The following is a 54573-nucleotide window of genomic DNA, read 5'->3' on the forward strand; positions in this document are numbered from 1 at the left end:
GTCCATGTCGCGATCAAGCTGCCCCGGATGTGGGCCGGCGTGCGGTCGATGTCCATGCGCGAGGTGTTGCGTACCAACCGCGCCGACACCCGGCCGGAGCGCTACGACGCCGACGGGCTGGTGTCCGTCGACCCGGACCCCGCGACGATGAGCCGCCGCGGCGCGCTCGCCCTCGTCGGCGGCGGAGCCCTGCTGGTCGCCGTGCTGACGGCAGGTCAGACCCTCGGCGGCGTCACCAGGCAGGCGGCGCTGTTGCTGCCCCGCGGCCGCACCCGCGGCGACGGGCCCAACGACTTCCAGGTCAACCGCACCGCGGCCGCCGCGCGCATCACGGCCGAGAACACCGGCGCGGGATGGCGGCTCACGCTGCGCGGAGGGCCCACACCGGTCGTGCTGGACCTCGCGACGCTGCGGGCGATGCCCCAGCACACCGCGCGGCTGCCCATCGCGTGTGTCGAGGGCTGGTCGACCACCGAGACCTGGACCGGTGTGCGGCTGCGAGACCTGGCGGAGCGGGCGGGCGTCCCCGCTCCGGCCTCGGCGAGGGTGTTCTCGGTGGAACGCCGGGGCGCCTTCAATCGCGCTGCGCTGCAGGCAAATCAGGTCACGCATCCGGACGCGCTGCTCGCCCTGCGGGTCAACGACGCCGAACTCTCACTCGATCACGGCTACCCGGCACGGATCATCGTCCCGGCGCTGCCGGGCGTGCACAACACCAAGTGGGTGTCCGGCATCGACTTCGTGGGGCGCTGAGATGGTCGCCCGGTTCCGTGCGGTGTACGGGTCACACCCGCTGCACCTGCTCACACTGATCGCCGGATTCGCGCTCCTCGGCGAGGTGATCGCGACGATCGGCTGGCGTGCGCTGTGGAACACGAACGTGTGGTGGCAGTCCATCGCGGTGTGGTTCGCCGCCGCGGTGATCCTGCACGACCTGGTGCTGTTCCCGCTGTACGCGCTCGCCGACCGCGTACTGACGCTGACGCTGCGTATCCCGATGCCCGTTCCGGTGCTGAACCACCTGCGGATCCCCGCGCTCGGCGCCGGGCTGACCCTGCTGATGTTCCTGCCCGGCATCATCTCTCAGGGCGGGCCCGCCTACACGGCCGCCACGGGACAGACCCAGGAACCGTTTCTCGGCCGCTGGCTGCTGCTCACCGCCGCGATGTTCACCGCGAGCGCCGTCGTCTACGCCGTCCGGCTGGCGACGGCACGCCGAACCCCTACGGCGACCCCAGAATAGCGACCACCCGGCGGCCGACCGGATGGATCGACGTCAGCGCCAGGCCCACCTCGTCGGCCAGCGCCGCCGCACAGTCGATGCCCACCGACGCCCACCGGAACCACGGCCCGATCGTCTCGGACGACTCTAGGCGCACCATGCGAGCACGCACACCCGTTGCCACGGCATCGAACTCGACCACGCACCGGCCGTCGGGGCGCAGCAGTTCGGCCGCCCGGCGCAGTACCCGTCGCGGATCGCCGCCGAGGCCGACGTTGCCGTCGGCCAGCAGCGCCGTCTGCCACCGACCGGTACCGGGCAGTTCGGCGAAGACATCGCGGCGCAGCGCGGGAGCGCCGTTGCGGCGGGCCAGTTCCACCGCCGTCGCCGACTGGTCCACACCGAGGGCAGGAATGCCGCGCTTGATCAGGTCGACCACCAGACGCCCGGGGCCGCAACCCAAGTCGATGGTCGGCCCCTCGCAGAGGTCGACGATCGCCTCGTCGAACGCCTGGTCGGCGTGCCTTCCGCCGAGCCAGCTGCGCACCGGCAGGGCGCGCACGTCACCGTCATCGCTGCGCAGCCAACATCTTTCGCCGTCCAGGGCGCGGTCGTAGAGGTTTCCCAGCATCGGCTACAGTCCCGCCGCCGCCGTCGCGAACGGGAACCTCGAGCCGGGTGGACATCGTCGCCGGACGGCGTCGACATCCGCCGCCGTGTCGACGTCGGCGAGTTCGTCGACCATCGTGACCTCCAGTCCCTTGTGCTCCAGCGCCTGCCGGGTGAGCGTGCCGGTATCGGATTGCGACATCGGCACCTGACGCAGGCAGTCGGCCGCCGCGGCGGACCGCACGCCGAGCACCCACCAGCCGCCGTCGACGGCCATCCCCAGCAGCGCCTCGGCGTCGAGCAGCCGTTCCGCGCAGCGCGTCAGCAGTTCGCCGGTGACCTGCGGGGTGTCCATGCCGATCTGCAGCACCGGGGCACCGTCCGTGGCGGCGGCCGCGTCGGCGTGGGCGTTGGCGAGCCGGTCGGCGAACGTGTCACCGCGCTGCTCGATGACCGTGAAGTCCGCCAGCCGGGCCCGGATCTCTTCGCTGCAGGCGGCCCTGCCGAGGTCTCCGGTCAGCGCGATCACCCGGGACCGCACGCCTGCCGCGCACACCGCGTCGAACGTGTCGAGCAGTGCCGCGGCGGCGACGACCGCCGCGACGTCGTTGCCCACAGTGCGCGCCAGCCGCGTCTTGGCCAGGCCGGGCACCGGGGCCTTGGCCATCACCAGGAGCGTCACCGGGATCACGAGATCCTCTTCCAGAAGTCGAGCCCGGCGACCACACTGCCGCGCAGTGAGCCGCTGACCTTGGACTTGCCACCGGTGCGCGGCCCGTAGGAAACGTCGCACTCGGTCACTTGCCAGCCCGCAGCGGCAGCTCGGACCAGTAGTTCCACCGGATACCCGGATCGCCGATCGACGACACCCAGCCCCAGCAGGGCGTCGCGCCGCGCGACCCGCATGGGCGCGATGTCGTGGACGGCCAGCCCGTGCCGCTGACGCAGCCGCCAGCACACCGCGGCCGTGCCGAGGCGGGCGTGCCACGGCCAGCGCAGCCCGCGCACCGGACGGCGGCGGCCGATCACCATGTCGGCCCCGCGGTCCAGCGCGGCGACCAGAGCAGGCAGTTCCCCCGGATCCAGCGAGCCGTCGGCGTCCAGCACCGCGACCACCGGGGTGCCCGCGGCCACCACCCCGGCGTGCACCGCGGCGCCGTATCCGGCGCGGGCTTCGGCGACCACGTCGGCCCCGTGGCTGCGCGCGATGTCGGCGGTCCCGTCGGTGCAGTTGTTGTCGACGACGAGGGCCCGGTATCCGGACGGCAGCGCCGAGAGCACGCCGGGCAACGACGCCGCCTCGTTCAGGCACGGCAGCACCACGGTCACCGGACAGTCGGGCATGCTGTCGACAGTAGCCAGAGCCCGCGGTCGGCAAACGGCGCATCGGTGACGAATCGATGACATCAGCGCAGGTAGCGGCCATGAACGGCTAACCTCGGAGAGATGACGCGCGTACTGATCGCCGACGACGACAACGTCGTGCGCGACGTCGTGCGCCGGTACCTGGAGCGGGACGGCCTCGACGTCTCGATCGCCCACGACGGAAACGAGGCGCTCCGGCTCCTCGGCACACAGCGCATCGACGTCGCGGTGCTCGACGTGATGATGCCCGGCCCGGACGGTCTCACGTTGTGCCGCACGCTGCGTCAGCGCGGCGACCACGCGGTGCCGGTGATCCTGCTGACCGCCCTCGGCGAGGAGGACGACCGCATCGCCGGCCTCGAGGCGGGCGCCGACGACTACCTGACCAAACCGTTCAGCCCGCGGGAACTCGCGCTGCGCGTGCGCTCGGTGCTGCGCCGCGCCCCTGCGCCGGTTGGCGCGTCTCCCGTCGACCTGACGGTGGGCGACCTCACGGTCTCGGCTGCGTCCCGGTCGGTCACCGTCAACGGGATCCCGGTGAGTCTGACCAACCGCGAGTTCGACCTGCTGCTGTTCTTCATCACCCACACCGACACGGTGTTCACCCGCGAAGAATTGCTGAAGCAGGTGTGGCACTGGGACTTCGGCGACCTGTCCACCGTCACCGTGCACGTCAAGCGGCTCCGCTCCAAGCTCGGCGACCAGCACCGCGTGCAGACCGTGTGGGGCCGCGGCTATCTGTGGAGCAGCGGTGAACCGAGCGCCGATGCCGGCGCCTGACCTCTGGGAGATCGCCGGCTGGGCGCTGGCCTGCTCGCTGCCGGTTGTCCTGGTCGGCGCCCTGGTCATCCGGCTGGCGCGGTCGTGGTCGCTGGCCGCCAGCATGGTGGCGCTCGTCCTGCTGCCGACGGTGGCCACGTTCACCGGCATCATGGGCGCCAGCGGTCTGATGGATTCACCGTCGTATGAACGCACGATCGTGGTGCTGGTGATCGTGTCGATCGTGACCATTCCGGCCGCCGTGATGCTGGCCCGCTATCAGGCTCGCCGCACCGTGTGGGAACAGGAGATCCGCGAGTCCGAACGGGCCGCCGAGCATTCCCGGCGCCGGCTGGTCGCCTTCGTCAGCCACGACCTGCGCACCCCGCTGGCCGGCATCCGCGCAGTGGCGGAGGCCATCGGCGACGGCCTCGTCGACGAGGACGAGATCCGGGCGCACGCGAAGGTGATCGAGCAGGAGTCGATCCGGCTCTCCGAGATGGTCGACGACCTGTTCGAGATGTCGAAGATCAACGCAGGGGCCGTGCAGCCCGCCCTCGACCGGGTGGCGCTCGACGAGGTGATCGACGACGTGCTGGCGGCGCACCGGATCGCCGCCGAACGCGCAGGCGTCCAGCTGCAGGCCGAGCTACCCGAACAGCCCGTGCGGGTGCTGGGCAGCGACCGCGCACTGGTGCGTGTGCTGTCGAACCTGGTGGCCAACGCGATCGCGCACACCCCCGCGGGTGGGCGCGTGCACCTGGCGCTGGGTGCCGACGAGAACGGAGCGTGGGCGCGCGTCGACGACACCGGCGTCGGCATCGACGAGGCCGACCTGCCCCGGGTGTTCGACGTCGCCTACCGCGGCTCCAACGACCGGGTGCCACGGGCGGACTCGTCGCTGCCCAGTGGCTCCGGCCTCGGCCTGGCCATCGCCGCGGGCCTCGTGCAGGCGCACCGCGGCACGCTGTCGGCACGCAACCTCGACACCGGTGCCCGGTTCGAGGTGCGGCTCCCGCTCGCCGAGTAGCTCAGTCGGGCAGGGTGCCGCCGAGTCGTTCGGCCGCCGCCAGGTAGTCCTCGATGAATTCGCGCACCACTTCGCGGGCCGGCTTGACCTTGTTCATCAGGCCGACGCCCTGCCCCACGAAGTACGTCGACAACGCCTGCGCGCCCGAATGTCCCTGCGAGGCAAGCCCGTCGATGCGCCGCAGCACCGGCTCGACGAGCATCGACTGCAACGGCAACGGCAGCGGCCTTGCGCCGCCGTCGTGCGGCAGCCACGCGTCGGTCCAGTCGGAGACCAACTGGCGGGACGGCTTTCCGGTCCGGCCCGCCGAACGGACGGTGTCGCGTGACGAGGCGGCCAGCATCTTCTGCTGCGTGTGCGGCGCGGTCTCGGCCTCCTCGGTGGTCAGCCACACCGAACCGGTCCACGCCCCGTCGGCGCCCATCGCGACCGCGGCGGCCATCTGCCTGCCCGTCACGATGCCGCCCGCGGCGAGCACCGGCACCCGCTTGCCCGTCGCCTCGACGGCTTCGAGCACCTCGGGCACCAGCACCAGCGTCGAGACCTCGCCGCAGTGTCCGCCCGCCTCGGTGCCCTGAGCGACGATCAGGTCGACGCCGGCGTTCACCTGCTTGACCGCGTGCTCGCGGGCCCCGACCAGCGCCGCGACCGGGATGCCGCGCTCCCCCGCCGCCTGGATCATGTAATCCGGCGGCACCCCGAGCGCGTTGGCGACCAACTTGATCGGGTGGCTCATCGCGACGTCGAGGAGGTCGCGGCCGGTGTCGCCGGACAGCGACGAGCCGCCCAGCCGCGGCCGCTCCTCCGATTCGATGTCGTGCTCCGCGAGCAGCCGGGCGACGAAATCCTTTGTCTCGGCGGGAATCCGGTCGGCCAGCTGGCCGGCCGACAGGTTCTCGCCCTTACCCTCGAACTTGGCGGGCACGATGATGTCGGCGCCGTAGGGCCGTCCGCCGACGTGGTCGTCGATCCAGCTGAGTTCCCGATCGAGTTGTTCGGGGGTGTACGCGGTGGCGCCGAGCACCCCGAAGCCGCCGGCGTTGGTGACCGCGGCGACGACGTCGCGGCAGTGACTGAACGCGAACAACGGGAAGTCGATGCCGAACTGTTCACAGATCGCGAGTTTCACACCGGCCAGTATCGACCCCCGGTCGCGCCGAACGTGCGGTGGTGGCGAATTCCGGGCGGGATTCTCGCACTCGATGCACGTTCGCGATCTTCGCGGCCGCCTCCGGAGAGCCCTAATCACTTGTGCCACATCTGTTCCCGAGGTCACATCACGGGCGAATATGTCAGACCCTCGCACTAGTGTTCGAAGTATGGACAGGGAGCAAATGGCGGCGGCGGTGGAGGCGTGGGATGCCGCGCGTGCCAACCTGGCCGCCCTACCTCTCGACGTGTTGAGCGCCACGGAGTTGCTGGCGGTGTACGAGCGTCGGCAGTACGCCCACCGCCAGGATGCGGCCGTCGATCACACGGTCCTGGCTCACCTGCGGGAACGCTTCGAGCCCGACGCGTACGGCAAGACCAGTCTGAAAGACGTTCTGGCCCAGCGGTTGCACCTCGACACCGCCGATACAAAGAGACGCCTCGACGCCGCCGAGGTGCTCGGCCCGCGGTGGTCGTTCACCGGCGAACCGAAGGCTCCTCTGTGGGAGCACACCGCAGCGGCGCTGGCCGCCGGGGCGATCGACCTCTCCCATGTCGAGGTGATCAGGAAGTTCTTCCGTAAGTTGCCCGGCTGGGTGGACGACGCTGCCCGTGCCGAGGCGGACCGCGACCTCGCGAAGTGGGCCAAGCGCATGTGCCCGGAGGACCTCGAGAAGGTCGCCGATCACCTGGTCGAGGTCATCGATCCCGACGGCGCCGAACCCGACCACGACAAGCAACAGGCCAAGCGCACTCTCAAGATGGGCAAGCAACGCAGCGACGGGATGACCCCGATCCGCGGCGAACTCGACCCTGAAACCGCCGCCATGCTCGACGTTGTGCTCGCCCGGGACGGCGCCCCCGGGCAGAACCTCCCCGAGGACCCGGGTGCGGGCGAGGTCATCGAACAAGACATCACCGGCAACCCCGATCCCCGCACCCGGGAACAACGCCACCACGACGCGCTGAAGTCCGCGCTGCGGCACGCCGCGGCAGCCGGGGGTCAGGTCAACGGATTACCGGCCACCATCGTGGCCACCACCACCGTCAAAGATCTCGAATCCGGGGCCGGATATGCCGACACCGCCGGCGGCACCAGACTGCCGATCAGAGACCTCATTCGGCTGGCCGGCCGATCCCGGCACTATCTGGCGGTTTTCGACGACCACACCGAGGAGGTGCTGCACCTCGGTCGCGCCAGGCGCTGCGCCTCCACCGCGCAACGGTTGGCGCTTTTCGCCCGCGACAAGGGCTGCACCCGCCCTGGCTGCACCCGCAACGCGTTCGACTGCCAGGTCCACCACGCCGGACAGGACTGGAAACGCGGCGGACTCACGAACACCACCGACATGACGCTGGCCTGCCCATCCGACAACAACCTCATCGAACAGACCCAATGGACCACCCGCCGCAAGGCCGGCCGCACTGAATGGATCCCACCCGCAGCACTCGACACCGGCCAAACCCGCGTCAATCACTACCACCATCCCCGGCGCTACCTCACCGAACGCGACGACGACGCCGAACCCGCTTAGCGCCCGAGCACCGGCGTGGAAGTCAGGAACTGCTCGATCGCGGCCGTCATCACCGCGCCGTCGAGGAGGGCGATGTCGTTGTGGCCCGCCCCGGGCACGGTGAGGTAGCGCTTGGGCTCCGGCGCGGCGTCGAACAGCCGCTGGCTCATCGTCTCCGGCACGACGTCGTCGCGGTCACCGGCGACCATCAGCAGCGGCGCCCGCAGCGAGCCGATCCGGTCGATCGACGGGTAGGAGTCGATCAGCAACCGCCGCACCGGAAGCCACGGGTAGTGCACCGCACCGGCCTCGGCCAGCGACGTGAACGGCGACCGCAGGATCAACGCCGCCGGTGGCCGTTCGACGGCGAGGCCGAGCGCCACTGCGGCGCCGAGGGATTCGCCGTAGTAGGCGATGCGCGACGGATCGACCTCCGGGCGGCCCGCCAGCCAGTCGAGCGCGGCCCGGGCATCGGTGGCCAGGCCGGCCTCCGTCGGCCGTCCCGGGTTGCCGCCGTAGCCGCGATAGTCGAACAGCAGCACCGCGACACCCATCCGGTGCAGCGCTATCGCCAGGGCGGCGCGGCCGGACCGGTCACCGCCGTTTCCGTTGCACACCAGCACCGCGGGCCCTGCGATCCGGCCGGGAAAGTACCAGGCGCCGAGCGTCTTTCCGTCGGCCGTGGCCAGCTCGACATCGCGGCCCTCGGGCATCACCAGCGCGGCCGACGGCACCGGGCCCGGCGTCGGGAAGTAGATCAGCCGGCGTTGCTGGGACCAGCCGAGCGCCGAGACCCCTGACACCACCAGCGTGACGACCAGGAGCCAGCGCATCTCAGTCCCGCAGCGGGGCGAACGCGAACTCGCGCAGGCCGTCCCGCGGATCGACCGCGGCCCGGAAGCCCAGCACCTCGGCCGCGCGGGCCGGGTCGGCGACGATGTGGCGGACGTCGCCGCTGCGGTACTGCCCGGTGACCACCGGCGGCGGCGCGCCGCGGGCCTCGCACAGTTCCGCGGCAACCTCGCGGATCGCGATCGGCTTGCCCGAGCAGACGTTGAACGCCGCGAATCCCGTCCCGTCGCCCTCGACGGCGGCGAGGTTGGCGGCCGCGATGTCATCGACGTGGATGAAGTCGCGCATCTGACCGCCGTCTTCGAAAACCCGTGGCACATCTCCCGCTTCGAGGCCGGACCGGAAGATGGCCGCCACCCCCGAATACGGTGTGTCGCGCGGCATGTGGGGGCCGTAGACGTTGTGGTAGCGCAGCGCCACCACGGCCCCGCCGGTCGACTCCGACCAAGCCAGTGCGTAATGCTCCTGCGCGGTCTTGCTGGCGGCGTACAGGCTGCGTGGCCGCAGCGGCGCGTCCTCACCGACCAGGCGCCACTGCAACTCCTCGCCGCCCAGCGGGCAGCGGTGCTCGAACACCCCGGCGTCGAGGTCGGAGCGGCTGCGCGGCAACGGATCGACCGGGCCGTGTTCGGGGCAGTCGAAGCGGCCCTGCCCGTAGACCACCATCGACGACGCCAGCACCAGCCGCTGACAGTCCGCGGCGAACATCTCGGCCAGCAGCACCGCGGTGCCGTAGTCGTTGTGGCTGCCGTAGGACGGGGCGTCGGCGGCGTTCACCCCGGCGCCGACCACGGCGGCCTGATGGCACACCACGTCCACCCCGCGCAGCAGCGGTGCCAGCGCAGCGGAGTCGCGGATGTCGAGCACCCGGCAGTCGGCGGGCGGTCGGGCTCCCGAGCCGTGGGCCGCCGGAAGCATCACGTCGACAGCGACGACCTCGTGGCCCGCGGCGCTCAGCGCGGCGGCCACCCGGGTGCCGATGAAGCCGGCGGCGCCGGTCAGCAGCACCTTCACGGCAGTTCGATCGGCAGGGTGACGCCCTCGTGAGGCAGGCAGTGGGTGCAGGTGCGCTCCACGGTGACCTGGTCGATCGCCTCGTGGACGAGCTTCTTGAACGGCACCAGGTTCCGTTCGAACTCCGCGAACACGTCGACGGCCTTCACTCCCGCACCGGTCTCGATGCCTGCGTCCAGATCGGTCACCAGAGCAATTGCGGCGTAACACATCTCGAGTTCACGGGCCAGCACCGCCTCGGGGTAGCCGGTCATGTTCACCAGCGTGAAGCCCTGACCGGCGAACCACCGGCTCTCGGCCCTGGTGGAGAACCGCGGGCCCTGCACCACCACCATGGTGCCGCCGTCGACCACCCCGGGCAGATCCTTGGCCGCCGCGCGCAGCTCAGGGCAGTACGGGTCGGCGAACTCGACATGGATGCCGCCGGAGTCGAAGTAGGTGTCCGCACGGCCGCTGGTGCGGTCGACGAGCTGGTCGGGCACCACCATCGCGCCGGGGCCCAGGTCGGGTGTCAGGCTGCCAACCGCACAGGGACCGAAGATGCGCCGCACGCCGAGTGCCCGCAACGCCCACATGTTGGCCCGGTACGGCACGGTGTGCGGGGAGAACTCGTGGTTGACGCCGTGCCGCGGCAGAAACGCCACCTCGTGGTCGCCGACCGTGCCGACCGTGATCGGGGCGGATGGTTCGCCGTAGGGGGTGTCGAGGCTGATGCTGCGCGCATCGGAACCGAAGAACGAGTAGAAGCCGCTGCCACCGATCACTCCGAGCATGGGCCCATTGTGCGTCAACCCCGGTAGGCGAGGACCGGCGGAAGCGGGCGGATGCCGCCGCCACTGTTACGGGCGGCGAATCCGGCGTCCGCGTCGTCCGCGGTCTCACCGGCGTTGACCGTCAGCGTGCCGACGCGCCGGAACCGGCTGAGCACCCCGCACATCAGGAACGTCAGCTGCCCCGGCGAGTCCCCGTCCATCCGGGCACCGAACAGCACCGGCGACAGGCCCGCGAGGTAGAGCCACAGCGACGAGTACAAGCGGTCCCCGGCGCCGGCCGCGGGCAGCGTGGCGTGGTGGAACGGCACCCCGTCCATCGACGACGCGAGCAGGAAGTCCTGATCGCGCCCGGGACCGTAGACGTCCGGCAGCTTGATGCATACGGTGCGGATCGCCTCGTCGTCGCTCTGTGGCGCGACGCGCACCAGCGCGTCGACCCGCCGGCCCGGCCGCAGCAGTTCGGTGCCGCCGGGCAGTTTCGCGTCGTCGTCGAAGCTCAGCTGCGCCTGATGGACCGGGGCGTCGGCGTCGAACAGGCCGCCGTACCCGCCGGCCACTGCCGAGACGGTGTTGCCGATGACTGTCGCTGCGGTGCCGCCGATGCTCACCACCGCTCCATAGCCCTTCGCGGGTCGCGTGAAACACTGACGGGCGTGGCCAGCATCGCGCAGTGGATCGAGGGCGCCCGGCCGCGCACCCTGCCCAACGCGATCTCGCCGGTGATCGCAGGCACCGGCGCAGCCGCCTGGCTGGACTCCGCGGTGTGGTGGAGGGCGCTGCTGGCGCTCCTGGTCGCGGTGGCGCTGATCATCGGCGTGAACTACGCCAACGACTACTCCGACGGCATCCGCGGCACCGACGACGTGCGGGCCGGACCGCTGCGACTGGTCGGCGCGAAGCTGGCGTCGCCCAGAGCGGTGCTGACCGCCGCGGTGATCAGCCTCGCCGTCGGCGCCGCCGCCGGACTGGCGCTCGCGGTGGTGAGTGCCTGGTGGCTGATCGCCGTCGGCGCGGTGTGCATCGCCGGGGCATGGCTCTACACGGGCGGCCGCAAACCGTACGGCTACCTCGGCCTCGGCGAGATCGCGGTGTTCGTGTTCTTCGGACTGGTGGCGGTGCTGGGCACGCAGTACACCCAGGCGCTGCGCATCGACTGGGTCGGCGTCGCGCTGGCGGTGGCGATGGGCTCGCTGTCGTCGGCGGTGCTGGTCGCCAACAACCTGCGCGACATCCCGACCGACTCCGAGTCCGGCAAGATCACGCTCGCGGTGCGGTTGGGCGACGCGCGCACCCGCGTGCTGTATCAAGCGCTCGTCGCCGTCGCACTCCTGATCCCGCTGGCCCTGATCGCCGCGACACCGTGGTGCGCCGCCGGACTGCTCGCGGCGCCGCTGGCGCTGCGCGCCGCGCGACCGGTGCGCGGCGGGCAGCACGGCAGGGACCTGATCCCGGTGCTGCGCGACACCGGGCTGACCATGCTGGTGTGGGCGGTGACGGTGGCCGCCGCGCTGGCCCTCGCGCCGTAGCCCGGTCAGCCGCCCGCGGGCACCGGGTACCGGTCGTTGATGTCGGCGTTGCTCGATTTCCGCGCACAGTGGGCGCAGCAGAAGATGCCCTCGTCGGCTTCCACACCGTGGCCGAGGATGCGGCACCCGCAGTGTTGGCACTCGGGCGCCACCTGCACGGCCGCGCACTCGATGCTGTCGAAGGTCGCCGTCCGGCCGTCCGGCCAGCTGACCTGGAACGCCTTGTCGTAGTCGTTTCCGCAGGTGTCGCAAACAGCCATCGCTGATACTCCTTCGTCGGGCGTCGTTGTCGATCGGCGTTCCTACGGGTGCCCGGTCGATGGCGGCCAGAAACCGGTGTGCGGGGCAAGATGATGCATCGGGTGCGACGCCGCGCACCCAGGAGAGGACTTCGATGGACCCGCTTCGGGTGGTGGTGGCCGACGACGACGTGCTGCTGAGAGAGGGACTGGCCAGCCTGCTCGACCGGTCGGGGTTCGACGTCGTCGGCCGGGCCGGGGACGCCGGTGAACTGCTCTCGATGGTGCGGGAGTCGCGACCGGCCCTGGTCGTGGTCGACATCCGGATGCCACCCACCCACACCACCGAGGGTCTCGACGCCGCCCGGGTGATCCGCGAGGAGTGGCCCGACATCGGCATCCTGGTGCTGTCGGCACACGTCGAGGTGGAGCACGCCACCGAACTGCTCGCCGGCGGCCACGCGATCGGCTACCTGCTGAAGACCCGGATCACCGATGTCGACGACTTCGTCGACACCGTGGGACGGGTCGCCAGGGGCGCATCGGTGGTGGACCCCGCGCTGGTGCAGGAACTCGTCTCGGCGCGCAGGCGCGACGACCCACTGGCCGCCCTGAGTGCCCGCGAGCGCGAGGTACTGGTGCTGATGGCCGAGGGCCGCTCCAACTCCGGCATCGCGGGCCGGCTGTGGGTGACCGAGGGCACCGTCGAGAAGCACGTCCGCGCCATCCTGACGAAGCTGAACCTGCAGGAGACGCCCGAGGATCACCGCCGCGTCCGCGCGGTGATCACCTACCTGGAGGCCCGCTGAGGCCTGCCCCGGCCAGCACGTCGCGGATCGCGTCAGCCGACAGCGCCATCTTCGAGACGAACCCGGCCGCCGGGCTGGCGGCGATGAGTTCTGCGAGGTCCTGCTCGGCGAACGTGGAGATGAGGATGACCGCGGGGCGGTGTTCGACCTCGGCGCCGCGCAACTGCTCCGCGACGTCGAAGCCACTCTCACCACCGAGGTCAACGTCGACCAGCGCGAGGTCGGGCCGCAACTCGCCGCACAGCCGCAGCGCCTCCGCGCCGTCGCCTGCCGACGCCACGACGGTGATACCGCCGCGCTCGAGCATCGAGCGGGCGGCGCCGCGGAAGTCAGCGCTGTCGTCGACGATCAGGCAGCGCACCGCACACCCCCCTCGAACTCCTCATCACGCCAGCGTCGCAGAGCACGTCGGCGGGCGCATTACCGCTAGCCGGAAAGGTCAAACACCGAGCGCGTCGAGCAGCCGATCGAGGTCGTCGTCGGTGTTGTACAGATGGAAGCCGACCCGCACGGCGCCGGCGCGAACGGATGCCCGGATGCCCGCGTGCCGCAACCGGTCGGTGGCCGACGTCACCGGGCCTTCGACCGGGATGGACACGATCGCCGAGTCCGACACCGGCAGACCGAGTTCGGTGCGCAGCCGGGAGGCCAGACCGACGGTGTGCGCCTCGACCGCGACCGGGTCCAGCGATGCCAGCCACGGCAGCGTCAGCCCCGAACCGAGCACCCCGAACCATGCGGGCGAGGTGTCGAAGCGCCGTGCGTCGTCGGCGAGCCGCAGCGGCAGACCGTAGATCGACTGCCACGGCTGTGTGCCGGCGTACCAGTTCGCGGCGTGCGGGGTCATGACTCCGGCGATCCTGTGACTCAACGACATCCACGCCGTCCCGCGCGGCGCCAACAGCCACTTGTACACCGCGGCGACCGTGACGTCGGCCCAGCCGAGATCGAGACGCTTCCAGCCGGCGGCCTGGGTGACGTCGACGACGGTGAGCGTCGAGGCGCCTGCGACCGCCGACCGCAGTGCGTCGGCGTCGAGCACGGCGCCGTCGGCGGACTGCACGATGCTGACGGTCACCACGTCGAATTCGGCGGCGCGGGCCAGCAGCTCAGGTTGTGACAGTTCGGTGACGGTGACGCCGCGGCCTGCCTGCGCGGCGAACGGGAATGTGGTGCTGGTGAACTCACCGGCCAGCGTGGCGACGGCGGCGCCGTCGGGGATCGCGGCGGCCACCAGGCCCAGCGCCGCGGACGCCGACCCGGCCAGCGCCACCGACTCGACGGGCACTCCGACCAGCGCCGCGTATCCGGCCCGCCCGGCGGTCACCGGGTCGTCGAACGCGACCGGCTCCATCGTCCCGGCCTGCCACTGCCGCAGACAGGAATCGAGCGCGTCGGCGAGGAACCGCGGCGGCAGACCGTAGGTCGGAGAGTTGAGAAACCCTTCGGCACCGAGGAATTCGGCCCCGAACGCCTCGCGGGACGTCACGACGGATCAGATGTGTGGTCATCTCCCCGCAGCCGGGCCTGCAACTGCTCGCGGTCGCGGCGACGGCGTTCGTCGACGATGGCGATGCTCGCGGTGGCACGACGGCGCAGCGGCGACAACACCCAGATGCCCAGCGGCAGTGCGATCACGATCGCGAAGAGGATCGCCACGACGATGGGGAACTGCTCGATCCCCAGCAGCCTGCCGGTGAGGAAAATGGCCACGGCGAGCACCGCCACCAGGACCAGGCGCGCCACTGTGTAGAGCGCCACGTCGACCATGAGGCGTGCTGTGGGCCGGTCTTCTGACACGGTCACGAGCCTACCGACGACGCGTATATTCGGTAGCAGGAGGTTTTGGTGGCGTATCTCATCCTGTTGCTCGTCCTGGCAGGCCTGGTCTACGTCGGTTGGCGGCTCACCCGGGCGAGCGCGAGCCGGCCGCGTCCACGTGTGATCGGGCCGGACGACGACCCGGATTTCCTGCGGCGGCTGCGGGACGGCGACAACCCCCGTCCGTAGCGGTCAGGCCGGGTTGCCGGTGCGCGATACGCCGGGGAACCCGTCGGCCACCACCGCCGCCAGATCGATCAGTGCCTCGCGCGTCGCGGGCTTGAGCCGATCCAGGTCGATCTCGGCGCCCTCTTCCAGATGCGGGTCGAACGGCACCAGCCGCACCGCGCGGCAGCGCCGCCCGAAGTGATCGACCACCTTCTGCATGTCCACCTTGCCCGAGCGCGGCCGCACCGCGTTGACGACGGCGATCGAATTCTTCACCAGGTCCTCGTGGCCGTGGGCGTCGAGCCAGTCCAGGGTCGCCGACGCGCTGCGGGCGCCGTCGACCGAACCCGAACTGATGACCACCAGCACGTCGGCCTTGGACAGCACCGCCGACATCGCCGAATGCATCAGGCCGGTGCCGCAGTCGGTGAGCACCAGGCTGTAGAACCGCTCGAGCACCTCGAGCGTGCGGGAGTAGTCGTCGGAGCTGAACGCCTCCGAGACGGCCGGGTCGCTCTCCGACGCCAGCACCTCCAGCCGACTCGGACCCTGCGACGTGTAGGCGCGCACGTCGCTGTACCGCTCGATGCCCTCGGCATCGCGCAGCAGATGCCGGACGGTGGCCGGCGTCTCCAGCGGCACCTTCTCGCTCAGCGTGCCGCGGTCGGGGTTGGCGTCGACCGCCACCACCCGGTCACCGCGGATGGACGCGAACGTCGCGCCGAGGGTGGCGGTGATGGTCGTCTTGCCGACGCCGCCCTTGAGCGACAGCAGCGCGATGCGGTAGCACCCGTGCAGCGGCTGCCGGACCTGGGCGAGCAGGCTGTCGCGGTGCGTGGCCTTGGGGCTCTCCCCCACGTTGATCAGCTTGAACGACGCCAGGTAGAGCCATTTGCGCCAACCGTGCGACGGCGCCCGCTTGGGCCGGCCCAGGAGTGCGACAGCCGAGAGGTCCAGATGCGGCTGCGGTGCGTCGGGGGGCAGCGGCGGAAGGGGCGCTGCGGCGGGCACCGGCGGCAGGGGCGGCGGAACCGCGACGGGCGCGGCGACGGGTGGCGGGATCACCGGAGCCGGGGTCTGTACGGGCGGCGGGAGCACAGGCGCAGGGGTCGGCGGAGCCTCCGTGGCAGCCGCCCGGATCTCGGCGACAGGCAGGCCGTTCGGCGGTGTCGGCGCCGTCCACTCCGGCGGTGGTGTCTCGGTGTACGCACCCCCGGCCGCCGGATCGCTGAACCGCCGCTGTGCGCGAAAACCGGACGATTGGTCGGCCACTCTCAGCCCACCCCGGCGTAGGAGTGCAGTCCGACGGTGACGAGGTTGATGAAGAACAGGTTGAACACCATCGCCACGAAGCCGGCGACGTTGATCCAGGCGGCCTTGCGGTCGCGCCAGCCCGCGGTCGAACGGGCATGCAGATAGGCGGCGTAGATCACCCAGGCGATGAACGACACGGTCTCCTTGGGGTCCCAGCCCCAGTACCTGCCCCACGCCTCCTCAGCCCAGATCGCCCCGAAGATCACCCCGAACCCGAACACCGGGAACGCGAAGATCGTGGTGCGGTAGGCGATCCGGTCGAGGGTCTGCGCGTCCGGCAGCCGGTTGACGATGCGCGCCCACGGGCCGTCGGCGGTGGGCGTGCCCAGCCGCGACATCTTGACCAGGAACAGGATGCTGGCCACACCGGCGACGAGGAACACCCCGGAGCCCAGACTGACCACCGACACGTGGATCGGCAGCCAGTAGGACTGCAGGGCGGGCATCACCGGTGCGGCGTGCGAGTACAGCCAGCGACCCGACACCGTGAGCAGGATCAGCACGGGCACGAGCACGAACACCCACAGCGCGCGGTACTGCGGTTTACGCAGCACCACTGCGGCGGCCACCAGACCGCACAGGCAGGTGAGGTTGATGAACTCGTACATGTTGCCCCACGGCACCCGCGAGGTGGACAGCCCGCGCAGCACGATGCACGCCAGCAGCAGCGCGATGCCGACATAGGTCAGCGACAGGCCTGCCGCGCCGATGCGTTCGTCGACCGGGCGCTTCGGCACGTCGGCGACGACGCCGGGCGTGGCGCTGTCGGCGCCGACGGCGGCTCGCCGGTTGGATGTCGCCGCCGGGGCGGCTCCGACCAATTCGCGTTGCTCGACCTTGCGGCTGCGGCTGTACGCGAGTTCGACGGCGAGCAGCAACAGCCCGACCACCAGCACCACCACCGACGACGTGAACGCCCAATCGGAGTACCGCGCGAGCCCGATGTCGACCTGCCCGTTCATGTGACCTTCTCTCCTGAGCGCGCGGCCGCATCGGCACGCACCTCGTCACTCGCGTGAGCGGCCAGCAGCCGCGACACCAACCGCTCGAACTCCTCGCCCCAGCCGGAGTTGTCGGTGCGGGCCAGCCCACCCAGCTCGACGCTCACCGTACCCGGCGCAGCGGGTTCGATCCGAACCCAGATCCGCCTGCGGCGGACGACCAACGACACCAACAACCCGGCCATCATCGTCATGGCGAACACCAGCACCCACACCTGCGCCGGATCGTGCGACACCTGCACGTTGACGAAGGGCACCGCACCGTCGAAGCGGACGACGGTGCCGTCGTCGAGGCGGGTCTCGGCGCCCTCACTCAGGTTGACGCGCGCCACCCTGCTCAGCCGGCCCTGACCGATGAGCCGCTCGTCGAGGGTGAACAAATTCTGCGGCCGGCCGGTGTCCAGACCGGTGTCGCCGCGGTAGACGTCGATCGCCACGCCAGGATCGTTGAGCGCGGGGAAGCTCGACGACAGCAGCGTGCCGTCGAGCTGCTGGGTCGGGGCGAACAGGCCCTGGATCGCGATCTGCTGCTCGCGGCGCCGGTCGGGGTCCGGGTAGGTGCCCGCGGGCGGATCGAAGCGCATCACCCCCGAGGACAGGAAGGTGATCTGGTTGTCGGGCCGCCACTGCACGGTCTGGGTTCGGCTCTGGCCGTCGGGGAACGTGACGGTGAAGGTCGGCGCGTAGCCGTGGCCCTGCAGGTACACCCGGTCCCCGCCGACGCGCAGCGGGTGGTTGACCCGCAACCGGTAGGGCTGCCAGACGTCGTCGGCGAGGTCCTGCCCGGCCTGGTACTCGATGTCCGCGGCGAACGAGGTGGCCTGCCCGGTGGGCAGGTACTCCGCGTCGAACTCGTTGACGCGCAAGCAGATCGGATGCAGCGAGGTGCCGTCGACGGTGTTTCCCGCCCGGAACGAGTCGAACGCCGCGGGTGAGGCCGAGCAGAATCCGGGTCCGCCGTCGGCGATCACGATCACGTTGCCCTCGTAGCCGAACAGCTTGCCCGCGGCGATCGCCACCAGCAGGCCGAGCAGCGAGAAGTGGAAGACGATGTTGCCGAATTCGCGCAGATAGCCCTTCTCGGCCGATATCTCGGTCGACGCGCCCTCGGTGCGGGTGACCTGCCGCCAGCCGCGCAACCGGCCCGACACGGCCGCAGCCACCGCCTGCGGATCGCCCGGGACCTCGCCGGTGTGGTGCTTCGGCAGCCGGCTCAGGTTGCGTGGCGCGGGCACCGGCACCGCGCGCAGGCTGCGGATGTGCTCGAACAGTCGCGGTGTCAGGCAGCCGACGAGGGAGATGAAGAGCAGGGCGTAGATCGCGGTGAACCAGAAGCTGGAGAAGACGTCGAAGGCCTGCAGCCGGTCCAGCAGCGGGCCCAGCGTGGGGCGGTCGGCGATGTACTCGGCGACCTTCGACTCGTTGAGGCTGCGCTGAGGCAGGAGCGCGCCGGGAATCGCGGCCAGCGCCAACAGGAACAGCAGCACCAGCGCGGTGCCCATCGACGTCAGCGTCCGCCAGGTGTTGCGGATCAGCGCCCAGCCGCGCCTCATATCGGCAGCCTGACGTCGCTGACGAAGGCGTCGCGCACCCAGGAGACGAAGTCGCTCCACAAGCCGGTCACCAGCGCAGCGCCGACGATCACCAGCAGGACGCCGCCGAACACCTGGATGGCGCGGGTGTGCCTGCGCAACCAGCCCAGGCCGGAGACCGCCCGCGCCGAGCCGAAGGCCAACAGCACGAACGGGATTCCCAACCCGAGGCAGTAGGCCAGCACGAGCACCACGCCACGCGCGACGTTGGCGCCGTCGGTCGCCGAGGCCACGGTGATCACACCGGTGAGCGTCGGCCCCAGACAGGGGGTCCAGCCGAGTGCGAACACCGCGCCGAGCAGCGGCGCACCGGCGACGGTCGACAGCTGGCGAGGGGTGAAGCGCACCTGGCGTTGCAACGCCGGCACCAGGCCGATGAACACCAGCCCCATCAGGATCGTCACCACCCCGCCGAGGCGTTGCAGCAGAAGCTGATTGGTGATGAGTGTGGTGGTCATGCCGAGCACGGCCACCGTCCCGAGCAGGAACACGACGGTGAACCCGGCGACGAACAGCGCCGCAGCGCCGGCCACCCGCAGCCGCGCCGTGCGCACCGCCACCTGCGTGCCCGCCTCACCGGCGGGCTCGTCGACCCCGACGACGGCCGCCAGGTAGGACAGGTAGCCGGGCACCAGCGGCACCACGCAGGGCGACGCGAACGACACCAGGCCGGCCAGCACGCACGCACCCAGCGCCAGCAGGACCGGTCCTGCGGCGGCGAGTTCGGCGAAGCCGGTCACGGCTGGGATCCCGACGCCTTCGGGCTCTCCGCGGCCAGCCGTTCGACCACCGGCATCAGGTCCTCGGCCAGCAGTTCGCGCAGGAACACCGCGGCCACCCGGTGCTCGCGGTCCAGCACCACGGTCGACGGGATGACCGTCGTCGGGTACCGCCCGCCGAAGGCGATCATGGTGCGCATCGGCGGGTCGTAGATCGACGGGAACGTGATCCTGCGGTCGGTGACGAAGTCGACCGCGGCCTGCCGGTTGTTGTCGCGCACGTCGATGCCGAGGAACGCGACATCCCGCGCCCGGGTGGCGTCGTAGACCTGCTGCAGCTGGCCGATCTCGGTGCGGCACGGGCCGCACCACTGACCCCACACATTGATGACCACCACGTCGCCCGCGAAGTCGTCGAGGGAGATGGTCCGGTCCGGGTCGAGGAGGTCGGGACCCGACAGCGGCCCCGGGCGGCCGCGACTGTCCGGCGGGTCGTAGGTGATGTCGGTCTTGCCGCCCGGTGCGACGAACTCGAAGGTGCCGCCCTGGGCGACGGCGTCGTCACCGGTGGAACAGCCGGCGAGCACGATCACCGCGCTCACCAGCAGGACCACCAGCCGTGTCACTGCCCGGCCAGCTCCGCGTAACCCCAGCCGACGTACTCGTCACCATGGAAGTAGAAGGACGTCAGGGACGCGAGGTTGCACAACCGGCGGGTCGGGAAGTGGTGCAACGGTTTTCCGGTGATGGCGCGCCGGAGCGTCTCGACGGGGAGCTGGTGGCTGACGCACACCGCCTCGTGACCCCTGCCCTTGTCGCGGGCGCGGTGCAGCGCACCGGTCATCCGTGCGGCGATCTCGGTGTACGGCTCACCCCAGGACGGCACGCGCGGGTTGCGCAGGTGCCACCAGTTGCGGGGATCGCGCAGGGCGCCGTCGCCCGGTGAGACCCGCTCACCCTGGAAGACGTTGAGCGATTCGATCAGCTCGTCGTCGGTGTCGATGGACAGGCCGTGCGCCGCGGCGATCGGCCCGGCGGTCTCCTGGGCGCGTTCGAGCGGGGACGCCACCACGTAGACGATGTCGCGCTCGGCCAGCCAGTCCGCCACCCGCTGTGCCTGCGCGCGACCGCGCTCGGACAGGTGGTAGTCGGGCAGGCGGCCGTACAGGACGCCCTCGGGGTTGTGCACCTCGCCGTGCCGCATCACGTGCACGATCGTCTTCTCGGCGGTCATGCGGGCTGCGTCGCTTCAGCGGCGGCGCGGGCGGCACCGGGCAGGGCGGCGGCGATGCGGTCGAAGGCGTCGTCGTCGAGAACGGCGGAGACGAACCACGCCTCGAACGCGCTCGGCGGCGGATAGATCCCCGCGTCGAGCAGCGCGTGGAAGAACGGTGGGAAGCGCCAGGTTTCGGCGGCGCGCGCGGCGGAGAAGTCGCCGACCTCCTCGTCGGTGAAGAACACCGACAGCATGTTCCCGCCTCGCTGAACCCGGTGTGCCACACCGGCATCCGACAGCGCCCCGGTGAGCAGGCCGGCCAGCCGGTCGGCGTTGGCATCCAGTGCCGCGTACACCCCGTCGTCGGCGGCGCGCAGCGTGGCCAGCCCGGCGGCCATCGCCACCGGGTTACCCGACAGCGTGCCCGCCTGATACACCGGGCCGAGGGGCGCCAGCCGCTCCATCACCTCGGCGCGGCCACCGAACGCCGCCGCGGGCAGCCCGCCGCTCATCACCTTGCCGAACGTGAACAGGTCGGCGTCGACGGGATCGATGCCGTACCACCCCGAGCGGCTGACCCGGAAGCCCGTCATCACCTCGTCCATCACCAGCAGCGCGCCGTGCTCGGCGGTGAGGCGGCGCAGCGCCGCGTTGTACCCGGGCAGCGGCGGCACCGCGCCCATGTTGCCGGGACTGGCCTCGGTGATGACGCAGGCGATCTCCTCACCGAAGCGGGCGAACACCTCCTCGACGGCGGCGACGTTGTTGTACGGCAGCACCATGGTGTCCGCGGCGGCCGCTCCGGTGACACCCGGTGAGGACGGCAGGCCGAGCGTGGCCACCCCCGAACCCGCGTCGGCCAGCAGCGCGTCGCTGTGCCCGTGGTAGCAGCCGGAGAACTTGACGATCTTGGGGCGGCCGGTGAAACCGCGGGCCAACCGGATCGCGCTCATCGTGGCCTCGGTGCCGGAGTTGACCATCCGCAACCGTTCGACGGGTGCGACGCGGTCGACGATCTCCGCGGCGAGCTGGGTCTCCGACGGCGTCGGGGCGCCGAAGGACAGGCCGTCGGCCACCACCCGCTGCACAGCGTCGACGACGGCGGGGTGGGCGTGGCCGAGGATCATCGGCCCCCACGAACACACCAGGTCGACGTACCGGTTGCCGTCGGCGTCGGTCAGCCAGTAGCCGTTGGCCGAGGTGATGAACCGCGGGGTGCCGCCGACCGCGTTGAACGCCCGGACCGGGGAGTTGACCCCGCCGGGGATGACCGCCGACGCCTCGGCAAAGAGTTTCGCCGAAATCTCGGTCCCGGCCGACGCATGCATGTCCACCAGTGTCCCAGTCGCCCCGGGCGCGTCAACTACAGGGTGTAGTGGTCAGCGTCGGGGCGTGAGGGCGAACACAGGATGGTCGGCGTCGTCGGGCAGTTTCCGCCAGTAGGCCTCGACCACCCGGCCCGCCAGCGGCCGGAACACCGCGATGATCGGCGCCCGGTCCTGCACCGGTACCTCGGTGGCCGTGTAGGGGGCGCCGTCGACCTCCACCTTCGGGTCGACGCGCACGTTGCGCACCCACTCGGAGTCCCCGCGGGTCGACACCAGATACCTGACACCGTCGATCTCGGGCACCACCACCGGGATCCGCTGGGCCGTCCCGCTGCGCCTGCGGGTGACGGTCAGCGTCTGCCCCATACCGGTCTTCATCGCGACGCGGTTGAAGACCTTCGCGACGAACCACGGCGGCTTGAGGTAGGCCATGGAGATGAGTTTGATCGTCGGCATGAGACATCCGCAATGGTGTGCGGCCGTGCTGCTGTCCGCGGCGGCCGCACTCACCGGCTGCGGCACCGACGTCACCGACGGTGATGGGACGACCGCTCCGCCGCCACCGATCACCGCGGCCCTGCAGGACTGCGGCCCCGCGCCGATGTCCCACCCGGGGCCGGGCCGGGCCATCCATGTCATGCGGGGCACCACGAACATCGACTGCCCCGAGGCGCTCCGGGTGATCGCGAAGTGGGACGCGGCGCCGGGTGGCCGGTCGGCCGGCTACTTCAAGGAGTTCGAGGACTGGGACTGCACCGCGACCGGCGACTGGCAGGACCGACTGGCGGACCAGCACATGCTGACCTGCGAACGGTCCGACGGCGCCACTGTCTACCTGGACCGGCCATGACGGACCTCCCGGCGGGCCGACGCCTGGGCAGGATCAAGCGCTCGCCGACCAGGTGAGCAGTCGGTGTCGCTCACCCTGTGTCATCACGGTGCCGGGCATCACCCGCAGCCGGTACGGGGTCAGCCGCCAGGCCGCGAACGCCGGGGACGTGGGTCCGTCGCGCCACGGCTCGATGATCGCCGGGTCGTAACCGACCGGTTCGGGTCCGTTCTCGAACAGCTGCCAGACCCCGGTGCGGCGGTCGTCGTCGAGGATCCACTCGACTGTGCAGTCGGCACTGCAGGTGTCGTGGGTGGTGGTCCAGTAGCTCACCGCGACATCGGGATGCGCCGCGAGGTGAGATTCCTTCAGCGGGGTAGGCGACGTCGCGATCCACCCGACCAGATCGGTGCCGTCCCACTCCCAGATCGGATGCAGGATGCGCGTGCGGGGCCGGCCGTCGGGACCGACCGTGGCCACCGACGCCCACACGATCGCGTGGGCCATGGCGACGAACTCGGGGGCGATGCGATCCAGGTCCGTCACGGCGCCCACTCTAGGACGTCAGCCCTCCTGGAGCTTCTTGAACTCGTCGGAGTTTCGGTACTCGACCTTGCCTTCCTCGGCGGAGGTCTCGATGTTGCCCTTGTCCTTGTCGTCGACCCATTCGGAGACCGCGGTCCCGGAGACGGTGCCGTCGCTGCCCGGCAGCGTGGTCGTCTCCAAATCCTCCTCGTAGGCCTTCCGCATCTCCTTGGCCTTCTCTTTGTGCTCGTCGGTGACCTCGGGCTTCTCCGTCAACTGGCCCGCATCGGTCTTCTCGACGTTCTGGTCGCCGTCGTTCTGGTTGCCGTCGTTCTGGTCGCCGTCGTTCTGGTCGCCGTCGTTCTGAGACGAGTCGCTCTGTTCCTGGTGTTCCTGCTGTTCGGTAGCCATGGCAGCAGACTGCCCGAAACTGTGACCCAGGAAACAGGAAGCTGGTCAGGCGGGGACGGCGCGCAGCGCGGCGGGCAAGCTCGGCAGGAAGTGCCGGGTGGCGAACGCGCGGAGGTCGTCGTCGGTGTCCAGGGGCGCGGCGCTCGGCAGCAACAGCACCATCGCGGCGTATCGCAGGATCGTGTCGGCCAGCTCGTTGACGGCCTGCGGGCCGATCCGGTCGGCAAACCCCGCGGGGAAGATCACCCGCAGCGCCCCGGCCATCCGCTCGATCGCGGCGGCCCAGTGCTGATGCGCCAGCGCCATCACGAAGCCGGGCTCGTCGTCCATCATCCGCTGCAGCACCCGGTGTGTGCGGAACCGCTGGATCGACAGGACGAACGCCTCGACGTAGTAGTTCGCCTGCGGTCCCGACCGGGCGAGTTCGGCGGCGATGTCGGCGAACAGGGCGACGTTCTCCCGCTCGACGACGGCGGCCACCAGTTCGTCGCGATTGGCGAAGCGCCGGTAGATGGTGGTCCGGCTGACCCCGGCCCGGCGCGCCACGTCGTCCAGCGCGACCCGGCGGAAGCCGTGCCGCTCGAACTCGGCGACTGCGGCGTCGAGGATGGCCTCGGTGGCCGGGTCAGGCCCCGGCGCCGGCACGCGCGTAGCCCTGCTGTGCGTACGTGTTGTAGCGCACCGTCATCGGCAGCCGGTCCCAGAGCCAGTTGACGGGCCGCGACCGCCACAGTGCGGCGAAGCGCTGATAGCGGCGTTCCTGGCGGTCGGTCCACGGCAGATCGAGCAGCCGGCGCGCCTGCGGCGGCAGACCGCCCGTGGTCAGGAACGCTGCGAGCGGGTCGAACGCTGTCGACACCACCCGCCACACGGCCGGGTGCACGCCCTTGGGGCAGGGGAAGCCCTTGGTGACGTAGCCGACGCCGTACCTGGCCGTCCTGTGCGCGACCACCGTCTGGTCGAGCATCCGCTGCCAGTACCGCTCGAACTCGGCGTAGTCGGCGGGCATCGGCCGGTCACTGACGCCGTAGCGGCGGTACCAGGTCTTCGACTCCGCGTAGATCTGTTCCTTCTCGGCCTGCGAGAGCCTCTTGACGAACGTGTCGGCGAAGTACAGCACCTGCTCGACGAACGTGGCGTGCGCCCAGAAGTAGGTCTCGGGATCCAGCGCGTGATACCTGCTGCCGTCAGGCATCTCGCCCTTGATGTCGTGGTGGAAGTCGCGCACGTTGAAGCCCTCGTTGGCGTCCTCCGAGCCGTACACCGTCATGAAGATCGGCGGCAGTGACCGCTTCACCCGCGCGGCGGTGTCGTCGAAGAACACCGAGTGGTCCAGCACGCCCTGCCCGAGCTCGGCGAGCATGTTCTGCAGTACCGCGGGCCGCGGCCCGATCAGGTACATCCGGTTGTCGCCGAAATACCGCCACACCAGCGACTGCGGCCCCAGCGGCAGTGCGTCTGCGGGGGTGTCGGTTGCGGCGTCGTTCTCGGCCAGCTCGGTCATGGGAACAGTGTTACAGATTCTGCACTTTGTACCAAGATCGGTGTGACGGGGTTCACCGACACATGTTCGGGGAGTGCGTCAGGGTCAGTTGCGGCGCAGCCGGGCGACGCCGAGCACCGCGAGCACACCCGCGACGGTCGCCAGCAGCAGCGCGAGCACCAGCGCCGGCGCCGAGTACACCGGCTGGGTGGTCGCCGGCTCCCCCGCGACGATGGGCGCGACCAGCACTGTCGACCGGGCCGACAGCCAGCTCAGCACGCACCCGACGGCGGCGATTCCGGCCAGCACCAGCTCGACCGTCGCCCGCAACCGTGCCCTCACGCCGCGTGCTCGCCGACCAGCCCGGTCAGCGCCGCCCGCAGGGCGGCGTGCCGTCGCGCCCACGCCTGCGCGTGGCGGCCACCGGAGAGCTTGAGGCCGATGCCGGTGCGGCCCCGCGGCACCCCCGTGAGTTCGCCGAGGGCGCGCGAGGACTGCCAGGGCAGGATCTCCCGGCCCTCCGCGGGCGGGAAGATCCGCACGATGTCGACGATCTGGATGGTCTCGGCGCCTTGGCGCAGCGTCAACGGCGTCAACTCGACCGACGTGTGGATTCGCGCGGCCTTCACCTGGATCGCAAGGAAGCCCGTCACCAGGACGAGGAACATCCCCGGCACCAGCGGTTGCAGACCGTAGCCCGCCGACAGCTGGATCAGCGCCATCGCCACCCCGGCCACCGGCCCGGCCAGCAGCCACCACCAGCTCGCGCCGGGCTCGCGGAACAGCACCTGTACCGGCGCGGCGTCGTCGCTCATATCCGGTCCTTCGCGGTGAACCAGGCCGACGAAGCCGGGCGGGTCAACAGGACCACCCCGGCGACGATCGGCAGGACCCCCGCCAGCGTGATGGGTTGCGAGATGCCGAACACGAAGGCCAGTACCGCGAGGATCAGCGTGATCGCCAGCCCGAGACCGATGGTGGCGCGCCGGAACCGGGGATCGCCGCCACGGGTCCGGCCGGCCAGGAAGGCCATTGCGGCGCCACTGAGCACCGACCCGATCCCCATCCCTCGGTAGAGCAGAAGGTACTGGCGGACCTGCTCGTCGGAGACGGCCGGGTCGATCGCGTCGCGGGCCGCGTCGAAGCTGACCGTGGCCGCGAGCATCCCCCCGCCGATGAGGACGACCGCGCCGACGACGAGCAGCCAGAACGCCACGTCGACGACGCGTGGTCTGCTCAGGGGCTGCTGCGGTGCCGACATCCGGGCCAGCCTAACGGTTCACCGGGTGAACCAGCCGTGGGCGTCCTTGCGGTGCAACAGGAAGACCCCGCCCCCGATCAGCACCGACCCGACGATGGTCGCGGCGGCGTAGAGCAGCGCCGCCGGCGTTTCGCGTTCGGTGGTGAACAGGTTCGCCGCGGCGTACACCACAGAGGCCATGCCGCCACCGGTCAGCAGCGTGCGCGCCCAGCGGTAGCCGGAGCGCATCAGGATCAGGAACGTGACGACCACCGCGGACAGCACCACCGCAACCAGTCCCGCAACGGCGTACCGCAGCACCGCCGGGCCCACCGGCGTCACCACGGTGTCCACCACGTAACCGACCACCATCAATGGCAGCGCGACGATCCACAGCCAGAATCCGGTGTCGACGTCCGGTGGCCGCTCGGTCGTCTCCGTCACGCCAGCCAGCCGGCCACGTCGGCCGCCCAGTAGGTGAGGACCAGATCGGCGCCGGCGCGCCGGATGCTCGTGAGTGTCTCCAGCGCGACGGTGCGCTCGTCGATCCAGCCGTTGGCCGCGGCGGCGCAGATCATCGCGTACTCACCCGACACCTGGTAGGCCGCCACCGGAACCGGCGAGATGTCGGCGGCGGCCCGCACGATGTCGAGATAGCTCATCGCCGGCTTGACCATCACGATGTCGGCGCCCTCGTCGATGTCGAGTCGCACCTCGTGCAGCGCCTCCCGGGCGTTGCCGGGCTCCTGCTGATACGTGCGCCGGTCGCCCTGCAGGCTCGACGCCACCGCCTCGCGGAACGGACCGTAGAAGCCGGATGCGAACTTGGCGGCGTAGGCCAGGATCGCCGTGTCGGTGTGCCCGGCCGCGTCGAGCCCGTCGCGGATGGCGGCCACCTGACCGTCCATCATGCCGCTCGGTCCGACGACGTGAGCGCCTGAATCCGCCTGTGCCACAGCAAGTTCGACGTACCGATCATTGGTGAGGTCGTTGTCCACCCGGCCGCGGTCGTCGACCACGCCGCAGTGCCCGTGGTCGGTGAACTCGTCCAGGCAGGTGTCCGCCATCAGCACGGTCTGCTCGCCGAGGTCGGCGGCCAGGTCCCGCAGTGCGACGTTGAGGACACCATCGGGCGCCGATCCGGCAGATCCCAGCGGGTCCTTGTCCTCGTCGCGGGGCACGCCGAACAGCATCAGGCCGCCCACCCCGACGGACACGGCGTCGGCCGCCGCGCGCCGGAGCGACTCCCGGGTGTGCTGTACGACGCCCGGCATGGACGAGATCGGGCGGGGCTCGTCGATGCCGTCGGCGACGAACATCGGCAACACCAGATGCCGCGGCTCCAGAGACGTCTGCGCCACCAGCCGGCGCATGGCCGGCGACGAGCGCAACCTCCTCGGCCGGTGCCGGGGGAAGGCCACCGCTACCGCCGGCGGCTCTTCTTACGCGGCGGGGGCAGCGCGCCCTCGGCACGCAGCCGCGCCGCATGCTCGGCGAGCGCGTCGACCAGGGGTCCCACCGCGGCGATCTCGGGCTGCACGTCCACGCGCAGGCCGAACTCCGCTGCGGTCTCCGCGGTCTTGGGCCCGATGCACGCGACGATGGTCCGGGCGTGCGGCTTGCCCGCGATGCCCACCAGGTTGCGCACCGTCGAGCTCGACGTGAAGCAGACCGCGTCGAAGCCGCCGGTCTTGATCATCTCGCGGGTCGATGCCGGCGGCGGCGCGGCGCGCACAGTCCGGTAGGCGGTGACGTCCTCGATCTCCCAGCCGCGCTCACGCAGGCCCTCGGCCAGCGTCTCGGTCGCGATGTCCGCGCGCGGCAGCAGCACCCGGTTCACCGGGTCGAAGATCTCGTCGTACGGCGGGAAGTCGTCGAGCAGGCCGAGCGAGGACTGCTCGCCGGTCGGCACCAGCTCCGGGTTGATGCCGAACGCGCGCACCTTGTCCGCGGTGGCCTGTCCGACGCAGGCGATCTTCACCCCGGAGAACGCCCGGGCGTCGAGTCCGAACTCGTTGAATTTCTCCCACACCGCACGCACCGCGTTGGTGGAGGTGAAGACGACCCACTGGAAGCGGCCGTCCACCAGACCCTTGACCGCGCGTTCCATCTGCGCGGGACTGCGTGGCGGCTCGACCGCGATGGTGGGCACCTCGATCGGCAGGGCGCCGTGGCCGACCAGCTTGTCGCTCATCTCGCCGGCCTGGTCCTTGGTGCGCGGCACCAGCACGGTCCAGCCGTACAGCGCGCGGCTCTCCCACCAGTTCAGCCGGGCGCGGTGCGCGACGGTCTTGCCGATGGTCACCACCAGGGGCCCGGTCAGCGGGGACAGCGCGCCGCTGGTGTCGGGTGCGGTCAGCACCGCCTTGTCCGTGAGGCCGCCCAGCGTCGACTCCACCGAGCGCTGCTGGCACGTGGTGCCGTTGGCGGTGACGACGGCGGGCGTCGCGTCGGCCAGGCCGTACTCGATCAGCGTGCGGGCGGCATCCGGCAGGTGCGACGCGGTGGCGTGCAGGATCAGCGGACCCGGTGCGGCGGCCAGCGCGGCCCAGTCCACGTCGCCGCGCACGTCGGCGACGGTGTGGGTGGAGCCGAGCGGCAGACCGGCGTAGCTGGGCACTGCGGTGGTGTCCGGCAGCCCTGGAACGACCTCGAAGTCGAGGTGGCTCTTGGCCAGGGTGTTGATCTCGGTGATGACGGAGTCCACCGACAGTGGATCGCCCGCGACCAGCCGGACCACGTCGGCGCCGTGACGCGCCTCGGTGATCAGTGTCTTGGCCACCTCGGCCGGGTCACCGAGTGCCGGACGCACCTCGGGGCCACCCGGGATCGCCTGCGCCGCAGACGCTTCCGCGTCCACCGCGGCGTCCGCGTCGGCCGGCTTGGGTGCCTCGGCCGGGGCCGGTCCCGCCGGCGGCGGCAATGCGGAGCCGACCAGCGCCAGCACCGCACCGGGCACGTCCGGGTCGGTGAAGACCAGCGCGGCGTTGGCGAGCACGGTCTGCGCACGCGAGGTCAACAGGCCGGGGTCACCCGGGCCCGAGCCCACGAACGTGATGCGGCCGGGCTTCGTCTTACGGCCTCGTACGCCCACTTGCCGAGTCATCTGTCGCTCACTCCGCTCTACAGCTTCAGTTGAGATCCGCCATGAGCTCGCGCGCGCCCAGTTCGAACAGCTCCGAGGCCACGGAGACGCCCAGGTCCCTGGCCCGACCCGGAGTTCCGATGCCGGACGCACGGATCACGTCGGATCCGTCCAGCGTCGCCACACAACCGCGCAGCGACAGCTCTTCGAAGATGTGGCCCTCCTCATCGATCGACTCGACCACTTCCGCGATCGCGCCCACCGGTGCGGAACAGCCCGCCTCCAGTTCGGCGAGCAGGGTCCGTTCGGCGGTGACCGCAGCACGCGTGTCGGCGTCGTCAAGCTCCGCCAACAGCGCGGCCAGCCCGGAATCCGCTGCGCGACATTCCACCGCGAGCGCCCCCTGAGCCGGCGCCGGCAACATCTGCACCGGCTCGAGGGTCTCGGTGACATCGCCCAATCGTCCGATGCGAGCCAATCCCGCCCGGGCGACGACGACGCCGTCGAGATCACCGCCTGTAACCCTGTTCAACCTGGTATCTAGGTTGCCTCTTAGGGGGCGGATTTCCAAACCGAGACCCAGTGCTCTAAGCTGCGCCGCCCGCCGCGGGCTCGACGTGCCGATCACGGAGCCGGTGGGCAACTCGCCGAGCACCATCCCGTCGCGGGCCACCAGGGCATCCCTCGGGTCCTCGCGCCTCGGTGTCGCCGCGATGACGAACCGCTCGTCCTGCGCGGTCGGCAAGTCCTTGTACGAGTGCACGGCCATGTCGACGCGGCCGTCGGCGATCGCGTCGCGCAGCGCGGCGGTGAACACGCCGACGCCGATCTCCGCGACCGGTGCGGACGACCGGTCGCCCTCGGTGGAGATGATGACCAGCTCGGCGCGATGCCCGCGCTGTACCAGGGCGTCGCGGATGGTGGCGGCTTGGGTGGTCGCCAGGAGGCTGCCTCGGGTGCCGATCCGGATGGGCCCGGAGTCCGTTGAAGGCGTCAAGCGCTACTCGGACTTGTCGAAGTCGAGTGCCGTGGCGCTCATCGCGTCGCCCCCGGCCACCAGCGGCAGTTCGCCTGCCGCGACGGCGTCGACCGCCTGCGGGTCGAGCTCGAACAACTCCCGCAGCGCCTCGGCGTAGCTGTCGCCGCCCGGCGCACTGGCCAACTGCTTGACCCGCACCGTCGGCGCGTGCAGCAGCTTGTCGACCACCCGCCGCACGGTCTTGGCCACCTCGTCGCGGTGTGCGGCCTCCAGGCCGGGCAGCCGGTTGTCCAGCCGCAGCAGTTCGGCCTCGACCACGTCGGCCGCACGCTGCCGCAGCGCCGTGACGGTCGGGGTGACCTCGGCCATCCGCTGACCGGTCAGGTAGGCCGACACCTCCGCGGCGACGATCGCGCGCGCTGCGTCGGCGTCGGAGGCCGCGGCGCGTGCGGACGGCTCGCGCTGGATGCGGTCCATGTCGATGACGTAGACACCGGGCAGGCCGGCGATCGCCGGGTCGACGTCGCGGGGCATGCCGAGGTCGCAGATCACCAGCGGGCGCTGCTCCGGCCGGCCGGTCAGCCCGCGGTGTGCGTCGGCCAGCGACACCACCGGGCGCACCGCGCCGGTCGAGGTGATCACCACGTCGGCGTCGGCGAGCACGGTCGCGATGTCGTCGAGGGCCACCGCGTCGGCCGCGAAGCCGTGTTTGCTCAGCACCTCCGCCAGCCGGCGGGCCCTCGGCAGCGACCGGTTGACCACGTGCACGTGCCCCACACCGGCGCGGATCAGGTGCTTGGCCGACAGGGCGCCCATCGAACCAGCGCCGACCACGACCGCGGTGCGGCCGGCCAGCGTCCCGAGCTTCTTCTGGGCCATCCCCAGCGCCACCGACACCACCGATGCACCGGCGGCGTCGATCCCGGTCTCGGAGTGAACCCGCTTACCGACGGCCAGCGCGCGCTGCGACAGCTCGTGCAGGGTGCGGCCGACGGTCTGGTTGGCTTCGGCGGAGGCGTAGGCGCGCCGGACCTGGCCGAGCACCTGCTGCTCGCCGATCACGGCCGAGTCCAGGCCGCTGGCCACCGCGAACAGGTGCTCGACGGCGGCCTCGGCGTAACGCACGTAGGCGTACTTCGTCAGATCGTTGAGCGACATGCCGCAGTGCTCGGACAACACCTGCCCGATCACCGAAAGGCCACCGTGGAACGCCTCGACCACGGCGTAGACCTCGACGCGGTTGCAGGTGGACAGCACCATCGCCTCAGTCACGAGCGACGACTGGAGCACCTGGTCGACGATCTTCGCCTGGTCCGATTCATCGGTGCTCAATTGCTCGAGCACCGACACCGGCGCGCTGCGGTGCGAAACCCCGAAGAGCAGCACACTCATGGCCTCATCACCACATATCCACGTTAATCGCTAGATGGTTAGGTCACCAAATTCGTGACGGGGTCAACACTCCTGCAGATCGTCGGCCAGCCGTTCCTCGTCGACCTCGCCGTAGCTGTGCTCGATGCCGTCGAGCAGCACCACCGGCAGCCGGTCGCCGAACTCGGCACGCAGCGCGGCGTCTCCCGCGGCCGCGGCGGCGTCGACGTCCACCACCGACAATACGAATCCCAGCTCGCCGGCCAGCACGTCGAGCCGGCCCGCCGCCTGCGCGCACAACGGGCAGCCCTCACGTGTCAGCAACGTCACTCCCCGCCGGTCCACCCCGCAAGTATGCGGTGCCGGTGACCTAGGGTGAATCCGTGTCCGAATCCGCGGAGGCCGCACGCCAGCAGATCGCCGGTGACGCCAGCGCGGAGGCCGCCGTCACCCATCTCGAGGCGGAATCCGCACCCGCGCCGCCCGCCCCGCCGCCGGACCTGACCGCCGCGGCATTCTTCGACGTCGACAACACCCTCGTGCACGGCTCGTCGCTGGTGCACTTCGCACGCGGGCTGGCCGCCCGCAAGTACTTCACCTACGGCGACGTCCTGGGCTTCGTCTACGCGCAGGCCAAGTTCCAGCTCACCGGCCGGGAGAACAGTGAGGACGTCGCCGCCGGGCGGACCAAGGCGCTGTCGTTCATCGAGGGCCGTTCGACCGCGGAGCTGACGGCCGTCGGCGAGGAGATCTACGACGAGATCATCGCCGACAAGATCTGGCCCGGCACCAGGGCGCTGACCCAGATGCACCTCGACGCCGGACAGCAGGTGTGGCTGGTCACCGCGACGCCCTACGAGCTGGCCGCCACCATCGCCAGGAAGCTCGGCCTCACCGGCGCGCTGGGCACCGTCGCCGAATCGGTCGACGGGGTGTTCACCGGCCGCCTCGTCGGCGACATCCTGCACGGCAGCGGCAAGGCGCACGCGGTGCGGTCGCTGGCCATCCGGGAGGGCCTGAACCTGCGGCGGTGCACCGCGTACTCGGACAGCTTCAACGACGTGCCGATGTTGTCGCTGGTGGGTACGGCCGTCGCGATCAATCCGGATGCCGCCCTGCGCAGCGTCGCGCGGGAACGCGGCTGGGAGATCCGCGACTTCCGCACCGCGCGCAAGGCCGCCAAGGTGGGCGTGCCCTCGGCCGTCGCGCTCGGCGCGCTGGGCGGGGCGCTGGCCGCCGTGGTGTCCCGCCGCCAGGACAGTCGCTGGCATCTGCGCTGATAGGCTCGCGCGCTGAACAGGCCACCGCAGGACGGTCTAGTGGGGAGCAAGCGCAGTCATGGCCATCGCTGAAGACATCATCGGCACGCACTACCGGTACCCGGACTATTTCGAGGTCAGCCGGGAGAAGATCCGTGAATTCGCGCGTGCGGTCAAGGACGAGCACCCCGCCCATCACAGCGAGGACGCGGCCAAGGAGAGCGGCTACGACGGCCTCATCGCGTCGCTGACATTTCTCGCCGTGGCCGGCCGCAAGGTGCAGGCGGAGATCTTCAACCAGTTCGACGTGCCGATCAACATGGAGCGCGTGCTGCACCGCGATCAGAAGATCACCTATCACCGCCCGATCGTCGACGGGGACAAGCTGTTCTTCGACTCCTACCTCGACTCGGTGATCGAGGCGCACGGCACCGTCGTCACCGAGGTTCGCGGCGAAGTGAGCGACGAGCGCGGCGAGCCTGTGCTCACCAGCGTGGTGACCGTGATCGGCGAGGCCGCCCACGAGGGCGAGGCCGACGAGGTGTCCGCGACCATCAAGGCGCGGCGCGACGAAGCCATCGCCAAAATGGTTGCTGGGCAAAGATCCACCGGCGGATAGGCCGGTAGGCCGGATCAGCCCAGGAACATGTTCCTGCGGCCCGCCAGCAGTTGGTAGAGCGTCTGCTGGATGGTCTCGCGCACCTGGTCGGTCAGCTCGAAGGTGACCATCGGGTCGTCGGCGGCCGACTCGTCGTAGTCGGCGGTCTCGATCGGTTCGCCGAACTCGATGTGCCACTTCGACGGCAGCGGCACCAGACCCAGCGGCCCGGCGAGCGGGAACAGCGGCGTGATCGGGAAGTACGGCAGCCCGAGCAACCGCGCGAGCAGCTTGACGTCGGCGATCATCGGATAGATCTCCTCGGACCCGACGATCGAGCAGGGCACGATCGGCGCTTTGGTCCGCAGCGCCGCCGACACGAATCCGCCGCGGCCGAAGCGCTGCAGCTTGTACCGGTCCTTGAAGTGTTTGCCCAGGCCCTTGTAGCCCTCCGGGAAAACGGCCGTGAGCTCACCCGCGGCCAGCAGCCGGTGCGCGTCGGACGTGCAGGCCATGGTGTGGCCGGCCTTGCGGGCGGCCTGACCGACCATCGGCAGGTCGAACACCATGTCGGCGGCCAGCAGCCGCAGGTCCCGGTGTGTCGGGTGCTTGTCGTGCACGGCCACCGACGTCATCAGGCCGTCGAACGGCAGCACGCCGGCGTGGTTGGCGACCACGAGCGCCGCGCCGGTCTCCGGCAGGTTCTCGATACCGCTGACCTCGACCCGGAACCAGGACTTGAAGAGCCCTCGTAGCAAAGGCAGAAAGATTGCGTCGTTGAGGTGTTTGTCGAACCCGAACTCGTCGACGACGTAGTCGCCCGACATCCGCTTGCGGACGAACTCCGCGGCCGCGGCGATCCGCTTGGCGAGTTCGGTGGGGGTCTCCTCGACCGGGCCGGAGCCGGTCGGACCACCGCGCCGCTGGTCGATCTCGCGCACCACCGCGGCGATCTGCTCGGCCGACGCCCGACCACCGGGATCGGCCATCAGAGAGGGATGTCGGCGAGCACTCTCGGTGCGTTGCGCGGCCCGCCTCGAGGCCGCGGCGCGACCCGAACTTCCATGCAACGGAATGACTTTGGCTTTTGGCTCGCCCGGCACGTCGGTACCTCTTCCCACCCGATTTCTTGAGTGTCTATCGTCCCCAGCGCTGTGCCGCAGACACGGCGCGACTCTCCATTGAGCGTACCCACCGCGGGTCGATGATCGGCGTCAAACCCCGACCGCGGACGTAATCGTCAAAAGCTTCCACGGTCGACCACTTTGGGTGATAACCGAGGTCCTTGCGCATCCGTCCGGTGTCCATCACCCGGCCGTAACTCAGGTAGTCGAGCTGCTCACGATCGAGCTCAGTGTAGCGAGTCGCGCGGCGCAGCGAATCCACTGCCCAGAGGGCCGAACGCGGCACCGGCAGCGGGACCCGGCCGGCCCGGCGGAGCGCCTGACTCATCATGATGATCCCGTCGGCGCCCACGTTGAACGTGCCCGCCCGCCCGGCCATGGTGGCCCGCTCGAGCACCCCCAGCGCATCCTGCTCGTGCAGCAGCTGCAGCCTCGGATCGTGGCCGACCACCGTCGGCACCACCGGCGCACTGAGGTAGCGCGACAGCGCGGTGTCCATCGCGGGCCCGATCATGTTGGCCAGCCGCAGGATGGTGACGGCGATGTCGGATCTGCGACGGGCCAGGCCACGCGCATAGCCCTCGATGTCCATGCTGTCGCGGGCGAAGCCCTCGCCGGGCGGCCGGCGGGCGCTGCTGTCCTCGGTGAACATCACCGGATCTCGCGACGTCGACCCGTAGACCTCCGACGTGGACTTCAGCACCACGCGGCGCACCGACGGCGCCTTCTGGCAGGCGGCGAACAACTGGATCGCGCCCATCACGTTGAGTTCCTTCAGCGTCGCCCGCCCGCCCGAACGGGGCGCGTAGGACGCAGCCGCGGCGTGCACCACGGTGTCCACGTCGCCGTTGCGGATCACCTTCGCGATGAACGGATTCCGGATGTCGGCGCGCACGAACTCGGCGCGGCCCATCCGACGCAGCAGGTCCTTGCTCGGCGCGATCGCATCCACCGCGATGACGTGGTTGATCAGAGGATTCTGCGCCAGCCTGGCGGTCAGATAACCGCCGAGGAACCGGCACGCTCCGGTGACCAGGACCACCTTCGGGTAGTGCACCGCATCGCCCGAGGCGGAGTCGCCAGAACTCTCCATCCGGCCAGCCTATAGGCGGAAGCTGAAAGCTACTTGCCGAGTTTTCTGCGCTGCACCCGAGTGCGACGAAGCAGCTTGCGGTGCTTCTTCTTCGACATACGCTTACGGCGCTTCTTGATGACTGAACCCATGTACTCCGCTACCTAAAGTCTTCTCGAGCCGCGTTGACTCGACCGGCACACTTTACCCGGGCGGCCCTTGCGAAGGGAAAACGCCCGGTCTGAGGCCGGCGCAATCGCGCCAGGAGGCGATCAGCCTGCGTCGAAGTACGAGCTCTCGAGCATGTCGTGAACGGCCTTGGCATGCACCCGGAACGACCGGCCCACACGCACTGCGGGCAGCTCGCCGTTGTGCACCAACCGATACACCGTCATCTTGCTCACCCTCATCAGGCTCGCCACTTCGGCGACAGTGAGGAATTGGGCCCGTGGCGGTTGGCCGTCGGAACCTCCGCCGTCCCGCTTCCCGCCAGCCGAATCCCGTGCCGATGGCCCGTTCATAGACGTCATCGCAACCCAATCCATCAGGCCGGGCAGTTCCAGCGGCTTCCCCACCGCTGGCACCGACCCGTGCATACACGAGGAGAATAGCGTGGCGGGTGGGGTTACTGCGACGGGTGTGGGCTAATCAATTTCAATTCGTCGAACTACGAAGATGTAATTCCTAGCTGCTCAGAGCGTGTTTTCGCGGCCTCGACCGCGTTGGCCACCGCTGCCCGCAAACCACCGCGTTCGAGTTCCCGCAGCCCAGCGGCGGTGGTGCCCGCGGGCGAGGTAACCGTGGCACGCAGCTGCGCGGCGGTGGTGTCCATGGTGGTGCCCATCGCCGCCTCGCCGACCGGCTGGGCCTCGTCGAGCCGCTCGAGCAGCATCGCCGCCGAACCCGCCATCGTCTGCACCACCAGATCGGTGGCCACCGAGCGGCTGAGGCCGGCCGCGACCCCCGCATCGACGAGGGCCTCGACCATCAGGAAGAAGTACGCCGGACCGGAACCCGAGACCGCGGTCACCGCGTCGAGCTGGCTCTCCGGGACGGTGAGCACGCCGCCGACCGCGTCGAAGATCGCCGACACCTCTTTCAGATGCGCCGGGGTGGCGAACCGGCCCGGCGCCAGCGCACTGACACCGCCACCGACGACGACGGGGGCGTTGGGCATCGCGCGCACCACCGGCGCACCCGCGGGCAGCCGGTTCTCGTAGAAGCCCGTCGTGACGCCGGCCGCCACGGTGACGAAGACCTGCTCTGCGGTGTCGGTCTCGGCGTGCGCGGCGGCCTGGGCGATGTCGTCGATGACGTTCTCGACGTCGGCGGGCTTGACCGCGACGATCACGTAGTTCGCGTTCTCCGCGGCATCGGCGACGGAGGTGACGAACACCGAGTACTTGTCGGCGAGGAATTTCGCCCTGTCCGAGTACTTCTCGGCGACCACCAGGTCCTTGACGTGACGGCCCGCCCGCAGCAGCCCGGACAGCAGCGCCTCGCCCATGCTCCCGCCACCGATGATCGCGATCCTCGACATGGGCCACAGCATTCCATGCCGGACGATCTCAGGCGGGAGGCGGCACCATGGCCAGCTGGCGGGTCTGCACGATGATGCGGCCCTCCCGGTCGACGACGATGTGGTCCTCGTCGAACCAGTCCTGGCCGATCTGCACGGCCGTGCACATGACCCGCAGCCAGCCGTCGGCCGGCAGGCCCCGCAGGTAGGCCGTCAGCTGCACCGTGGGTGCCCAGCCGCTGCGGTCGACGGCGAAGGTCACCGGCGCCGACACGTCGCCGCACAGCAGGGCGAACAGCACGTCGGGCGCACTGTCCTTCGGCCGCACCCAGTACTCGAACACCGGCGGCCCGCCGTCGGGCCGCGGCCCGAGGGTGTGCAGGGCGGGCCGGATGTCGCAGCCGTGCGCCAGGTGCACGATGTCGGCCATCGGATGGCCGGGGCCGATCGGCTCCAGCCCGGGCGGCGGTTCCGGCGTCATCAGCGGTATCACCGGGTTGAAGCTGAGCAGCGGGGGCACGTGATGCTCGGCATCGGCCAGGGTCACCGCGACGGTGACCGCGGTCCGATCCCCCTGGGTGAGCTCGACGTCGACGAGGCTGACCCGGCGGCCGCGCTTGCGTACCGAGGTGTGCACCCGCATCGGCCCGGGGTCGGGCGCCCACAGGTAATTGGCGGAGACGGCGATCGGCTGCAGGCTGTTCTCGGCGCCGGACCCGTGCACGATGCCCGCCGCCTTGGCGCACAACGCGAGCATCGCGCCGCCGTGCACCTTGGGGCCGATCGTCCAGTGCTCGTTCAGCTCCCCGTCGTACACGCCGGTGCGACCGTCCTGTTCGACGGTGGTCAGGGTCATGGCATCGATGAACGACGTGGATCCAGGCACGGTGACATTGTCCGGGGTGCGGGCGCGGGTCAGCGCAGCAGGTGGGTCCTGGCGAATTGCAGCGACTCCCGCAGCAGCGCCTCGCGTTCGGCGGCGTTGCGCGCCCCGGACGTGGTGACCTCCAGGATCACGTGTCCGCTGAAGTCGCCGTTGGCCAGCGTCTCGCACACCTCGACAGTGGGCTGGGTGCCGCGGCCGGGCACCAGGTGCTCGTCGACGGACGCTCCGCTGCCGTCGCACAGATGCAGGTGCACAAGTCCGTCACCCATCCGCTGCGCCATGTCGACGGCGTCGGTGCCCGCCGTTGCGGTGTGGCTGAGGTCGAGCGTGTAGTGCGCGTGGTTGCCGTCGAGCGGGTCGTACGAGGGCGCGAACGCCGAGATGCCCGGTCCGGGCTTGCCGCCGCGCTTGCGCATCCGCTCGATCGAGGTCGGGCCCGCGCCGAAGAACCGGTCGGCCCGGAAAGGGAACATGTTCTCCACCGCGACGACGACGTCGCTGCCTGCCTCCAGATCGGCGACCTGCTGGGTGAATCCCTGCGCGTAGCGACGCTGCCACCGGAACGGCGGATGCACGACGACGGTCTGGGCGCCGAGCTGCTCGGCGGCCCGCACACTGCGTTCGAGTTTGGCGACCGGGTCAGCGCCCCACACCCGCTGGGAGATGAGCAGGCACGGCGTGTGCACGGACAGCACCGGGATGCCGTAACGCTCGGACAGCTCGCCGACCGCGTCGATGTCCTGGCTGACCGCCTCCGCCCACACCATCAGCTCGACACCGTCGTACCCGAGGCGGGCCGCGTACTCGAACGCGGCCTCGGTCCTCAGCGGATAGACCGAGGCCGTCGACAGACCGACCTTGATGGCGGGGCGCACGGGCGGGCTAGCCGGACTGCAGCAGCGCCAGGGGCCCCAGCGTGACCAACGCCCCGACCGCGACCGCGATCAGCGTGCTGCCGATGTCCTCGGTCTTGCGCACCACCCGCACGCCGACGACGAGGCCCAGGATGACCAGCACGGACAGCACCAGCGCGACGATGTTGTTCCACTTCCACAGCTGGTCGAAGGCGACGAAGAGGCCGGCGCCGAAGACGACCGCGAGAATGCACTGCCCGACGATCCAGGCACCGCGCACGAACGCCGCCATCGGCGTGTCCGGCTCCTCGCGGACCGGGCCGTGCAACTCGAGGTCGAGGTCCTCGACGTCGCTCGTGCCGCGGCCGCGGGCAATGTCGTCGGCGACGGTCTGACCGCCGAACAGCGGGTTCTGGGAGCTGCGCATGTAGGACGGCTCGTCGTCGTCGGTGTCCGTGGCGCCGTCGTATCCGGCGTAGTCGGACTCGGCCGGATCGGCGAGGTCCAGCGGTGAGTCGTGCGCGTCGTCGCCGTACGCCTCGCCGTAGGTGGCGTCCAGGTCGAGCACGGCCGGGTCCGGGCTCATGTCCTCGGCGCCCGCGGCCGCCGGAGACGGGTGGTGGCGCAGCGCGTGGGCGTAGTGCGGTTTGCGCGGCGGCTGGAAGTCGACCGGATCGGGGTCGGCGTTCCTGCTGTCCAGGTGGGCCGTGTAGTCGGCCTCCGCATCGTCGACCTCGTCACGGTCGGCCTCGTCGGCGGGCGTCTCGGGCTCGGCCTCCACCACCGGCGCCGGCTCCGCGGTGCCGTTGGCCGGAAGCCGCCCGGTGACGTCACTGTCGCCGTCGGTCGCGACGGAGGTGTGGTCGTCGTGGTGAACGTCATCGGCGGCCACGTCGTCGGCGGCGTCGTGCGCGGTGTCGTGCGCGACGTCGCGGTCGGAGATGATCGGTATCTCACCGGTCAGCTCCGCGACCGTCACCGAGTCGCTGTTGCCGCGCCGACGCCTGCGCCTGCCGCCGACGGGCGGGGCGCCGATCGTTCCGTTCTTCGCCAGCAACTCGGCGACCGAAATGGGCCGGGTGCCGCTGGCGTTGTCTTCTGGTCCTGTCATCGTGTGCTGCCTTTGGGCCTGAGAACCTCTCGTCGCGCATCGCGCACGGACGTTTCCACCAGGGCGGTGCCGTCGGCCTCACTGTCGAGTTTCCGCAGAATCAGGCCTTCCCGCAATGCCCATGGACAGATGTCCACGGAGTCGATCGAAAGTGCGCGCATGCTCGCCTCGGCTACCAGAGCTCCGGCCACGATCTGTGGCGCCCGCTCGGCACTCACCCCTTCCAGTTCGGCACGGTCGGCCGTCGTCATCCTAGAGATGAAAGCTATGAGCTGCCGCAACCCGGTGGCGGTGAGTGTCCGTTTCACCCGGGGCCCGGCTCCCGACGGCGCCGCGCCGGTGAGCCGCGCCAGCGATCGGAACGTCTTCGAGGTGGCGACGGCGAGGTCGGGGCTGCCGGCCTTGAGAAGTTCGGCGCTCGAGTCGGCCAGCTCGGTGGCCAGCCAGTCGCGCAGCATCCCCACCCGGCGCCGGCCGGGCGGGTCGTCCTCGAGCCATTCGCGGGTGAGCCGACCTGCGCCCAGCGGCAACGACAGCGCGACCTCGGGCTCCTCGTCGACCCCGTTGGAGAGTTCCAGCGAACCCCCGCCGATGTCGATGTTGATGATCCGCCCGGCGCTCCAGCCGTACCAGCGGCGGACGGCCAGGAAGGTGAGCCGCGATTCGTCGACGCCGCTGAGCACCTGCAGTGACACGCCGGTCTCGGCGAGCACCCGGGCGAGCAGGTCCTCGGAGTTGGTGGCGTCGCGCACGGCCGAGGTGGCGAACGCCATCAATTCGGCGCATCCGGAGCTCGCGGCGATCTTGGCGAACTCGTCGATCGTGTCGACGAGTTTGTCGGCGCCCTTGCGGGTCAGCTTGCCGGACGAGTCGATGGCCTCGGCCAGCCGCAGCGACGCCTTCGTCGAGCTCATCGGCGTCGGGTGGCCGCCACGGCGGGCATCCACCACCAACAGATGCACCGTGTTGCTGCCCACGTCGAGTACGCCCAGTCGCACTCCCCCAACCTAGTGGGTGCCGGGCGAACATCCGGGAGGACTCCGGCAATGCCCGCGAAGTGCGTCCGGCCACCTGTCGCGGGAGTGCCCCACCCTGGATCGGAAGGTGTTGCGACGCATGCTCGATGTGATCTTCACACCGCGGCGACGCGCTCGCATTCCTGGTGCCGGATGACCGGCGCCGGGAGTAGCGTGTCGTCGTGGACAGTTCACATCCCGGTGAGGTCGAGCTGGACTTCGCCCGCGAGTGGGTCGAGTTCTATCACCCGGACGACCCCGAACAGATGATCGCGGCAGACATGACGTGGCTGTTGTCGCGGTGGACCTGTGTCTTCGGCACCCCGGCATGTCAGGGCACCGTCGAGGGCAGGCCGGACGACGGCTGCTGCTCGCACGGGGCCTTCCTGTCCGACGACGACGACCGCGCCCGGCTCGACGACGCGGTCAAGCACCTCACCGCCGACGACTGGCAGTTCCGCGAGAAGGGCCTGGGCAAGAAGGGCTACCTCGAGATGGACGAGTACGACGACAAACCCAACCTGCGCACCCGCAAGTACAAGGGCGCGTGCATCTTCCTCAACCGGCCCGGCTTCGAGGGCGGTATCGGCTGCGCACTGCACAGCAAGGCACTCAAGATGGGTGTCGAGCCGCTCACGATGAAGCCGGATGTGTGCTGGCAGTTGCCGATCCGGCGCAGCCAAGACTGGGTGACCCGGCCCGACGGCACAGAGATACTCAAGACCACGATCACCGAGTACGACCGCCGCGGCTGGGGGGAGGGCGGCGCGGACCTGCACTGGTACTGCACGGGCGACCCGGCCGCACACGTGGGATCGCGGCAGGTGTGGGAGTCCTACGGCCCTGAGCTCACCGAGCTGCTCGGCGAGAAGGCCTACGCCGAGCTTGCGGCGATGTGCAAGCGTCGCAATGGTTTAGGGCTGATCGCCGTCCACCCCGCCACTCGCGCATCGGAGTCACACGCCCATGGCTGACACGCTTTTCCTGTTCCGGCTGATCCCGCCGCGGGCGGATTTCGCGCAGACGATGACGGCCGATGAGCAGCAGGCGATGGCCGGGCATCAGGACTATTGGCGCACGTTGCTGGCCGACGGCCGGGTGGTGGTCTACGGCCCGGTCGCCGACCCAGAGGGCGTGTGGGGAATGGGTGTGCTGCGCGCACGGGACCAGGCCGAGGTGCTCGAGATCGGCCGCCGCGACCCGTCGGTGCTCGCCGGGGTCAACTCGTTCGAGGTGTTCGAGATCATGGGCGGCATCACCGGCTAGTTGCGGGTGGCTGTCAAGCGGTTGTCCACAGTCGCGACTTCATCCACAGCCGAATGCCGGCGGTCGCCAGGGCCAACATTTTCGTCGGTGACGAGCCGTAGATTCGCTCATATGTTCGAAGCGTTGGAATTGCCTGACCATGACGTCCGCGGCGGCGCGGCCGTGGCGGCGTGGGCGCGGGTGGAGAACGCCGCCGCGGCGCGGCGATTGGTCGCGGTCGCTTCGGTGCTGCAAGCGCGTCTCGCCGCTTCGGGCGCCGCCGAGAGGGAGCAGTGGTGCCTCGACAACTGGGCTGCGGTCAGCGCCGAGGTGGCTGCCGCCATGGGTGTGACGCTGGGGGCCGCGTCCCATCAGCTGATGGTCGCCAGGGCGCTGGCTGACCGGTTGCCGCGAGTGGCCGACGTGTTCGCCGCCGGCGCGGTGTCCTACCGCCTCGTCAATGCGATCGTGTTCCGCACTGCGCTGATCAAGCAGGAAGAGGCGATGGCGAAGGTCGACGCCGAACTGGCGGCGCACATCAGCGGCTGGGGGTCGCTGTCTGCAGCCAAGCTCGAAAGTGCGATCGACTACTGGGTCGACCGATACGACCCTTATGCGTTGCGCCGCATCGAGATCCACGCCCGCAACCGCCAGGCTGACATTCACATTCCTGATGGCAGCGGCGTGGGGTCGCTGTGGGCGCGGATGTACGCCCATGACGCAGTGGCGATGGACAAGCGGCTCGACGCGATGGCACGTGCGGTGTGTGACGCCGACGGCCGCGATCTCGACCAGCGCCGCGCCGATGCGCTGGGTGCACTCGCCGCCGGAGCCGACCGGCTCGCCTGTGGTTGCGGTGAACCAGACTGTGCCGCAGCGGGAGTGACACCGAGCAACGCGGTGATCCACGTGGTGGCCGACGAGGACAGTCTGGACGAATCCGGTGTCGCCCAGCTGGACGGCGCCGAGCCCGAGCGTCCGACCGCCGGTAAGCCGCTACGGGAGCAGACGATCGCCGGGGCGTTCTGGCAGCCGGCACCCTCGGGGCCGGCCGATGCCACGCCCGGTGTCCTGATCGGCGGCGCACTCCTGCCGGCACCGGTGCTGGCGACGCTGGTGCCGCGGGCGTTGGTCCGCAGGATCGTCCACCCGGGCGACAGTCCGCCGGAGGCTGGGTACCGGCCATCGGCCAAGCTCGACGAGTTCGTCCGGTGTCGCGACATGACATGCCGTTACCCGAGCTGCGACGTGCCGGCGTGGGACTGCGACATCGACCACACGATCAGTTATCCGGCCGGCCCGACGCAGGCTTCCAACCTGAAGTGCCTATGCCGAAATCACCACCTTTTGAAAACTTTCTGGGGTGGGGCCGACGGCTGGCGAGATCGGCAACTGCCCGACGGCACGGTGGTGTGGACGAGTCCCGACGGGCTGATGCATTCCACCGAGCCCGGAAGCCGGCTGCAGTTCCCGGCTCTGTGCCGGCCCACCGCCACGGTGACCGTTCGCGGAGAGACGGTCGCCGCGACGGGTGTGATGATGCCGCGGCGGGCCCGCACCCGGGCCCAGGACCGGGCGGCCCGCATCGATGCGGAGCGACGCCTCAACGAGGAGTACGTCGCGGAACGCAACAAGCCGCCGCCCTTCTAGGCGCCGCTAGGACGTCACGGCGAACAGCTGCCAAGGGCACGGCACGCCCTTGAGCTCATGCGCGCCACGGTCGTCGAACTCGAGTCCGGACCCGATCACCAAATCACGCAGCGTCCGGGACACGAGCACCTGGTTCGTCCCCGCCAGTGCACTCACCCGCGCACCGATGTGCACACCAATCCCCCCGATGTCGTCGCCACGCACCTCGACCTCACCGGTGTGCAAACCCGCCCGGATCTCGATGCTCAGCGCCCGCACCGCATCACGAATTCCCATCGCGCAGCGGATCGCCCGCTGCGGGCCGTCGAACATCGCCAGAAAGCCATCGCCCGACGTGTTCACCTCCCGGCCCCGAATCCGACTGAGCTGCGCCCGCACCACGGCATCGTGCGCATCGAGCAAGGCATGCCATTCACGATCACCGATCTCCGCGGCCCGGTGCGTCGAATCCACGATGTCGGTGAACAACACCGTCGCCAGCACTCGATCGTCGGCCACCTCTGCTTGATGACCGGTGAGGAACTCCGCGACCGCCCGGAAGGACTCGCGCCACGGTTCGACGAAGTGGTAGAGGTTGCACCCCGGGATCTCGACGTACTTCGCGCCCGAGATGTGATCGGCGACGTACCTGCCGGCCGCAGCCAGGACGGTCGGGTCGTCGGCGTGCTGAACCACCAGGGTGGGCACGCGGATCGCCGGAAGCAGCGCCCGCACGTCCAGTTCGGAAACCAGCGCCATCATGAGGGCGACGGTTGAGGGACTCGCCGCGAGTCGCTCCATCCGCGCCCACGATGCCCGGATCTCCTCGTTCCACGGCATATCGGGATTGAGCATCCGTTCGTACTCACCCGTTCCCCAGACGGCGACCATGCCATCGAAGAAATCCTCCGGAGTCAGCTGCGCGTGTGCGACCGGATCCGCGTAGACCTCGAGTGCGACCAGCGCGGTGGTGCGCAGCGGGTGTGTCGCCGCGAACAGCGCCGCAGCCGCAAAAGCACCGTCGACCGCGACGAGGACCGCTTCGCTACTCCCGAGGTCGTCCAGCACTGCGGTGATGCTGTCGGCCCAGTGCTCCAGAGTCGGCAGCGCGCTACCCGCCACGGGATCGGAGGCGCCCACGCCCGGCAGGTCCAAGAGGATGAGCCGCCCGAGTGAGGTCATCGCCTCGACCCAACCTTGAAGCGACGGCAGCTCCGGCAGAAGGTCGCAGCACGTGAACCAGGGCGGCACGAAAACGATGTCACGCGGCCCCTCAGACGAGGTGCGATAGGCGACGCGCAGATCCCCGTTCATCGCATAGCGCGTCTCGGAGAACACGGCCGGAGTGTAAGCCGGGGAACGTACCTACTTCCGGGCTCTGACCGAACCCGTCAGGACACCCGCGCGTCGATGAATCGTGGTGCGGCCGTGCGGCGGATGGCCGGGGCGACGGGACGGCCTTCCAGCAGCCCGTCGACGGACCCGGCGTCGATCGCGCGGCGGTAGACGGGCAGGGCGCCGCGCACAGCGGCGATCGTGTGCTCGATGTCGGCGTCGGTGTGCGCGGCAGAGGTGACGAATGACTGGCCGAGCACCCCACGGCGCAACAACTCCTGCAGGAACAGCGTCCGGTACGCCTGGGACGGGACACCCTCCGCGTCACCGGTGACGAACACCAGGCATGACGGCCGGCCGATCACCCGGACCTGGCGTTCCAGGCCGTGCTCGGCCACCGCCGCGGTCACGCCCTCGGCCAGCATCCGGCCCGCGCGCTCCATCCGGCCCACCGGGTCGCCCTCACGGTACGCCTGCACCACCGCCGAAAATGCTGCGAGCGAGGCTGTTTCGGCACCGTGCGTGGTGGACAGCAGAAACACCCGGTCCTCGTCGGTGCGCAAGCCGCCCCGTTCCATGTACTCCCGCCGACCGGCCAGCGCGGACAGCGGAAACCCGTTGGCCATCGCCTTGCCCCAGCACGACAGGTCCGGCCGCACGCCGTACACGGCCTGCGCACCGCCGGCCGCCCAGCGGAAGCCGGTGATCATCTCGTCGAACACCAGCAGCGTGCCGTGCCGGTCGCACAACTCCCGCACGCCCTCCAGGAATCCGGGCGCCGGTTCGGCGGTCGCGGTGGCCGCCTCCAGGATCACGCAAGCGACGTCGTCACCGGCCAGCGCCGCCGCCACCGAGTCCAGGTCGTTGTAGCTGAACCGCACCGTCGTCGCGACGTGCGCGTCCGGGATGCCGCCGTTCATCGCGGTCGTCCCGATGAACCAGTCGTCGGTCGAGAAGAACGGCTGCTCACACGCGGCCACCTTCACCCGCCCGGTGACCGCCCGGGCCAGTCGCACCGCCGCGGTGGTGACGTCGGAACCGTTCTTGGCGAACTTCACCATGTCGGCGCCCGGCACCAACGACAGGAAGTCCTCGGCTGCGGCGAGCTCCATCGCGGTCGGCCTGCTGAAGTTGACGCCGTCGGCGATCGCCCGGCCCACCGCCTCCACCACCGGCCGGTAGCCGTGGCCGAGGGTCACCGAGCGCAACCCCATCCCGTACTCCACGTAGGAGTTCCCGTCGACGTCCCACACCCGTGCGCCGGACCCGCGCGTCAACACCGGCGTCATGAACTCCGGGTACTGATCGGACCCGCGGGCGTAGGTGTGCGCACCTCCGGGCACCAGGTCGTGCAACCGCTCCTGCAGCGCCCGCGAACGCTCGAACGAAGGTTGTTGCGGCACGGCGAACCTCTCGTCGGTCACCCACCTGCCCGCCAGTCCGGGCATCCGCGCCGACACCTCGGGCAGCAGGTCGGGCACGGTGAGCAGGACGGTGTCGGGTCCAGCGGCCTGCAGGTCGTCGGGCGAGATGATCGGCACGTCGGTGCCCGGCATCCTGCGGTCTTGTTTGGCCGGCGACGCGTCGGCCACGCCGCCGATCAGCGACCGGTCGACACCGGCACGGGCGAACAACGCCACCGCCCGTGACGCGGCGCCGTAGGCGTACACCCGCCTGCCCGCGGCCCGTTCCGACTCCAGCCAGCCATGCAGTTGCGACGCGTGAGTGTCCGCGGCCACCTGCAGTGCGCCGACGTGCCGCGGGTCGGTCATCGCCGCATCCGCATCGAGCAGCGCCACAGCGTCCGCACCCGGCGGCGCGTCTCCGTGCACGGCGGCCACCAGCACCGTTCCGCCGTAGAGGTCGAAATGCCACACCGTCTCCGCCCGCATGCCAGCACCGGCGAGCAGCCGTGCCAGCGCGGGCATCGAGTAGTAGGCGAAGTGACCGTGGCGCAACGCATTCCACTGCCCATGCGACACGATCGCGGACAGCGAATGGTATTGCAGCAGCAGCACACCACCGGGCCGGGTGGCGGCGGCCCGCTGCGCGAACGCAGCCTTCTGGTCGGGCTCGTGCATGATGCCGAAGCAGTCGAGCACCACGTCGGCGGGACCCTCTGTGGTCGCGAAGCCCCGGTCGGCGAGCAGTGGCAGCCAGCTGCCGCCGTGCGGACTGCCGAACTCGCGGACCGTGCTCCCGGTCAACCAGCCCTGTCCGGCGACCCGGGCGACCGCATCGGCGGCCTGACCGCGCAGCGCCTGCGGTTCGATCCCGCGCGGTTCGTCGGTCACCGTGTCGTCCTCGGACAGCTGGGCCAGCCCGCAGTCGGGGCACAGCGCCATCGCCAGCGGGTGGGCCGTCTCCTGCGGCCGCACAGGTGACGACGCAGGCGGGAAATGATCGGCAGCCGGCACGGCGCCCAGATCCAGCACCCGGTGCAGCGCCGGCTCCCCGCATCCGCGACAACTCATGGCAGCATGTCCTCGTGCGCATCGAGCAGGCCGAGCTGGCCGGGGTGGTGGTGCTCGTCCCGCAACCGCACCGCGACGATCGCGGGTTGTTCACCCGCACCTTCGACGCGGACATCTTCGACGATCACCTCGGCGTGCCCGGCGCCGCTGCCACATTCCGGCAGGACTCGCAGTCCCGGTCGACCCGGGGTGTGCTCCGCGGCCTGCACGGACGGCGCGGCCGCGGCGAGGCGAAACTCGTCCGCTGCGCGCACGGCGCGGTGCACGACGTGCTCGTCGACGCCCGGCCGTCGTCGCCGACCTTCGGCAGACATCAGTCTTTCCTGCTCGATGACAACGACTTCCGGCACCTGTATGTGCCGCCCGGCATCCTGCACGGATTCCAGGCGCTCACCGAGGTCGCCGACGTCTGCTACCGCATCGACCGTCCGCACGACCCCACCGAGGACGTCGCGGTCCACCACGCCGATCCCGAGCTGGCGATCGAGTGGCCGCTGCCGGTGACGCGCATCTCCGACCGCGACGCCGCCGCGGGCACCTGGGCCGCGCTGCTCATGCAATTGCGCTGACACGTCGCATCGTCTCGTCGATCGCACCGCTGCCACGCAGCTCCTGCAGTCGCGCCAACCGGGTGAATTTGCGTTCGAAGTCGTCGCGCTGCAGACCGTGTGCCACGTAGGCGGCGTACAGCTCCGCGGCACCGTCGGCGATCGACCACACCGCCTCGAATCCGAGTTCACTGCGGGCGCGGCTGAAATCGACCCGGTAGGAGCGCGGGTCGGCGCCGCTCTCACCGGTGATCGCGACCGTCGAACCGGGTACGACGCCGACCACCTCGTCGGCGATCTGCGCCACGGTGACGTTGTTCGCCTCGCCGCCGACGTTGAACGCCCGGCACGAGATGGTGTTCGCGGGTGCCGACAGGCAGACCGCGAACGCCTGTGCGATGTCGCGGGCGTGCACCAGCGGGCGCCACGGTGTGCCGTCCGACATCACCCGCACCACACCGCTCAGCACGGCGTGCCCGACCAGGTTGTTCAGCACGATGTCCGCACGCAGTCGCGGCGAGAACCCGAAAGCCGTTGCGTTGCGCAGGAAGACCGGGGTGAAGTCGTCGTCGGCCATCGCCGCCACGTCGTCCTCGACGCGGACCTTGCTGATCGCATACGGCGTCAGCGGCCGCAGCGGTGCGTCCTCGCCGACCAGGCCGTCGCCCGCGGCGCCGTACACCGAGCAGGTCGACGCGTAGAGGAACCGCTTCACGCCCGCTTCCTTGGCCAGCCGCGCCAGCCGGACCGACGCCCAGTGGTTGATGTCGTAGGTGATCTGCGGCTCCAGCGCCCCCAGCGGATCGTTGGACAGCGCAGCGAGGTGCACCACGGCGTCGAAGCCGCGCAGCTCGTCGACGGTCACGTCGCGCAGGTCACTGCTGAGGCCGGGCGGGTCCAGCGGCGCGTCGCCGAGCACGCAGTCGCGGAAGTACCCGTTGTCCAGGCCCACCACGTCGTGGCCTGCGGCCTGCAGCACCGGCACCATCACGGTGCCGAGATACCCCTGGTGGCCGGTGACCAGAACCCGTTGTGTCATGCGGCGTTGCCTTTCCCGAATCGGACGACCACCTTGTCGACCACGAATGCCTCGGCGTGGCTGCTGCGGCACTGCACGCCGCGCAGCCGCGACAGGCCGAGGAACGACAGCTCGTCGAACCAGTCCCTGGCGGTCTGGGATGGATAGTGCTTGTGCAGCAGCCGGACCTTCTCCTCGGCCGTCGCGGTGTCGAGGGGATGGAACACCGTCACGGCCGGGGTGTCAGTCTCCCACTTGAGGATCTCGTAGCCCAGGATCACGTGGTCGCGGAACTCGGTGGGCACCAGTTCGGCCAGCATCCGGTGGTCCTGGTGAGCGTCGCCGCGATGCGTGGCGAACACCACGTCGGGTTCGCATGTCGCGCGAAATCCCTTCAGTGCGTCCTTGACCCGCTCCCAGTGCGCAGGCGCGCGGCCGTCGGGCACATCGAGGATCGTCACCGACACCGTGGCGCCCGGGCAGAATGCGTCGAGCGCGGCGCGCTCCTCGGCCTCCCTTTCGGTGCCCGCACCGCTGAGCACCAGCGCGTGCACGCGCAGGCCGGGATTGGCCTGCGAGAGTGCCAGCAACGTGCCGCCCATGCCGATGGCGATGTCGTCGCAGTGCGCCCCGAGGACGGCGATCTCTCGCAGCTCCCCTGCGTGCAGATCGATCACGTCGCCGGCGCGAGTTGCGGAGCTGCCTTCGAGTGCTCCCACAGCATCCAGGGCCGGTCGCCGCGCTGGTATCCGGCGTCGAGTTCGGCGCGCTCCTTGAACGTGTCGGCCGGCTTCCAGAAGCCGAAGTGCTTGTGGCCGTAGAGCTTTCCCTGGGCGGCCAGCTTGCCGCAGACGTCCTCGACGAGGTCGCAGTTCTCGGTGAGCAATCCCAGCACGTCGGCGGTCTTGAGGACGAAGAAGCCGCCGTTCTCCCAGATCGGCAGCTGCGACACGGCGGTGATGCCGCTGATGTTGCCGTCGTCGGCGATGTCGACACAGTGGAACGACGACTGCGGCGGCACGATCAGCATCGAGGCGGCGGCCCCGGACGCCTTCACCTCGTCCACGATCTGGTCCATCGGCGCGTCGGTGAGCACGTCGGCGTAGTTGGCCAGGAAGTACTCGTCGTCCTCGACGAAGTGCCGGACCCGGCGCAGCCGCTCACCGATCGGCGACTCCGGCCCGGTGTCGACGAAGGTGATCGTCCAGTCGGCGATGTCGGAGTCCAGCAGATCGACCTGGCCGTCCCGGATGACGAAGTCGTTCGACATCGCCTCCTGGTAGTTCAGGAAGAAGTCCTTGATGTGGCTCGCGCCGTAGCCGAGGCAGAGGATGAACTCCTTGTGCCCGAAGTGTGCGTAGTAGCGCATCACGTGCCAGATCAACGGCCTCGGGCCGATCATCTGCATGGGCTTGGGGATCACGTCCTCCGCGCCGTTGCGCATCCGCATGCCATATCCGCCGCAGAACAGCACTACCTTCATTCGGAACCCCTCGTGGTGGTGGTTGTGCCGGGCCGGACGATTTCCAGGCTCGGAAGCGGGATGGCCAGCTCGGCGCCCCATTCGGCGGTGTAGGCCAGCTGCTCGGTGATCTCGGTGGCCAGATTCCACGGCAGGACGACGATGACGTCGGGCCGGTCCTTCTCCAGCCGGTCCACCGAATGGATCGGGATGCGGGTGCCGGGCGTGTATTTCCCGTGCTTGTACGGGTTGCGGTCGACGGTGTACTCGATGAGGTCCGACCGGATGCCGCAGTAGTTGAGGAGGGTGTTTCCCTTGCCGGGCGCACCGTAAGCGACCACCCGCTTACCCGCCTCGCGGCAGTCGAGCAGGTAGCGCAGCAGTTCGTGGCGGACATGTTCGACGCGAGGCCGCAGCGTGACGTAGCCGGCGACGTCGTGCAGACCGGCCTCCTCCTCGGCGGCCAGTGCCTCGGCCACCCGTGCGGTCGGTGTGTCCGCGACCGCCTCGGGCCGCGCCCACACCCGGATCGACCCGCCGTGGGTGGGGATGAGCTCCACGTCGACGACGGCCAGCCCCGCCGTCGCGAGCGCACGCGCGGCCGAAGCCACTGTGTAGTACTGGAAGTGCTCGTGATAGATCGTGTCGAACTGTGCGAGCTCGACGAGGTTGCGTGCGTGGTGCACCTCGATCGACAGCCAGCCGTCGTCGGCCATCAGCAGGCGCAGCGCGCGGGTGAACCCCAGTAGATCCGGGATGTGTGCGTAGACGTTGTTGGCGACCACGAGGTCGGCGGCGCCGTGCTCGGCCCGCACGTCGCGGGCCGTCGCCTCGTCGAGGAACGCCGTCACGGTCGGCACGCCGCGCTCCACGGCCGCGGCGCCCACGTTCACCGAAGGTTCGATGCCGAGGCACCGCACCCCCGCGTCGACAACGTGTCGCAGGAGGTATCCGTCATTGCTGGCGACTTCGATGACAAATGACTTCTCCGTCAGGCTCAGCCGCTCGACGGCACCGCCGACGAACTGCCGCGCGTGATCGACCCAGCTGTCAGAGAACGACGAGAAGTAGGCGTACTCGGTGAAGGTGTCCTCAGGGGTGATCAGCGCCGGGATCTGCAGCAGCATGCAGTCCGCGCACACGCGGAGGTGCAGCGGAAACGTCGTTTCCGGCAGTTCGAGGTCGGCGGCCGACAGGAACTTCTCACACGGCGGCGTGGCGCCGAGGTCCAGGACGCTGATCAGCCGATCAGATGCACACAGGCGGCACGACACATTGAGGCCTTCGCTCTAGGGGTGACTCCGATGCGGAGCCTAACAGAGCATAGCTAACTGTGCGAACGTTGCTGAAATTGCACATCGATGACACATAACCATCGCGGTGACGGTTCAGGACCGGCCTCCGCACCGCGTAGTGAGACAGGTCACTCGATGTCGTGACGATGCGGCACCCCACAAAGTGGCGGACGGTGCCAATTAGTTGCAATCACAAGGGAGTGGCGAAGTGGCCGCGCCGCTGACCTGCACCGTCGGCGGTGTGACGCGTTCAGTTCGACACCCGCCGCGTGTGTGTCAACCGGCTCGACAAATTGGCCCGATCAGCAAAGCGTGGGGTGCTACGTTACCGCTGAGTAATGTCAGCTCGGCGGCGACGGACCGCCGAATCGGCAAAGGGCTGACTGGAATTGCCACTTGGTAGCCGGCCTAAGTGCTGTGCTGATGCACAGCGTTGCGGATCCCGCACCGCTGCCGCCGTATCGCCCATCAACCCACGCTGAACAGCTATTTTCAGCACTCGATCCGCCCCTTTGCCGGCCCGTCGAGACCTGATCCTGGCGCGAAAAAAGTTTCCTGAAGTCGTCGTTGTCAAAACTTACCTATAGGTAAGTTCTGCGCCGTCAAGATCACTGTTCTCAAGGGAGACACAATGCAAGTTGCCGCGCGCTCGTATCTGGCAGCGGGAGTCGCCGTGCTCGGGGTCGGCGCCCTCGCCGCCAGTCCCGTCGCCCCGCTCCAGCCGGACATCCAGGCGCCGAGGATCTCGACGGCCGCCGTCCAGCTCAACGCTCTGGTGAATCCGATCGAGGAGTTCGCCGCCGTCTTCGAGGCCGCCGCCGAGAACGCGGGAGCGCTGGGTGCGAGGTTCGCCGAAGATCCCGCGCCGATCCTGAGCAACATCATCGCCAACCAACGCCACAGCGCAGAGGCGATCGCGGCGCTGGCGCAGACCTTCGGGGCGAGCTTCATCGAGGCGATCAGCCAGACGCCTGCGCTTCTCCAGTCCGCGATCGACGATCTCGTCGCCGGCGACATCAGCGGCGGACTGAACACGCTGTTGCAGGTGGCCATCGGGCCGATTCTCGACGGCGCCATCAACATCCTGATCTTCCAGCCCGACATCTACGCCGACTTCCAGAACGCCTTGCGACAGCCCATCGCGAACCTGCTGAACGTCATCGACCTCACCAGCCCGGCGAACATCGGCACCACACTGCTCGGCCCGCTGCTGTCACCCGTCAACTTGTTGACCGACACCGTCAGCACCATCGGCGCCACCGGCGACGCGCTGGCGGCAGCCCTGGAGGCCGGCGATGCGGAGGCAGTGGCGAACGCCGTGCTGAGCTTCGGTCCAGACCTCACCGGTACGGTCCTCAACGGCCTGAACCCGTCGTCGTTCTTCGCCGCTGGACTGCTCGGGTCCAACGGCGTCGTGGCCTCGCTGCTCGACATCCGCGACGCCGTCGCCGATGCGATCGCCCCGCAGGCGCCCATCGCGGGCCTGACGAAGGTGACCGAGCCGACGACCCCGGCACTCACCTCGGTCAAGCTGCAGATCTCCGCACCGACCGAGGCGCCGGCCGCCACGCCGGCCGACGACGCGGCCGCCGGAACACCGACCGGACCGGAGACCACACCGGCCTCGAACACCACCGCGCCCGCCGAGTCCAGCGGTGCGACAACCGGCCCGAAACATCGTGCACAGAAGGAGAATCCGGTCAGGGCGGCATTGAAGAAGCTGGGCTCACTCGGCAAGAAGCACGACACCGAGGCCGACGCCAAGGCCGACGACAAGTCGGACACCAGGACCGAGACCAAGACCGAGACCAAGTCGGAGCAGAAGTCCGAGTCCGACACCAAGAAGGACAAGTCGTCGGACAGCAACGACAGCGCCGCCTGACGACCGACCGGTGGGCCCCTGCGCGCAAGGGGCCCACCGCCGTCGCCTGCGGACTCAGCCCTCGAGCTTGTATCCCAGACCGCGGACGGTCACCAGGTGCACGGGATTGGCGGGGTCGGCCTCGATCTTCGACCTGAGCCGCTTGACGTGGACGTCGAGCGTCTTGGTGTCACCGACGTAGTCCGCACCCCACACCCGGTCGATGAGCTGACCGCGGGTGAGCACCCGGCCACTGTTGCGCATCAGGTACTCGAGCAGGTCGAACTCCTTGAGCGGCAACGTGATCGGCTCGCCGTTCACACT

65 protein-coding genes and 1 pseudogene (2 of these 66 running past the window's edge) are annotated in these 54573 nt (G+C 70.0%); 16 read left to right on the top strand and 50 right to left on the bottom strand.

Annotated features, from left to right (window positions below):
* Together AB0K11_RS06040 and AB0K11_RS06045 are read left to right on the top strand one after the other, a co-directional pair.
* Positions 1-753, top strand: the 3' portion of a protein-coding gene (locus AB0K11_RS06040; RefSeq protein ID WP_364973324.1) for a molybdopterin-dependent oxidoreductase. 510 nt of this gene lie to the left of the window's left edge; the window shows 753 of its 1263 coding nt (coding positions 511-1263); its start codon lies off the left edge, out of view; the stop codon is at positions 751-753.
* A gap of 1 nt (position 754) precedes the next feature.
* Positions 755-1243, top strand: a complete 489-nt coding sequence (locus tag AB0K11_RS06045; protein WP_364973326.1) for a hypothetical protein — start codon at positions 755-757, stop codon at positions 1241-1243.
* Here the strand turns inward: AB0K11_RS06045 and AB0K11_RS06050 are convergent.
* Genes AB0K11_RS06050 through AB0K11_RS06060 form a run of 3 tightly spaced genes read right to left on the bottom strand, consistent with a single transcriptional unit; the run spans position 1224 to position 3175 of the window.
* Positions 1224-1853, bottom strand: a complete 630-nt coding sequence (locus tag AB0K11_RS06050) for a methyltransferase domain-containing protein (RefSeq protein ID WP_364973328.1) — start codon at positions 1851-1853, stop codon at positions 1224-1226. The genes AB0K11_RS06045 and AB0K11_RS06050 overlap by 20 nt on opposite strands.
* Before the next feature lie 3 nt (positions 1854-1856).
* Positions 1857-2498: a DUF2064 domain-containing protein gene (locus AB0K11_RS06055; RefSeq protein ID WP_364973773.1), complete on the bottom strand. Its 642-nt coding sequence runs from the start codon at positions 2496-2498 to the stop codon at positions 1857-1859.
* 20 nt (positions 2499-2518) lie between these two features.
* Positions 2519-3175, bottom strand: a complete 657-nt coding sequence (locus AB0K11_RS06060) for a glycosyltransferase family 2 protein (RefSeq protein WP_364973330.1) — start codon at positions 3173-3175, stop codon at positions 2519-2521.
* A 102-nt stretch (positions 3176-3277) separates the two neighbouring features.
* On the opposite strand from AB0K11_RS06060, the gene AB0K11_RS06065 reads away from it, so the two are divergent.
* A complete protein-coding gene (locus AB0K11_RS06065) occupies positions 3278-3976 on the top strand; it encodes a response regulator transcription factor (protein WP_364973332.1) in 699 nt (232 codons plus the stop codon).
* Positions 3963-4985 carry a HAMP domain-containing sensor histidine kinase gene (locus tag AB0K11_RS06070; protein ID WP_364973334.1) on the top strand — a complete coding sequence of 341 codons (1023 nt, stop codon included), beginning with the start codon at positions 3963-3965 and terminating at the stop codon, positions 4983-4985. Before AB0K11_RS06065 ends, AB0K11_RS06070 begins: the two co-directional genes overlap by 14 nt.
* A gap of 1 nt (position 4986) precedes the next feature.
* Here AB0K11_RS06070 and AB0K11_RS06075 read toward each other — a convergent pair whose 3' ends face one another.
* Positions 4987-6114, bottom strand: a complete 1128-nt coding sequence (locus tag AB0K11_RS06075) for a nitronate monooxygenase (protein ID WP_364973336.1) — start codon at positions 6112-6114, stop codon at positions 4987-4989.
* A 190-nt stretch (positions 6115-6304) separates the two neighbouring features.
* Here AB0K11_RS06075 and AB0K11_RS06080 point away from each other — a divergent pair, with 190 nt between their 5' ends.
* A complete protein-coding gene (locus AB0K11_RS06080) occupies positions 6305-7669 on the top strand; it encodes a DUF222 domain-containing protein (protein WP_364973338.1) in 1365 nt (454 codons plus the stop codon).
* Here AB0K11_RS06080 and AB0K11_RS06085 read toward each other — a convergent pair.
* From AB0K11_RS06085 to AB0K11_RS06100, 4 genes are read right to left on the bottom strand one after another with little or no spacing between them, the layout of a single operon-like run.
* Positions 7666-8481, bottom strand: coding sequence for an alpha/beta hydrolase (locus tag AB0K11_RS06085; protein WP_364973340.1), 816 nt, complete (start codon positions 8479-8481; stop codon positions 7666-7668). The two genes, AB0K11_RS06080 and AB0K11_RS06085, sit on opposite strands and share 4 nt — an antisense overlap.
* 1 nt (position 8482) lies before the next feature.
* Positions 8483-9514: an NAD-dependent epimerase/dehydratase family protein gene (locus AB0K11_RS06090; RefSeq protein ID WP_364973342.1), complete on the bottom strand. Its 1032-nt coding sequence runs from the start codon at positions 9512-9514 to the stop codon at positions 8483-8485.
* A complete protein-coding gene (locus tag AB0K11_RS06095) occupies positions 9511-10287 on the bottom strand; it encodes an S-methyl-5'-thioadenosine phosphorylase (RefSeq protein WP_364973344.1) in 777 nt (258 codons plus the stop codon). The genes AB0K11_RS06090 and AB0K11_RS06095 overlap by 4 nt, the downstream gene beginning before the upstream one ends.
* Before the next feature lie 14 nt (positions 10288-10301).
* On the bottom strand, positions 10302-10895 hold the full coding sequence (locus AB0K11_RS06100; RefSeq protein ID WP_364973346.1) for a hypothetical protein: 594 nt from the start codon (positions 10893-10895) through the stop codon (positions 10302-10304).
* A gap of 45 nt (positions 10896-10940) precedes the next feature.
* Between AB0K11_RS06100 and AB0K11_RS06105 the strand changes: the two genes are divergently transcribed.
* Entirely contained in the window at positions 10941-11813 is an 873-nt protein-coding gene (locus AB0K11_RS06105) for a 1,4-dihydroxy-2-naphthoate polyprenyltransferase (protein WP_364973348.1), read from the top strand.
* A 5-nt stretch (positions 11814-11818) separates the two neighbouring features.
* Here AB0K11_RS06105 and AB0K11_RS06110 read toward each other — a convergent pair whose 3' ends face one another.
* Positions 11819-12073, bottom strand: a complete 255-nt coding sequence (locus tag AB0K11_RS06110) for a hypothetical protein (protein ID WP_364973350.1) — start codon at positions 12071-12073, stop codon at positions 11819-11821.
* Positions 12074-12207: 134 nt separating this feature from the next.
* On the opposite strand from AB0K11_RS06110, the gene AB0K11_RS06115 reads away from it, so the two are divergent.
* Entirely contained in the window at positions 12208-12861 is a 654-nt protein-coding gene (locus tag AB0K11_RS06115) for a response regulator transcription factor (protein WP_364973352.1), read from the top strand.
* Here AB0K11_RS06115 and AB0K11_RS06120 read toward each other — a convergent pair.
* The 3 genes from AB0K11_RS06120 to AB0K11_RS06130 all read right to left on the bottom strand — a co-directional run bounded on the left by AB0K11_RS06120 (position 12839) and on the right by AB0K11_RS06130 (position 14661).
* Positions 12839-13222 carry a response regulator gene (locus tag AB0K11_RS06120; RefSeq protein ID WP_364973355.1) on the bottom strand — a complete coding sequence of 128 codons (384 nt, stop codon included), beginning with the start codon at positions 13220-13222 and terminating at the stop codon, positions 12839-12841. The genes AB0K11_RS06115 and AB0K11_RS06120 overlap by 23 nt on opposite strands.
* 78 nt (positions 13223-13300) lie before the next feature.
* Positions 13301-14350, bottom strand: coding sequence for an aminotransferase class V-fold PLP-dependent enzyme (locus tag AB0K11_RS06125; protein WP_364973357.1), 1050 nt, complete (start codon positions 14348-14350; stop codon positions 13301-13303).
* Positions 14347-14661, bottom strand: coding sequence for a DUF4229 domain-containing protein (locus AB0K11_RS06130; protein ID WP_364973359.1), 315 nt, complete (start codon positions 14659-14661; stop codon positions 14347-14349). The genes AB0K11_RS06125 and AB0K11_RS06130 overlap by 4 nt, the downstream gene beginning before the upstream one ends.
* 48 nt (positions 14662-14709) lie before the next feature.
* Here AB0K11_RS06130 and AB0K11_RS06135 point away from each other — a divergent pair, with 48 nt between their 5' ends.
* Positions 14710-14871, top strand: coding sequence for a hypothetical protein (locus AB0K11_RS06135; RefSeq protein ID WP_364973361.1), 162 nt, complete (start codon positions 14710-14712; stop codon positions 14869-14871).
* A 3-nt stretch (positions 14872-14874) separates the two neighbouring features.
* On the opposite strand, the gene AB0K11_RS06140 is transcribed toward AB0K11_RS06135, so the two are convergent.
* The 8 genes from AB0K11_RS06140 to AB0K11_RS06175 are packed head-to-tail and all read right to left on the bottom strand — an operon-like array spanning position 14875 to position 22452.
* A complete protein-coding gene (locus tag AB0K11_RS06140; protein ID WP_364973364.1) occupies positions 14875-16122 on the bottom strand; it encodes a MinD/ParA family protein in 1248 nt (415 codons plus the stop codon).
* Between the two features lie 2 nt (positions 16123-16124).
* The gene (gene ccsB / locus AB0K11_RS06145; RefSeq protein ID WP_364973367.1) at positions 16125-17126 is read right to left on the bottom strand and encodes a c-type cytochrome biogenesis protein CcsB; all 1002 of its coding nucleotides are present in this window, start codon (positions 17124-17126) and stop codon (positions 16125-16127) included.
* A complete protein-coding gene (locus AB0K11_RS06150; protein WP_364973369.1) occupies positions 17123-18718 on the bottom strand; it encodes a cytochrome c biogenesis protein ResB in 1596 nt (531 codons plus the stop codon). Before AB0K11_RS06150 ends, ccsB begins: the two co-directional genes overlap by 4 nt.
* Positions 18715-19497, bottom strand: a complete 783-nt coding sequence (locus tag AB0K11_RS06155) for a cytochrome c biogenesis CcdA family protein (RefSeq protein ID WP_364973372.1) — start codon at positions 19495-19497, stop codon at positions 18715-18717. The genes AB0K11_RS06150 and AB0K11_RS06155 overlap by 4 nt, the downstream gene beginning before the upstream one ends.
* Complete coding sequence (locus AB0K11_RS06160) at positions 19494-20102, bottom strand: TlpA disulfide reductase family protein (RefSeq protein ID WP_364973374.1); 609 nt, start codon at positions 20100-20102, stop codon at positions 19494-19496. Before AB0K11_RS06160 ends, AB0K11_RS06155 begins: the two co-directional genes overlap by 4 nt.
* The gene (locus AB0K11_RS06165) at positions 20099-20710 is read right to left on the bottom strand and encodes a histidine phosphatase family protein (RefSeq protein WP_364973376.1); all 612 of its coding nucleotides are present in this window, start codon (positions 20708-20710) and stop codon (positions 20099-20101) included. The genes AB0K11_RS06160 and AB0K11_RS06165 overlap by 4 nt, the downstream gene beginning before the upstream one ends.
* Positions 20707-22020: a glutamate-1-semialdehyde 2,1-aminomutase gene (gene hemL / locus AB0K11_RS06170; RefSeq protein WP_364973379.1), complete on the bottom strand. Its 1314-nt coding sequence runs from the start codon at positions 22018-22020 to the stop codon at positions 20707-20709. The genes AB0K11_RS06165 and hemL overlap by 4 nt, the downstream gene beginning before the upstream one ends.
* A 51-nt stretch (positions 22021-22071) precedes the next feature.
* The gene (locus AB0K11_RS06175; RefSeq protein ID WP_364973775.1) at positions 22072-22452 is read right to left on the bottom strand and encodes a nitroreductase/quinone reductase family protein; all 381 of its coding nucleotides are present in this window, start codon (positions 22450-22452) and stop codon (positions 22072-22074) included.
* A gap of 22 nt (positions 22453-22474) precedes the next feature.
* On the opposite strand from AB0K11_RS06175, the gene AB0K11_RS06180 reads away from it, so the two are divergent.
* Positions 22475-22870 carry a hypothetical protein gene (locus tag AB0K11_RS06180; protein WP_364973381.1) on the top strand — a complete coding sequence of 132 codons (396 nt, stop codon included), beginning with the start codon at positions 22475-22477 and terminating at the stop codon, positions 22868-22870.
* 33 nt (positions 22871-22903) lie between these two features.
* Here the strand turns inward: AB0K11_RS06180 and AB0K11_RS06185 are convergent, their stop codons facing one another.
* The 13 genes from AB0K11_RS06185 to AB0K11_RS06245 all read right to left on the bottom strand — a co-directional run bounded on the left by AB0K11_RS06185 (position 22904) and on the right by AB0K11_RS06245 (position 32288).
* Positions 22904-23395, bottom strand: coding sequence for a pyridoxamine 5'-phosphate oxidase family protein (locus AB0K11_RS06185; protein WP_364973384.1), 492 nt, complete (start codon positions 23393-23395; stop codon positions 22904-22906).
* Between the two features lie 18 nt (positions 23396-23413).
* Positions 23414-23785, bottom strand: a complete 372-nt coding sequence (locus AB0K11_RS06190) for a hypothetical protein (protein WP_364973386.1) — start codon at positions 23783-23785, stop codon at positions 23414-23416.
* Positions 23786-23830: 45 nt separating this feature from the next.
* Complete coding sequence (locus tag AB0K11_RS06195) at positions 23831-24430, bottom strand: helix-turn-helix domain-containing protein (RefSeq protein ID WP_364973389.1); 600 nt, start codon at positions 24428-24430, stop codon at positions 23831-23833.
* A complete protein-coding gene (locus AB0K11_RS06200; protein ID WP_364973393.1) occupies positions 24411-25289 on the bottom strand; it encodes an oxygenase MpaB family protein in 879 nt (292 codons plus the stop codon). The genes AB0K11_RS06195 and AB0K11_RS06200 overlap by 20 nt, the downstream gene beginning before the upstream one ends.
* Positions 25290-25373: 84 nt before the next feature.
* The gene (locus AB0K11_RS06205; protein WP_364973395.1) at positions 25374-25610 is read right to left on the bottom strand and encodes a hypothetical protein; all 237 of its coding nucleotides are present in this window, start codon (positions 25608-25610) and stop codon (positions 25374-25376) included.
* A complete protein-coding gene (locus tag AB0K11_RS06210; RefSeq protein ID WP_364973397.1) occupies positions 25607-26083 on the bottom strand; it encodes a DUF3093 domain-containing protein in 477 nt (158 codons plus the stop codon). Before AB0K11_RS06210 ends, AB0K11_RS06205 begins: the two co-directional genes overlap by 4 nt.
* Positions 26080-26529 carry a hypothetical protein gene (locus AB0K11_RS06215; RefSeq protein WP_364973399.1) on the bottom strand — a complete coding sequence of 150 codons (450 nt, stop codon included), beginning with the start codon at positions 26527-26529 and terminating at the stop codon, positions 26080-26082. Before AB0K11_RS06215 ends, AB0K11_RS06210 begins: the two co-directional genes overlap by 4 nt.
* Before the next feature lie 18 nt (positions 26530-26547).
* Complete coding sequence (locus AB0K11_RS06220) at positions 26548-26952, bottom strand: hypothetical protein (protein WP_364973401.1); 405 nt, start codon at positions 26950-26952, stop codon at positions 26548-26550.
* A complete protein-coding gene (hemB, locus tag AB0K11_RS06225; RefSeq protein ID WP_364973403.1) occupies positions 26949-27929 on the bottom strand; it encodes a porphobilinogen synthase in 981 nt (326 codons plus the stop codon). The genes AB0K11_RS06220 and hemB overlap by 4 nt, the downstream gene beginning before the upstream one ends.
* Before the next feature lie 2 nt (positions 27930-27931).
* Positions 27932-29614 carry a bifunctional uroporphyrinogen-III C-methyltransferase/uroporphyrinogen-III synthase gene (locus AB0K11_RS06230; RefSeq protein ID WP_364973406.1) on the bottom strand — a complete coding sequence of 561 codons (1683 nt, stop codon included), beginning with the start codon at positions 29612-29614 and terminating at the stop codon, positions 27932-27934.
* A 25-nt stretch (positions 29615-29639) separates the two neighbouring features.
* Positions 29640-30563, bottom strand: coding sequence for a hydroxymethylbilane synthase (gene hemC / locus AB0K11_RS06235; RefSeq protein ID WP_364973778.1), 924 nt, complete (start codon positions 30561-30563; stop codon positions 29640-29642).
* 30 nt (positions 30564-30593) lie between these two features.
* Positions 30594-31964 (bottom strand): glutamyl-tRNA reductase, encoded by a 1371-nt coding sequence (locus AB0K11_RS06240; RefSeq protein WP_364973408.1) that lies wholly within the window; start codon positions 31962-31964, stop codon positions 30594-30596.
* Positions 31965-32027: 63 nt separating this feature from the next.
* Positions 32028-32288, bottom strand: a complete 261-nt coding sequence (locus AB0K11_RS06245) for a glutaredoxin family protein (RefSeq protein ID WP_364973410.1) — start codon at positions 32286-32288, stop codon at positions 32028-32030.
* Positions 32289-32326: 38 nt separating this feature from the next.
* Here AB0K11_RS06245 and AB0K11_RS06250 point away from each other — a divergent pair, with 38 nt between their 5' ends.
* Together AB0K11_RS06250 and AB0K11_RS06255 are read left to right on the top strand one after the other, a co-directional pair.
* Positions 32327-33223 (top strand): HAD-IB family hydrolase, encoded by an 897-nt coding sequence (locus AB0K11_RS06250; RefSeq protein WP_364973413.1) that lies wholly within the window; start codon positions 32327-32329, stop codon positions 33221-33223.
* 58 nt (positions 33224-33281) lie between these two features.
* Positions 33282-33821, top strand: a complete 540-nt coding sequence (locus tag AB0K11_RS06255) for a MaoC family dehydratase N-terminal domain-containing protein (RefSeq protein WP_364973416.1) — start codon at positions 33282-33284, stop codon at positions 33819-33821.
* 14 nt (positions 33822-33835) lie between these two features.
* Here AB0K11_RS06255 and AB0K11_RS06260 read toward each other — a convergent pair whose 3' ends face one another.
* The 9 genes from AB0K11_RS06260 to AB0K11_RS06300 form a co-directional block, all read right to left on the bottom strand.
* Positions 33836-34921, bottom strand: coding sequence for a lysophospholipid acyltransferase family protein (locus AB0K11_RS06260; RefSeq protein WP_364973418.1), 1086 nt, complete (start codon positions 34919-34921; stop codon positions 33836-33838).
* A gap of 16 nt (positions 34922-34937) precedes the next feature.
* Positions 34938-36017 carry an SDR family oxidoreductase gene (locus tag AB0K11_RS06265; protein ID WP_364973421.1) on the bottom strand — a complete coding sequence of 360 codons (1080 nt, stop codon included), beginning with the start codon at positions 36015-36017 and terminating at the stop codon, positions 34938-34940.
* A 29-nt stretch (positions 36018-36046) separates the two neighbouring features.
* Positions 36047-36148, bottom strand: coding sequence for an AURKAIP1/COX24 domain-containing protein (locus tag AB0K11_RS06270; RefSeq protein ID WP_003402602.1), 102 nt, complete (start codon positions 36146-36148; stop codon positions 36047-36049).
* 120 nt (positions 36149-36268) lie between these two features.
* Positions 36269-36526, bottom strand: a complete 258-nt coding sequence (locus tag AB0K11_RS06275) for a helix-turn-helix domain-containing protein (RefSeq protein ID WP_264013154.1) — start codon at positions 36524-36526, stop codon at positions 36269-36271.
* Between the two features lie 137 nt (positions 36527-36663).
* Positions 36664-37536: a pyrroline-5-carboxylate reductase gene (gene proC / locus AB0K11_RS06280; protein WP_364973423.1), complete on the bottom strand. Its 873-nt coding sequence runs from the start codon at positions 37534-37536 to the stop codon at positions 36664-36666.
* A 28-nt stretch (positions 37537-37564) separates the two neighbouring features.
* On the bottom strand, positions 37565-38401 hold the full coding sequence (locus tag AB0K11_RS06285; RefSeq protein ID WP_364973426.1) for a thioesterase family protein: 837 nt from the start codon (positions 38399-38401) through the stop codon (positions 37565-37567).
* Between the two features lie 29 nt (positions 38402-38430).
* Positions 38431-39276 carry a sugar phosphate isomerase/epimerase gene (locus AB0K11_RS06290; RefSeq protein WP_364973429.1) on the bottom strand — a complete coding sequence of 282 codons (846 nt, stop codon included), beginning with the start codon at positions 39274-39276 and terminating at the stop codon, positions 38431-38433.
* 7 nt (positions 39277-39283) lie between these two features.
* Positions 39284-40366: a hypothetical protein gene (locus AB0K11_RS06295; protein ID WP_364973432.1), complete on the bottom strand. Its 1083-nt coding sequence runs from the start codon at positions 40364-40366 to the stop codon at positions 39284-39286.
* Positions 40363-41364 carry a Ppx/GppA phosphatase family protein gene (locus AB0K11_RS06300; RefSeq protein ID WP_364973434.1) on the bottom strand — a complete coding sequence of 334 codons (1002 nt, stop codon included), beginning with the start codon at positions 41362-41364 and terminating at the stop codon, positions 40363-40365. Before AB0K11_RS06300 ends, AB0K11_RS06295 begins: the two co-directional genes overlap by 4 nt.
* A 200-nt stretch (positions 41365-41564) precedes the next feature.
* Here AB0K11_RS06300 and AB0K11_RS06305 point away from each other — a divergent pair, with 200 nt between their 5' ends.
* The 3 genes from AB0K11_RS06305 to AB0K11_RS06315 all read left to right on the top strand — a co-directional run bounded on the left by AB0K11_RS06305 (position 41565) and on the right by AB0K11_RS06315 (position 44277).
* A complete protein-coding gene (locus AB0K11_RS06305; RefSeq protein WP_364973436.1) occupies positions 41565-42356 on the top strand; it encodes a hypothetical protein in 792 nt (263 codons plus the stop codon).
* On the top strand, positions 42349-42648 hold the full coding sequence (locus AB0K11_RS06310; protein WP_364973438.1) for a YciI family protein: 300 nt from the start codon (positions 42349-42351) through the stop codon (positions 42646-42648). Before AB0K11_RS06305 ends, AB0K11_RS06310 begins: the two co-directional genes overlap by 8 nt.
* Positions 42649-42759: 111 nt before the next feature.
* On the top strand, positions 42760-44277 hold the full coding sequence (locus AB0K11_RS06315) for a DUF222 domain-containing protein (protein ID WP_364973441.1): 1518 nt from the start codon (positions 42760-42762) through the stop codon (positions 44275-44277).
* A 6-nt stretch (positions 44278-44283) separates the two neighbouring features.
* Here AB0K11_RS06315 and AB0K11_RS06320 read toward each other — a convergent pair whose 3' ends face one another.
* The 3 genes and pseudogenes from AB0K11_RS06320 to AB0K11_RS06330 form a co-directional block, all read right to left on the bottom strand.
* Positions 44284-45594, bottom strand: a complete 1311-nt coding sequence (locus AB0K11_RS06320) for an adenylate/guanylate cyclase domain-containing protein (protein ID WP_364973444.1) — start codon at positions 45592-45594, stop codon at positions 44284-44286.
* A 53-nt stretch (positions 45595-45647) separates the two neighbouring features.
* Entirely contained in the window at positions 45648-47039 is a 1392-nt protein-coding gene (locus AB0K11_RS06325; RefSeq protein ID WP_364973782.1) for a glutamate-1-semialdehyde 2,1-aminomutase, read from the bottom strand.
* 6 nt (positions 47040-47045) lie between these two features.
* Positions 47046-48065, bottom strand: a pseudogene (locus AB0K11_RS06330) (methyltransferase domain-containing protein); the annotation flags it as partial.
* A gap of 14 nt (positions 48066-48079) precedes the next feature.
* On the opposite strand from AB0K11_RS06330, the gene rfbC reads away from it, so the two are divergent.
* Positions 48080-48634, top strand: coding sequence for a dTDP-4-dehydrorhamnose 3,5-epimerase (rfbC, locus tag AB0K11_RS06335; RefSeq protein ID WP_364973446.1), 555 nt, complete (start codon positions 48080-48082; stop codon positions 48632-48634).
* Here the strand turns inward: rfbC and AB0K11_RS06340 are convergent.
* Genes AB0K11_RS06340 through AB0K11_RS06355 form a run of 4 tightly spaced genes read right to left on the bottom strand, consistent with a single transcriptional unit; the run spans position 48618 to position 52367 of the window.
* Positions 48618-49652 carry an SDR family oxidoreductase gene (locus AB0K11_RS06340; protein ID WP_364973449.1) on the bottom strand — a complete coding sequence of 345 codons (1035 nt, stop codon included), beginning with the start codon at positions 49650-49652 and terminating at the stop codon, positions 48618-48620. The two genes, rfbC and AB0K11_RS06340, sit on opposite strands and share 17 nt — an antisense overlap.
* Positions 49649-50308, bottom strand: coding sequence for a PIG-L deacetylase family protein (locus tag AB0K11_RS06345; protein ID WP_364973451.1), 660 nt, complete (start codon positions 50306-50308; stop codon positions 49649-49651). Before AB0K11_RS06345 ends, AB0K11_RS06340 begins: the two co-directional genes overlap by 4 nt.
* On the bottom strand, positions 50305-51114 hold the full coding sequence (locus tag AB0K11_RS06350) for a glucose-1-phosphate cytidylyltransferase (protein ID WP_364973453.1): 810 nt from the start codon (positions 51112-51114) through the stop codon (positions 50305-50307). Before AB0K11_RS06350 ends, AB0K11_RS06345 begins: the two co-directional genes overlap by 4 nt.
* Positions 51111-52367, bottom strand: coding sequence for a class I SAM-dependent methyltransferase (locus AB0K11_RS06355; RefSeq protein WP_364973455.1), 1257 nt, complete (start codon positions 52365-52367; stop codon positions 51111-51113). Before AB0K11_RS06355 ends, AB0K11_RS06350 begins: the two co-directional genes overlap by 4 nt.
* Before the next feature lie 652 nt (positions 52368-53019).
* On the opposite strand from AB0K11_RS06355, the gene AB0K11_RS06360 reads away from it, so the two are divergent.
* On the top strand, positions 53020-54270 hold the full coding sequence (locus tag AB0K11_RS06360; protein WP_364973457.1) for a hypothetical protein: 1251 nt from the start codon (positions 53020-53022) through the stop codon (positions 54268-54270).
* Positions 54271-54324: 54 nt separating this feature from the next.
* Here AB0K11_RS06360 and regX read toward each other — a convergent pair whose 3' ends face one another.
* Positions 54325-54573: the end of a two-component sensory transduction protein RegX gene (regX, locus tag AB0K11_RS06365; RefSeq protein WP_364973459.1), read on the bottom strand. The gene runs 438 nt beyond the window's last position; 249 of the gene's 687 nt are visible here — the last part of the coding sequence; its start codon lies off the right edge, out of view; the stop codon is at positions 54325-54327.

It is taken from the genome of Mycobacterium sp. NPDC050551 (assembly GCF_040674075.1).
Lineage (GTDB): Bacteria > Actinomycetota > Actinomycetes > Mycobacteriales > Mycobacteriaceae > Mycobacterium.

Bases quoted from the DNA above. Each gene is read 5' to 3' on its own strand.
- AB0K11_RS06315 (WP_364973441.1), top strand. From the start codon at position 42,760: ATGTTCGAAGCGTTGGAATTGCCTGACCATGACGTCCGCGGCGGCGCG.
- AB0K11_RS06070 (WP_364973334.1), top strand. From the start codon at position 3,963: ATGCCGGCGCCTGACCTCTGGGAGATCGCCGGCTGGGCGCTGGCCTGC.
- AB0K11_RS06115 (WP_364973352.1), top strand. From the start codon at position 12,208: ATGGACCCGCTTCGGGTGGTGGTGGCCGACGACGACGTGCTGCTGAGA.
- AB0K11_RS06240 (WP_364973408.1), bottom strand. From the start codon at position 31,964: ATGAGTGTGCTGCTCTTCGGGGTTTCGCACCGCAGCGCGCCGGTGTCG.
- AB0K11_RS06050 (WP_364973328.1), bottom strand. From the start codon at position 1,853: ATGCTGGGAAACCTCTACGACCGCGCCCTGGACGGCGAAAGATGTTGG.
- hemL (WP_364973379.1), bottom strand. From the start codon at position 22,020: ATGCATGCGTCGGCCGGGACCGAGATTTCGGCGAAACTCTTTGCCGAG.
- AB0K11_RS06180 (WP_364973381.1), top strand. From the start codon at position 22,475: ATGAGACATCCGCAATGGTGTGCGGCCGTGCTGCTGTCCGCGGCGGCC.
- AB0K11_RS06265 (WP_364973421.1), bottom strand. From the start codon at position 36,017: ATGGAGAGTTCTGGCGACTCCGCCTCGGGCGATGCGGTGCACTACCCG.
- AB0K11_RS06200 (WP_364973393.1), bottom strand. From the start codon at position 25,289: ATGACCGAGCTGGCCGAGAACGACGCCGCAACCGACACCCCCGCAGAC.
- AB0K11_RS06060 (WP_364973330.1), bottom strand. From the start codon at position 3,175: ATGCCCGACTGTCCGGTGACCGTGGTGCTGCCGTGCCTGAACGAGGCG.
- AB0K11_RS06175 (WP_364973775.1), bottom strand. From the start codon at position 22,452: ATGGCCTACCTCAAGCCGCCGTGGTTCGTCGCGAAGGTCTTCAACCGC.
- AB0K11_RS06110 (WP_364973350.1), bottom strand. From the start codon at position 12,073: ATGGCTGTTTGCGACACCTGCGGAAACGACTACGACAAGGCGTTCCAG.
- AB0K11_RS06230 (WP_364973406.1), bottom strand. From the start codon at position 29,614: ATGACTCGGCAAGTGGGCGTACGAGGCCGTAAGACGAAGCCCGGCCGC.
- AB0K11_RS06085 (WP_364973340.1), bottom strand. From the start codon at position 8,481: ATGCGCTGGCTCCTGGTCGTCACGCTGGTGGTGTCAGGGGTCTCGGCG.
- AB0K11_RS06325 (WP_364973782.1), bottom strand. From the start codon at position 47,039: ATGCCCGGACTGGCGGGCAGGTGGGTGACCGACGAGAGGTTCGCCGTG.
- AB0K11_RS06080 (WP_364973338.1), top strand. From the start codon at position 6,305: ATGGACAGGGAGCAAATGGCGGCGGCGGTGGAGGCGTGGGATGCCGCG.
- AB0K11_RS06310 (WP_364973438.1), top strand. From the start codon at position 42,349: ATGGCTGACACGCTTTTCCTGTTCCGGCTGATCCCGCCGCGGGCGGAT.
- AB0K11_RS06270 (WP_003402602.1), bottom strand. From the start codon at position 36,148: ATGGGTTCAGTCATCAAGAAGCGCCGTAAGCGTATGTCGAAGAAGAAG.
- AB0K11_RS06350 (WP_364973453.1), bottom strand. From the start codon at position 51,114: ATGAAGGTAGTGCTGTTCTGCGGCGGATATGGCATGCGGATGCGCAAC.
- AB0K11_RS06095 (WP_364973344.1), bottom strand. From the start codon at position 10,287: ATGCTCGGAGTGATCGGTGGCAGCGGCTTCTACTCGTTCTTCGGTTCC.
- AB0K11_RS06340 (WP_364973449.1), bottom strand. From the start codon at position 49,652: ATGACACAACGGGTTCTGGTCACCGGCCACCAGGGGTATCTCGGCACC.
- AB0K11_RS06055 (WP_364973773.1), bottom strand. From the start codon at position 2,498: ATGGCCAAGGCCCCGGTGCCCGGCCTGGCCAAGACGCGGCTGGCGCGC.
- AB0K11_RS06190 (WP_364973386.1), bottom strand. From the start codon at position 23,785: ATGGCTACCGAACAGCAGGAACACCAGGAACAGAGCGACTCGTCTCAG.
- AB0K11_RS06065 (WP_364973332.1), top strand. From the start codon at position 3,278: ATGACGCGCGTACTGATCGCCGACGACGACAACGTCGTGCGCGACGTC.
- AB0K11_RS06210 (WP_364973397.1), bottom strand. From the start codon at position 26,083: ATGAGCGACGACGCCGCGCCGGTACAGGTGCTGTTCCGCGAGCCCGGC.
- AB0K11_RS06150 (WP_364973369.1), bottom strand. From the start codon at position 18,718: ATGAGGCGCGGCTGGGCGCTGATCCGCAACACCTGGCGGACGCTGACG.
- AB0K11_RS06255 (WP_364973416.1), top strand. From the start codon at position 33,282: ATGGCCATCGCTGAAGACATCATCGGCACGCACTACCGGTACCCGGAC.
- ccsB (WP_364973367.1), bottom strand. From the start codon at position 17,126: ATGAACGGGCAGGTCGACATCGGGCTCGCGCGGTACTCCGATTGGGCG.
- AB0K11_RS06165 (WP_364973376.1), bottom strand. From the start codon at position 20,710: ATGACCGCCGAGAAGACGATCGTGCACGTGATGCGGCACGGCGAGGTG.
- proC (WP_364973423.1), bottom strand. From the start codon at position 37,536: ATGTCGAGGATCGCGATCATCGGTGGCGGGAGCATGGGCGAGGCGCTG.
- AB0K11_RS06295 (WP_364973432.1), bottom strand. From the start codon at position 40,366: ATGACAGGACCAGAAGACAACGCCAGCGGCACCCGGCCCATTTCGGTC.
- AB0K11_RS06360 (WP_364973457.1), top strand. From the start codon at position 53,020: ATGCAAGTTGCCGCGCGCTCGTATCTGGCAGCGGGAGTCGCCGTGCTC.
- AB0K11_RS06045 (WP_364973326.1), top strand. From the start codon at position 755: ATGGTCGCCCGGTTCCGTGCGGTGTACGGGTCACACCCGCTGCACCTG.
- AB0K11_RS06215 (WP_364973399.1), bottom strand. From the start codon at position 26,529: ATGTCGGCACCGCAGCAGCCCCTGAGCAGACCACGCGTCGTCGACGTG.
- AB0K11_RS06275 (WP_264013154.1), bottom strand. From the start codon at position 36,526: ATGACGTCTATGAACGGGCCATCGGCACGGGATTCGGCTGGCGGGAAG.